The sequence below is a fragment of the Kitasatospora sp. NPDC127116 genome (assembly GCF_042677365.1).
Classification (GTDB): Bacteria; Actinomycetota; Actinomycetes; order Streptomycetales; family Streptomycetaceae; genus Kitasatospora; species Kitasatospora lactacystinica.
In genome coordinates this window covers 1-46,075 of record NZ_JBHXTL010000083.1, presented here as the reverse complement: position 1 = coordinate 46,075, position 46,075 = coordinate 1, and the positions used below count along the sequence as shown (strand labels likewise).

Sequence of the window (46,075 nt, the reverse complement as noted above, 5' to 3'; positions counted from 1 at the left end):
CGCCCCGGCCGCGCCCGCCGGAGGGCGGGCCGCGCGCCGGCCGCACCTGCGGCTGGCGGCCGACCCGGAGCAGGCCACCGTCTCGGTGTCCTCCGCCTCCGCGGTGGCCGAGGCGACCGAGCACGAGGAGTGGGTCGACGGCATGCGCGAGCGCGGAGCGGCCGGCCCGGACTCCTGGGAACCGGTGCCCGTCCCGCTGCCCACCTACGTGACAGCCCCGGTCGCCCCCCGGGTCTCCCGCGGCCTCGACCTGTCGGCCCCCGGCACCTGGACCGCCGGGCGCCCCGCCGAGTCCCGCAAGACCCCGCTGTTCGACCAGTACGCCGAGCCGCACGCCCCCGAGTCGCGCCCGCGCGCGGCCAACGAATAGCCCCGGCCGCCCCCCGACCGGCACCGCGACCCGGGGGGTGGTCACGGACCCCCTCCGAAAGGTGCTAGAGTTTCTTCTCGTTGGGGCTGTGGCGCAGTCCGGTAGCGCACCTCGTTCGCATCGAGGGGGTCAGGGGTTCGAATCCCCTCAGCTCCACCCAACGGACCGGCTCAGGCCGGTCGACGAAATCCCGCCGGGAGGCAACTCCCGGCGGGATTTCGCGTTTTGGGCTCCAGGTCCGGGGCCGCCGCCACCCGGGGTTCGCTGTGGGGGAGATCACATCACCCTTCCGGGCCCGTTTCTGACGCGGTTTGGGGCTCGGAGGGGTCGGTTATGGTGGGTGGGCCCAGACGCTGACGAGGGAACGATCTGGTCTATCTCAACGGGGTGCCATCGCGGTGCGCGAGTTCGGTCTGAAACGGTGGGTGCGGCGGTCGGGTCCGGAGAATCCCGGAGGCGCAGCGGAAACCGGAAGACCGAATTCCTGGACCCTCCCGGCAGTCTGCGTGGCGGCGGTGTCACTGGCGGTGTTCGCCTGGTTCCGGCACAGCCACGGGGCCACCATGGTCGACATGCTGGTCTACCGGGCCGAGGGCCAGGCCGTCGTCCGCGGCGAGGACCTCTACGCGATGCGGCTGCCCGGCTGGGACCTGCCGGCCACCTACCCGCCGTTCGCGGCGATGCTCTTCGTGCCGAGCACCTGGTTCGACGTGAGCACCCTGCGCGTCCTGGTGATGCTCCTCAACTACGCGCTGCTCGCCGCGGCCGTGCACCTGTCGCTCAAGCTGGCCGGCTGGCCCAAGCAGCACCGGGCGGCCGTGGTGATCCTGGCGACCGGCCTGGGCATCTGGCTGGAGCCGGTCTTCACCACCTTCCAGTACGGGCAGGTCAACCTCGGCATCCTCTGCCTGGTCCTGTGGGACCTGACCCGCCCGGACCGCCACCGCCTCAAGGGCGTGGGCATCGGCCTGGCCACCGCCATCAAGATCACCCCGGGCCTGTTCGCCGTCTACCTGTTCCTGACCGGCCGGGTCCGGGCCGCCCTGGTCTCGGCCGGCACCTTCCTGGCGGCGGGCCTGATCGGCTGGGCCGTGCTGCCCGACGCCTCGTACGGGTTCTGGACCACCTACCTCTGGGACCCGAGCCGGGTCGGCGTGACCGTCCTGGTGGACAACCAGTCGCTGCGCGGCGCCGTCTGCCGGCTGCTGGACGTCAACGACCCGGGCCTGGTCGGGCTGATCGCCTCGGCGCTGGTCGCGACCTTCGGGCTCGGCGTGGCGGTGCTGGCCGGGCGCTCCGCGCGGGTGCTGCGCCGGGCCGACGCCTGGGGTGCGGTCTGCGCCGCGCTCACCGCGCTGCTGGTCTCGCCGATCAGCTGGACCCACCACTGGGTCTGGTGCATCCCGCTCCTCGCCCTGCTGGCGGTGGAGGCCAGGACCACGGCCCGGAGGGTCCTGTTCGGCCTGACCCTGCTGGTCTTCCTCTCGCACGTCATGTGGACGGTGCCGCACCGCTGGGGCCGCGGGGTCGCCTGGTACTGGCAGCTGCCCGGCGCGATCTACCCGCCGATCGCCATCGCCGTCCTGGTCGTCCTGGGCGTGCGGCTGTACCGCGCCCGGCGGCAGGCCGTGGAGGCCGCCGGCGGAGGGGTCCGGGCCCTGCTGGGCGCCAGGCTGGACCGCGATCCCGCACTGACGAACCGGACCTGACGGCCGGACCCACGGACCCAGACCGGACGGATCGGACCCGACGTGACCACCCAGACCGCACCCCCGCCGCCGGCCGCCGCCGTGCCCGCCGCCCGCCGGCTGGCCGAGGCCGTCCTGCTCGGCCCGGCCCGGCGCACCCTGCTGCTCACCGCGCTCTGCTTCGCGGTGACCTGCGCCATCGGCCTGCAGGGCTGGACGTCCGTGTCGCTCGGCGGCTTCGACCTCGGCATCTTCGACCAGGGCGTGCGCGGCTACGCCCACTTCGGGCTGCCCGTCTCGACGCTGAAGAGCTTCCACCACGAGTTCCCGCCCGGCTTCTCGGTGCTCGGCGACCACTTCTCGCCGGTGCTGGCACTGCTCGCCCCGCTGTACTGGATCTGGGACGACCCGCGCTCGCTGATCATCGGGCAGTCGCTGCTGTTCGCGGCCGGGGTGCCACTGGTCCGGCGGATCGCCGGGTACGCCTTCGCCGCCGCCGAGCCGCGCACCGGCCGCCGGGCCGCCGACCTGGCCGGCCTGGTGTACGGCCTCGGCTGGCCGCTGCTGGTCGCCGCCCGGGTGGGCTTCCACGAGGTCGCCTTCGCGGTGCCGCTGACCCTGCTGATGCTGGAGCGCGGGCTGGCCCGCCGGTACGGCACGGTGGTGCTCGCCGCCGTACTGCTGTGCTGCACCAAGGAGGACCTCGGCCTGATGGTCGGGGCGTACGGGCTGGTGCTGCTGCTGCGCACCCGCCGTACGGAGGACCGGGCGGGCCGCTTCACCGGCCTGGGGCTGCTGCTCGGCGGGCCGGTCGCCTCGGCCGTCGCCATCACCTGGCTGATCCCGGCGATGGGCGGGCAGCCGGGCTACTACTGGAACTACGGCTCGCTCGGCACGGACGGCGGGGACGCGCTGCGCAACCTGCTGCACGACCCGTTCCTGCTGGTGCAGGCCGCCTTCGACCAGCCGCTCAAGCCGCTGCTGCTGCTGTGGCTGTTCGGCACCACGCTGCTGCTGCCGCTGCGCTCGGCCACCGTGCTGTGCGCGCTGCCGCTGCTGGCCGAGCGGATCCTGTCCAGCAACCCCAACCACTGGTCGATCGCCCGGCACTACGACTCGCTGCTGTGGCCGATCCTGCTCACCGCCGCGATCGAGGTGCTGGGCCGGCTGAGCGCCGCCGGGCGGCCGGAGCGGAGCGTGCGGCGGGCCCGCCGGCTCGGCCTCGGCGCGGCCGGGATCGCGCTGGTCGCCGCGGTGCCGATCGGGCTGCTGCCGCTGGCCGTACCGTCGTCCTGGGCGCCGAAGACGAGCGAGGCGGCGCTGGTGCGGGCGGCCGCGCTGATCCCGGACGGGGCGTCCGTCGAGGCGGACAACCAGATCGCGCCGCGGCTGACCGCCCGGGCGGACGTGGTGCTGGTCGACGGCACGCCGCGCGGGCGCGAGTACGTGCTCACCCGGGGCGACAAGCGGTCCTTCCCGTTCAAGACGGACAAGGAGCAGGCCGAGCGGATCCGGTTGCTGCTGGCGCACGGCTACCGGCAGCTGTGGGCCGAGGACGGGGTGGTGCTGCTGCACCGGGAGGGCGACGAGCCGATCCCCGGCGAGCACGTGCCGGGGCCGGGCAGCGAGCCGGTCCAGGACGAGGTCCCGTCCGACGTGGGGCACAACCTCTTCCGCGGCTGACGGCCGCCGCCCGAACACGCCGCGGGGCCGGCCGGAACGACGTCCGGCCGGCCCCGAGGGGGTGCCTCAGGGGCGGTCGGAGCCGTTGTAGCTGCCGCTGTGGTGGGAGCCCTGGGCCGGGACGGCGCCGTAGTGGCCGGGCCGGTGGCCGCGCGGGTGCCGGGTCAGCTTGTAGCCGAGGACGCCGGCCAGCGCGGCCAGGAAGCCGCCGGCGATCGTCCAGTACCAGCGGCTGTTCCAGCCGGAGAACCAGCCGGTGTACCAGTGCTCCTCCTGGGCGACCGGGGCGGCCGCCTTGGCCGTGCTCGCGCCGCCGCCGACCGGCGGGACCAGCGGGGCCTTCAGCTCGCCGCCCTCCGGCTGGGCGTTGTCGGCGTCGCCCTTGGCGGCGACGTGCAGCTGGACCGAGGAGGCCAGGCCGAGGTCCGGCTGCGGGACGTCGCTGACCGACAGCCGCACGTAGTAGGTGCCGGGCAGCGGGTCGCCGGACCACGGCTCGGCCCACGTGCGGACCTCGCGCAGGGTGCAGTTCAGCGCCAGGGCGGCCGTGCTCTGCTCGGCGGTGGCGTTCTGGGTGCCGGCGGTGCACGACTGCCGCCGGCGCAGCCCGTCGAAGACCTCGACGGACCAGGTCTGCGGGCCGTGCCGGTCGGCCGTGGGGGCCAGGTTGACGGTCAGGTCGACCGTCGGGGTCTGGCCCTCGGAGGCGCCGAACGCCCAGTACAGGTAGTCACCGGTGGAGACGGAGACGTTGGCGTCCTGGCCGGGGGAGAGGTTGACCGCGGTCAGGAACGAGGTGCCGGCCTTGGTCGCCGGGGCGGGGGTGCCGTTGGCACTCGCCGAGGGGGACGGCGAGGCGGCCGAGGCCGCCGGGGCGCCCAGGGCGCTCAGGGCCAGGGCGGGCAGCAGGGCGAGGGCGGCGAGGGCGCCGCGAATCGTCGTACGCATGGTCAGTTCTCCCGCCAGACGGCGATCCGCCAGCGCGCGATCCAGCCGAAGACCAGACCGAAGGCCAGGCCGGCCAGGGTGAGGGTGAGCAGCAGGATCCAGCCGCGGCCGAGGCCCATCGCGGCGCCCTCCGGGGCGGGCGAGGCGGAGGCCAGGTCGACGGTCAGCTCCAGCGGCATGCCGGGGTCGGCCAGGACGCCGTTCTGCGGGGCCAGCGAGTTGCTGACGACCAGGCAGACGGTGGTCTCCGGCTTCTCCTTGGAGCCCTTCGAGGCGGTGGGGCTCGCGGTGACGTAGCCCTTGGAGTCGTCGGTGGACCAGCGCAGGCCGGTGGAGACCACGTCGGTGCGGCCGCTGCCGGCGTCGGTGCCGCGGACCAGCTCCTGGCCGGCCGCGCTGGTGGCCTGGAGCAGCACCCCGTAGTCCCGGGCGACCGGGCGGTCGAGGGCGACGCTGACCGAGGCGCGCAGTTCCTGGCCGGACTTGACCGGGACCTTGTAGACGCGGTGCTCGGAGAACTTCTCGCGGTCGGTGTAGACGCCCGGGGCGAGCACGGGGGCGCTCTCGCACTTGTCGGTGCCGGCGGTCTTGACCGGGGCCACGGTGTAGGTGTCGTTGGAGCGGTCGACCAGCTGCTTCACCTTGTCGGTGAGCTGCTCCTGGGTGCGGACGTCGGTGTAGGTGCCGCCGGTCGCGTTGGCGATGCAGAGCAGCTGCTGGCGGGTCTTGTCGTCGTGGGCCAGGCCCAGGGTGTCGACCACCAGGTGGATGCCCTGGGAGGCGAGCTCGCGGGCGACGTCGCACGGGTCGGGCGGGGTGCAGGTGTCCTCGCCGTCGGTGATCAGCACCACGCGGCGGGTGGTCTCGCCCTTGCCGAGGTCCTGGGCGGCGCCGCGCAGGGCCAGACCGATCGGGGTCCAGCCGGTGGGCCGCAGGGTGGCGACGGCGGTCTTGGCCTCGACCTTGTTGGTCCTGCCGACCGGGAAGAGCTGCTTGGTGTCCTGGCAGCCCTGGGCCTTGTCGTTGCCGGGGTAGTTCGCGCCCAGGGTGCGGATGCCGAACTCGGTCTCCGAGGGCAGTGCGTCGATCACCTCGTTCAGCGACTGCTGGGCCACCGAGATGCGGCTCTTGCCTTGGATGTCCGTGGCGGTCATGGAGCCGCTGACGTCCAGGACGAGGTCGACCCGGGGGGCCTCCTTGGATGCGGGGGCGGCCCCGGCTGATGGTTCGTCGGCGTGGGCGGGCAGGCCGAGGAGCAGCGAGGCGCCCGTTATCGCCAGGGCCGCCAGCAGGCTGCCGAGCCTGGTCTGTGGTCGTCGTCCGGTAGTCACCCGGCCGATCCTAGGGATCATCAGTTCATCGTGGCGAAACGAGTCCGGATCGTGCCTCAACCAGCTCCGGCGCGAACTCCGGCGCATCGGTGCGCAATTCGCTGACGCCGGACTTACGCGTCGTGGATAGCCTTCCGTACGCATCGGACGGCGGAGGGGGCGCGATGGAGCTGGCGGCGGTCGGCAAGCGGTACGGGCGGCGCGGGCGGTGGATCCTGCGCGGGGTGGACCTGGCGCTCGGGCCGGGGGAGTTGGTGCGGATCGCCGGGCGCAACGGGAGCGGCAAGTCGACGCTGCTGAGGCTGGTCGCCGGGATCGAGCGGCCGAGCACGGGGCGGGTGGTGCGGCCCGGCCCGGCGGCGTACGTGCCCGAGCGCTTCCCGCCGGCGCTGCCCTTCGACGCCTCCTCCTACCTGCTGAGGGTGGGCCGGGTGCACGGGCTGTCGGCGGAGCGGGCGCGGCGGCGGGCGGGGGAGTGGCTGGACCGGTTCGGCGTCGCGGACCGGGCGGGCACGCCGCTGAGCCGGCTGTCGAAGGGCACCTGCCAGAAGGTCGCGGTCGCCCAGGCGCTGCTCCCCGAGGCGCGGGTGCTGCTGCTGGACGAGGCCTGGACCGGGCTGGACCCGCAGGCGCGGGCGGTGCTGGACGAGGCGGCCGCCGAGCGGGCGGCGGCGGGCGGCACGGTGCTGTTCGTCGACCACGACCCGGCCCGGCTGGCCGGGCTGACCAGCGCCGCCTACGGGGTCGGCACGGACGGCGTGCTGCGGCCCGTCGAGGACGGTCCCCAGGAGCCGCCGCGGGACGGGCCGGTGATGGAGGTCGAGGTGGACGTCCCGGACGGTGCCCCGCTTCCTCCGCTGCTGCCGGGGGCACCGGAGGTCACCGCGCTGGCCGGGACGGCGGTGCGGCTGGCGGTGCCGGCCGCGCACTCGGACGCGCTGCTGCGCCGGCTGCTGCTGGGCCGCCCGGCCGTCCGGGTGCTGGCGGTGCGGCGGCGCGAGGAGGGGCAGCGGTGACGGCGCGGATCGGGGCGCTGACCCGCTACCACCTGGAGCTGCTGCTGCGCTCGCACGCCTGGCTGCCGCCGTTCCTGGCGTACGCGCTGCTGCTGGTGGTCGGGGTGGCGGCGGGCGATCCGCTGCTGGGCGGCCTCGGCTTCGGCGCGGGGGTGCTGCTGCCGGTGAGCGCCTGGTACGTGCGCAGCGTGCTGAGCGCGGAGCCGCCGGCCTCGCGGGCCTGCCTGGTGGCGGCGGCGGGCCCGGTCCGGGTCCACCTGGGGGCGCTGCTGGCGGCGCTGACGGTGTCGCTGGTGCTGGCGGCCGGCCAGGTGGCGGCGGTCTGGTGGACCAGTGGGCCGGTGGCCGACCCGGGGGCGCGGCAGGAGCCGGGGGCCGGGGCGGCGGTGGCGGCCGGTCTTGCGGCCTCGGTGGTCAGCGCGCTGCTGGGGGTGCTGGCCGGGGCGCTGGCGAACCGTCCGGTGCTGCTCCGCCCGCAGTACGGCATCCCGACGGCGCTGGGGCTGGCCACGCTGCTGCTGGTGGTGCCGGTCTCGCCGGCCAACACGGCGGTGCGCGGTCTGGTGTCGGCGGCCCGGACCGGACGGATCGAGGTGCCGTGGGCGAGCCTGTCGGCCGCCGTCGTCCTGCTGGCCGCGGTGGGGGCGGGGGTGGCGGCGCTGGCCGGGCGGCGGCCGGAGTGACGGCGCTGGCCGGGCGGCGGCCGGAGTGACGGCCCCGGGGACGGACCGGCGGGCCCGGACGATTCCGCCAATGGCGGACACACCGCAGCGAATAGTCCATAAATATGGATAACCCTCGCTAGGGTGCGGAATCGGGACACGGTGCCACCGCGGTGGCACCGGGACCCGGCCGGCCTGTCCGACACCCTGGAAGGACCCCGCAGTGAGCAACCTCTTCGCGATCGCCTACCCGGACCTCGCCACCGCCCAGGCGGTGCGCGACGAGGCGATCGGGCTCCAGAAGCAGAAGCTGATCGAGCTGGAGGACGCGGTCGTCGTCGAGCGTCGCGCGGACGGCAGGATCAAGCTGCACCAGCAGGTCAGCACGACCGGGGCGGGCGCCGCGAGCGGCGCGCTCTGGGGCGGGGTCATCGGCCTGCTGTTCTTCATGCCCCTGGTGGGCGCGGCGGTCGGCGGAGCGACGGGGGCGGCCGTCGGCGCCTCCACCGACATCGGGGTGGACGACGACTTCATGCGCCAGGTCGGCGAGCACCTCCAGCCCGGCACCGCCGCGGTCTTCCTGCTGGTGCGCAAGGCGACCGCCGACAAGGTCGTCCCGGCGCTGGCCCGGTTCGGCGGCCGGATCATCCAGACCTCGCTCTCGGCCGAGGCCGAGGCCGAGCTGAAGGCGACCGTCGAGGCCTCCCGGGCCCAGGCCGCCGTCTGACCCTCCGCCCGACCGCCGCTCCCGTCGGGGCGGACCGGCCCCGGCGCCGGTCCGCCCCGATCGGCATCCCCCGGCCGGCGGCACCGGGCCCTTCCCGATCCCCAGGACGGTCCGTGGCGACACCCTCCGCCGTGTCGAGATCCGCCGCCGGGCCGAGCCGGCCGGTGCCGACCAGACGCACCACCGAGCTCGTCCTGGTGGTCGGCGCCGTCCTGATCGCCGTGTTCGGCTACGTCGAGGTCGGCGTCGACCTCGACGGCCGCGTCCCGGCCGACGCGGCCGAGTACGGTGCCGCGCTCGGCGTGCTCGCCCTGGCGGCGCACGCCGTGGTCCGGTGGCGCGCCCGGTACGCGGACCCGCTGCTGCTGCCGATCGCGGTGCTGCTGAACGGGATCGGGCTGGTGGTGATCCACCGGCTCGACCGGGCCACCCCGGGACGCGCCGCCGCCCCCACCCAGCTGCTCTGGTCGGCCCTGGGGGTGGCGCTGTTCATCGCCGTGGTGCTGCTGGTGCGCGATCACCGGCGGCTGCAGCGCTACGCCCACATCGGGGCGCTGGTGGCCCTGGTCCTGCTGGTGCTGCCGATCTTCTTCCCGCCGGTGTACGGCTCCCGGATCTGGATCGTGATCGGGCCGCTCTCCTTCCAGCCCGGGGAGTTCGCCAAGATCCTGCTGGCGGTCTTCTTCGCCGCCTACCTGGCGGTGCACCGGGACGCGCTGGCGCTCACCGGCCGCCGGATCCGGCGCCTGCGGCTGCCGCCGGGGCGGGTGCTCGGGCCGGTGCTGCTGATCTGGGCGGCGTTCGTCGGCGTCCTGGTGCTGGAGACCGACCTCGGCACCTCGCTGCTGTTCTTCGGCCTGTTCGTGGTGATGCTCTACGTGGCCACCGCGCGCACCGGCTGGATCGCCATCGGCCTGGGCCTGGCCGCGGTCGGGGCGGTGACGGTGGGACGGCTGTCGCCGCACGTGCACAGCCGGGTCGCGGACTGGCTGGACCCGCTGGGCTCGATCGAGGCGGGCCGGGGCGCCAACCAGATCGCCCAGTCGCTGTTCGCCTTCGCCTGGGGCGGTGAGCTGGGCACCGGGCTCGGCAACGGGCACTCGGTGCTGATCGGCTTCGCCGCCAAGTCGGACTTCATCCTCGCCACCATCGGCGAGGAGCTCGGGCTGACCGGGCTGATCGCGGTGTTCCTGCTGTACGCGGTGCTGGTCTCGCGGGGCTTCCGGACCGGCATCGCGCTGCGCGACCCGTTCGGGCGGCTGCTGGCGATCGGGCTGGCCGCGATCGTCGGCCTCCAGGTGTTCGTGGTGGCGGGCGGGGTGCTCGCGCTGATCCCGCTGACCGGGATGACCATGCCGTTCATCGCCCAGGGGGGTTCCTCCGTGGTCACCAACTGGATCATCGTCGCGCTGCTCGTGCGGATGAGTGACACCGCGCGCGGGCCCGGGCCCCGGGAGGTCCGGTGACGCGCGCCCGCCCCCGGGGCAACGGCCCGCAGGGGCTGCCGGGCATCTCGGTGACCGGGCGGCGGGCGGGCACCTTCTGCCTGCTGCTGGTCGCGGCGCTGTGCGCCCAGGCCACCCGGGTGCAGGTGTTCCAGGCGAAGGACCTCGACCGCAACAGCGCCAACCAGCGGCTCACCATCGAGCGGTACGCCCGGCCGCGCGGCGACATCCTGGTCGGCGCGGACCCGGTGACCGGCTCCGTACCGACCGGCGGCCGGTACGCGTACCGGCGCAGCTACACCGACGGCCCGACCTACGCGGCCGTCACCGGCTTCGCCTCGCAGGCGTACGGCACCACCCAGCTGGAGGGGACCGAGGACGAGCTGCTGACCGGCACCGACGGCCGGCTGGCGGGCTGGTCGTTCCTGGACGCCGTGGCCCGTCGGCAGAACCCCGGCGGGGACGTCCGCACCACGCTGAACCGGGCCGCCCAGCAGGCCGCGATGCGCGGGCTCGGCGACCGGAAGGGCGCGGTCGCCGCGATCGAGCCGGCCACCGGGCGGATCCTGGCGCTGGCCAGCACGCCCTCCTACGACCCGGGCGCCTTCGCCGGGCACGGCGCCGACGACCAGGAGGCCTGGAACCGCCTGCAGGCCGACGCCGACGAGCCGATGCTCAACCGGGCACTGCGCCAGACGTACCCGCCGGGCTCGACCTTCAAGGTGGTCACGGCCGCGGCCGCGCTGGCCGACGGGGTGGTCACCGACCCGGACGCGCCGACCGGGGCGCCCTTCCCGTACGTGCTGCCCGGCACGACCACGCCGCTGGTCAACGACACCCCGGTCTGCGACCGGCCGGGCCTGTCGCTGGCCGCCGCGATGACCGCCAGCTGCAACAGCGTGCTCGGCTACCTGGGGGTGCGGACCGGGCTGGACCGGATGGCCGGGATGGCCGCGAACTTCGGCTTCAACGACCCGGGGCTGGACGTCCCGGTGCGCGCGGCCCGGTCGAACTTCGACACCCGGATGGACGAGTCGCAGCTGGCGCTCTCCTCGATCGGGCAGTTCGACACGGCGGCCACCCCGCTGACGATGGCGATGGTCGCGGCGGGGGTCGCCAACGACGGGACGGTGATGCGTCCACAGCTTGTGGACAGGCTGACCAGGAGCGACGGCACCACGGTGCAGCTGATGCGGCCGTCCGTGTACAAGCGGGCGATGACCCCGGCGGTGGCCGAGCAGGTGCGCGGGCTGATGACGGACGTGGTGGAGAACGGCACCGGCGGCAACGCCCGGATCGCCGGGGCGGTGGTCGGCGGCAAGACCGGGACGGCCCAGCACGGGGTGGACAACAGCGGGACGCCGTACGCCTGGTTCATCGCCTGGGCCGGGCCGGCCGGCTCGGACGCGGTGCCGCCGGTGGCGGTGGCCGTGGTGGTCGCGGACGGCGGGGCCACCGATGTGACGGGTGGTGCCCTGGCCGCGCCGATCGCCCGGTCGGTGATGCGGGCGGTGCTCGGCGGGTGATCGCCGCAGGGCGCCGGCCTGCTGCTTTAATCGCCGGGAGGTAGAAGCGCCGTTTACGAAGTGTCCGGTTTGTACATCACTGTGCGCCAATTCGGACAATGCGCCGGTTGGGACTGTTCGTTTGCGACACTGGTGCTTTCGCCGGGTACTGTCCCATGTTTGTTCGGTTGATCCCCGATGACACCCCAGGGTGTTTCGGGTGACCAGCCACCAGGACACCCTCCCCCGCCCAGAAGGACCGCAGTTTTGGCCAGCAACACCCTTGGTGCGCGTCTGCTGCGACGCAAGCCCGTCTCGACACTGATCGCCGAGACCGAAGGCAAGAACTCCCTCCCGGCCGGTGCGCCCGAGGAGGGCGGGCGCTCCGGCATCCACCTGCGCCGCTCGATCGGGCTGTGGCAGCTGTCCTCGATCGGCATCGGCGCCACCATCGGCACCGGCATCTTCTTCGTGCTGAACACCGCGGTGCCCTCGGCCGGCCCGGCCGTCATCCTGTCCTTCGTGATCGCCGCGGTCACCGCCGGACTCACCGCGCTCTGCTACGCCGAGATGGCCTCCGCGATCCCGGTCTCCGGCTCCTCGTACTCCTACGCCTACGCCACCCTCGGCGAGGGCGTCGCCTTCGGCGTCGGCATCTGCCTGCTGATGGAGTACGGCGTCTCCGCCTCCGCGATCGCGGTGACCTGGGCCGAGTACCTGAACAAGTTCTTCGACCTGGCCTTCGGGTTCACGATCCCCGAGGAGCTCTCCGGCGCGCCGGACAGCACCCACTGGTTCAACCTGCCGGCGCTGCTGCTGGTCGCCATGGTCTGCGTCCTGCTGATCCGCGGCGTCAGCGAGTCGGTCAAGGTCAACGCGGTGATGGTCGCGATCAAGATCCTGATCCTGCTGATGTTCATCGGCGTGGCGCTCACCGGCTTCCACTCCGGCAACCTGAGCCCGTTCATGCCGCTCGGCTTCAGCGGCGTCCAGATCGCCGCGTCCAGCATCTTCTTCTCCTTCATCGGCCTGGACGCCGTGTCCACCGCCGGTGAGGAGGTCAAGAACCCGCGCCGCACCCTGCCGATGGCGATCATCATCTCGCTGGTCGTGGTGACCCTGCTCTACATCCTGGTCGCCCTGGCCGGCATCGGCGCCCAGCCCTGGCAGAAGTTCGACGGCCAGGAGGCCGGCCTCGCCCAGATCCTCCAGGACATCACCGGCCAGAGCTGGCCCGCGATGGTCTTCGCCTTCGGCGCGATCGTCTCGATCTTCAGCATCACCCTCGTGGTGATCTACGGCCAGACCCGCATCCTGTACTCGATGGGCCGCGACGGCATGCTGCCCAAGCGCTTCGCCCAGCTCTCCCCGCGCACCGGCACCCCGATCTGGAACACCATCGTGGTGGGCCTCGGCGTCGGCGCGCTGGCCGCGTTCATCCCGCTGCGGGTCCTGGCCGACATCACCAGCCTGGGCACGCTCATCGCCTTCTCGGTGGTCTCGATCGGCGTGATCGTGCTGCGCCGCACCCAGCCCGACCTGCCGCGCGGCTTCAAGGTGCCCGGCTACCCGGTCGTCCCGCTGATCAGCGTCGGCTTCTGCATCTACCTGATCACCGGTCTGCACGCCGACACCTTCCGGGCCGGGGCGATCGCCCTCGCCGTCGCCCTGGTCGTCTACTTCGGCTACAGCATCAGGCACTCCCGGCTGGAGCAGGCCGGGCAGCCGTCCGTGTCCTCGGACAGCTCCGCCGACTGACCCGGAAGCAAAACCCGGGTGAAGGGCCGCCGGCCGCCGAGGCGGCCGACGGCCCTTTTCCCGCCAACGCCCGTCCGGTGTCCAACGCCATGGCGACAGGGCCCGGCTCCCACCCATAACCTTCCACCATGGTGAGCACCCGCACGCCCGGCTACTTCCGCCCGCGCGGCCGCTTCACCGGCCGCAGCAGAACGCCGGCCCAGACCTCCGCGACCGAGGCGTCGTCCGGACCCGGACGACCGCCGCGCGGCTTCTCCGTCCGCCCCTTCCCCCGACAGCGTGGCGAGAGCACCTTTCCGCCCACGCCCGATCGGCTGAACGGCGCCCGGCTCGCCGGGCTCGCCTCGATGCGGACCGTCCAACTGCTCGGCTGCCTGGTCGCGGCCGGCTGGGCCGCCGCCTTCCCGCTCGTGTCCGACCTGGCCAACCAGCGGCTGTGGGGCCTGATCGCGGCCCCCGCCTACGTCCTGGCCGGACTGCTCTGCCTGACCCTGCCGCGTCGCTTCGCGGCCCGCGCCGCCGCCTCGGTCGCCCTCGTCGGGGCCGTCCTGGTCCCGCTGGCCCTGCTCGCCCTGAACGGTCGCCACCAGTCCGAGGTCATGGTGGTCGAACGCTCGGCCCACCTGCTGCTCACCACCGGCACCGCGTACCTGCCGCACCCGGTGGTGGTCACCGACTACAACCCGTACCTGCCGGCGATGTCCCTGTTCGGGATGCCGCGCCAGCTGCTCGGCGACTCCACCGCCTTCGCGAGGGTCGCCGGGGACGCCCGGATCTGGTTCGCGCTGACCTTCTTCGTCTGCCTGCTGGCCGCCTGGCGGCTGCTGCGGCCCGCCCGCCCCGGCGGCGGCGACCCGCGCGCGCCGCTGCTGCCGCTGGCCGTCCTCACCGCCTCGCCGCTGATCGCGCTCGCCCTGGCGGTCGGCGGGGTGGACCTGCCGCTGATCGGGGTCTGCTGCCTGGCCATGGCGCTCGCCGAGCGGGACCGCACCGTCGGCGCCGGACTGGTGCTCGCCCTCGCCTGCACCCTGAAGTGGACGGCCTGGCCCGCGCTGCCGGTCGCCGTCCTGCTGCTCTGGCGGCTGTACGGCCGCCGCCCCGCGGCCCGGACCGCGCTGATCGGGGTCGGGGTGAGCACGCTGGTGATCCTGCCCTCCGCGCTGGCCCAGCCGGACGCGCTGCGCGAACAGGTGGTGCGCTTCCCGCTCGGGATGACGGCGATCCGCACCCCGGCGGGCAGCCCGCTGCCCGGCAAGGTGCTGGCCGGCTTCGGACCGACCGGGCACGCGATCTCGCTGGCGCTGATGACCGTGGCCCTGGTCGCGGTGGCGATCTGGCTGCTGGCCCGGCCGCCGGTCTCCGCGATCGCCGCGGCGGACCTGCTGGCCGCCGGGCTCGCCATCGCCTTCATGCTGGCCCCGGCCGGGCGGTTCGGGTACCTGGCGCTGCCGGTGGTGCTGATGATCTGGCCCCGGCTGGCGGCCCGCCGCTGGAGCAGCCGGCGCCCGGTCCCGCCCGGCCGGGTGCGGGGGAGGCCGCAGCCCGCGCTGCCGCGCGGCTGAGAAAGCACCGGCCCGCCCTGCCGTGAGGCCGGGCGGGCCGTTCGCTCGGGGGCCGTTCGCCCGGGGCCGTCTGCCCGGGGGCCTACCGGCCGGCGGCCTTCAGGATGGAGGCGACGGCCGGGCCGGCCGCGTCCACGCCGTGGCCGCCGCCCTGGACCTCGGCGGCCACCGCGAGGTTGCCCCGGTAGGCGGTGAACCAGCTGTTGGTGACGTCGACCCCGGCGACCTCGGCCGAGCCGGTCTTGGCGCCCGCGTTGTCGGTGATGCCGGCCATCACCTCCTTGGCGGTGCCGCCGGTGGCGGTGGCCGCCATCATCGCCTTCAGCTTGGCGTCCACGTCGGGGGAGAGCGGGCGGGCGGCCTTCTGCTGCGGCAGCTCCGCCACCAGGATCGGCTGCTTGAACTCGCCGCTCTGCACGGTGGCGGCGACCGAGGCGATGGCCAGCGGGTTCATCTGGACCTTGCCCTGGCCGATGTAGTTCATGGCCTGCTCGTCCTTGCTGCCCGGCGTCGCCGGCACCTTGCCGTCGGTGTTGGGCAGGCCGGTCTTCCACTCCAGGCCGATGCCGAACACGTCCTTGGCCGTGCCGGACAGCGTCTCGGGCTTGAGGCTGGCCAGGCCCTGATTGATGAAGGCGGTGTTGCAGGACATCATGAAGTCCTGCTGGAGCGTGTTGTTCGGGAAGGCACCCGGGAACGAGTTCGGGATCGGGTGCGCGTTGCCGCTCTTCTCCGGGCAGGCCACCACGGTGTCCGGGTTGACCCCGTTCTCCAGCAGCGCCGCCGAAGTGATGATCTTCATCGTCGAGCCCGGCGCGAGCAGCCCGGTGAAGGCCCGGTTCTGTCCGTTGGCCGGCGAGTTGGCGAAGGCCAGCACCTGACCTGTGCTCGGCTCGATCGCCACGACGGAGGCCGGCTTGCCGCCCAGGTCGGTCATCGCCTTCTCGGCGGCGGCCTGCAGGGTGTTGTCGATGGTCAGCTTGAACGGCTTGCCGGGCTTCGGCTCGACGATGGTGAACAGCTTGTCCTGGGCGCCCTTGCCGGCCGGGTCGGAGATCACCACGGCGCTGCCCGCGTCCTGGTCCTTGGCCGGGTCCGGCGGCAGCAGCTTGTTGGCGTTCTCCTGGAGGGTGGTCATCAGCGCCTGGGTGAGCGAGGCGCCCTGGACCGGCTTGCCGTTGCGGTCCACCACCGTGGACGGCGGGGCGAAGACCGGCTGGACGGCGATGGTCTCGTTGCCGGACAGGTGCGGGTGGATCACCGACGGCGCCCAGTGCACGGCCGGGGTGTTGTCGCTCATCTTCACGACGCCGAGGAAGCCCTGGTAGTCCCAGGCCCGGCTGGTGCCCGCGAACTCGGCGCGCGCCTTGTACGACATCAGGGTGCCGGTGGGGCCGGGCGTGGCGGTGGCGGACGGCGTGTCGGTCGCGCCCGGCGTCGCGGAGGCCCCGGCGGACGGCTTGGCGGCGGGGGCGGGGGTGCCGGTGGCGGCGGAGAAGACCTGCTGGGTGGTCGGGCCGAACGGCGTGAGGGTCAGCGCGCTCGGCTTGACCTGGTCGCGGAAGGCGGTCAGACCGGCCGTGGCCGCGGCCGGGTCGTCGGTCAGCGAGGCCGCCTTGGCGATGTCGCCGGCCGCCCAGGCCGTCAGGAAGTCCTTCAGACCGGCTGTCGCCTGCTCGGCCGACGGCGGCTCGGCGACCACGGTGCGCGGCTTCTTGCCGCCGGAGCCGCCGTCCGAGTCGTTCATCAGGCTGTACGCGCCGTAGCCGCCGCCCGCGAGGACGGCGATGGACACGCCGGTGATGATGCCGATCTTCGCGCCACTGCGCATGGTGCAGGTCCCCCAGGGGTCTCGCGGCCGGGCGCAACCGGCCGGGGCCGGAAACGCGGTACCCCCCCACCCTAGGCAGCACGGATCGGTGCGCCGGCGAATCGCCCGGCACTTGTGACGGATCTGGTACGTGTTGTGCACCGCATACGGACGAATCGCGGGAACCCGGTGTGCCCGGGGCGGATCAGATCCAGGTGTTGAACCACATCCGGCGGCGCCAGTCCTCCAGCGGGATGGTCTGCCCGGTGAACAGCGGGAAGAAGAAGAGGAAGTTCCAGAGGATCAGCAGGATCAGCAGGCCGGCCGCCGCGGAACCGATGATCCGGCGGTCCCGGGAGGCGCCGGGCGGCCCGATCAGCGCGCCGATCAGCATGGTCACCGCGAGCACCAGGAACGGGACGAAGACCACCGCGTAGAAGAGGAAGATCGTCCGCTGCTGGTAGGCGAACCAGGGCAGGTAGCCGGCTGCCAGGCCGCAGAGCAGCGCACCGGCCCGCCAGTCCCGCCGGGCCGCCCAGCGCCACAGGCAGTAGGCCAGCGCCACGAGGCCCGTCCACCACAGCAGCGGGGTGCCGATGCCCAGTACCTCGCGGGCGCAGTCGGCGGCGGTGCAGCCGGCCTGGCCGTACTTGGGGGACTCGTAGAAGAAGGACACCGGCCGGCCCAGCACCAGCCAGGACCACGGGTTGGACTGGTAGGTGTGCGGGTCGCTCAGGCCGACGTGGAAGTCGTAGACCGTCGAGTGGTAGTGCCACAGCGAGCGCAGGGCCCCGGGTATCCACGGGAAGTCGGTGGAACGGCCGACCGCCCAGTCCCGGCCCCAGCCGCCCTGGCCGGGGGCGGTGCTGCTGGCGAACCAGCCCCACCAGGACGCGATGTAGACCGCGACCGACACCACGACGACCGAGACGAAGGCCGGCACCACGTCCCGGGCGAGCACCGCCAGGAACGGGCGCGGGGCGCCGGCCAGACGGCGGGCGCCGACGTCCCAGAGCACCGTCATCAGGCCGAAGGCCGCCGCCACGTACAGGCCGCTCCACTTGGTGGCGCAGGTCAGACCGACGCAGACGCCGGCCGCTATCCGGTACGGGCGCCAGCCCAGGTTCAGCCGCTGGGCGAGCCGCGGGTCCTCGACGCCGCCCAGCCTCCGGGCCAGCAGGGCCCGGGTGCGGTCGCGGTCCAGCAGCAGGAAGCCGAAGGCGGCGAGGGTCCAGAACATCACCACCAGGTCGAGCAGGGCGGCCCGGCTGAGCACCAGGTGCAGGCCGTCCACCGAGAGCAGCAGGCCCGCCACGCAGCCCAGCAGGGTGGAGCGGAACATCCGGCGGGCGATCCGGGCCACCATCAGCACCGACAGGGTGCCGAGCAGGGCCACCGCGAACCGCCACCCGAAGGGGTTCATGCCGAACAACTGCTCGCCCGCACCGATGATCCACTTGCCCACCGGCGGGTGCACCACGTACGAGGGCGTCGCCCGGTACGGGACGGCCGCGCCCGGCGTCATGATCGTGGCGTTGGCGTCCTCCGGCCAGCTGATCTCGTAGCCGCCGTGCCAGAGCGCGTACGCGTCCTTGGCGTAGTACGTCTCGTCGAAGATGATCGCGTGCGGCTGCCCGAGGTTCGTGAACCGCAGCAGGCCGGCGAACACCGCCACCGCGACCGGGCCGAGCCAGCCGGCCCAGCGGCAGAGGAAGAACCACAGGCCCTGCGGCAGCGAGACGCCCATCCGCAGCAGCAGCGGCGACTGCGGCACGTCCCGGGGCGTCACCCGGGGGCCGTCCGGCATCGGCGGCGCCAGGCGCTCGGTGAGCGTCGCCGCGGCGCGGGCGGTCCAGCCGTGCCCGGCCAGGCGCTCGCGCCAGCCGGCCGGCCCGGACCGCGGCGCGGGCCCGGCCTGGGGCGAGCGGGGGGACGGCAGGCCGACACCGCCGTACGCGGAGTGGTCCGTACCAGTGGGCGTCTGGGCCGCCGTGTCGCCGTTCATCCGCCACATCGTAGGGGCGCTCTTCGTACGCGTGTCCGCTCCCTCGGAAGCTGACCGAATCGTCACCAAAAGCCCCGGGCGCGCGACAGCTGCAAGGATGGGGACCGTGACAGGAGTACTCGTTCTCGCAGGCACCCCCATCGGCGACGTCTCGGACGCCCCGCCCCGGCTCGTCAACGAACTGGCCACGGCGGACGTGATCGCGGCCGAGGACACCCGGCGGCTGCGCCGGCTCACCCAGGCCCTGGGGGTGACCCCGGCCGGGCGGGTGGTCTCCTACTTCGAGGGCAACGAGGTCGGCCGCACCCCCGAACTGGTCGAGGCGCTGCTCGGCGGCGCCCGGGTGCTGCTGGTCACCGACGCCGGCATGCCCTCGGTCTCCGACCCCGGCTACCGGCTGGTCGCCGCCGCCGTCGCCGCCGACGTCAAGGTCACCGCGGTGCCCGGGCCCTCGGCGGTGCTCACCGCGCTCGCGCTGTCCGGCCTGCCGGTGGACCGCTTCACCTTCGAGGGATTCCTGCCGCGCAAGAACGGCGACCGAGCCCGGCAGCTCGCCACGATCGCCGCCGAGCCGCGCACCATGGTCTTCTTCGAGGCGCCGCACCGGATCGCCGAAGCGCTCACGGCGATGGCCGAGGCGTTCGGGCCCGAGCGTCCGGCCGCCGTCTGCCGCGAGCTCACCAAGACCTACGAGGAGGTCAAGCGCGGGCCGATCGGCGAACTGGCGGCCTGGGCGGCCGAGGGCGTCAAGGGCGAGATCACCGTCGTGGTCGCCGGCGCCCCGCCGGCCGCGCCCCAGGAGCTGACCCCGGCCGAGCTGGCCCGGCTGGTCGCCGTCCGCGAGGAGGCCGGGGAGCGCCGCAAGGAGGCCATCGCGGCCGTCGCGGTGGAGCTCTCGCTGCCCAAGCGGGAGGTCTTCGACGCGGTCGTGGCGGCGAAGCGGGAAGGCCTGGGAGGAGCCCCGGGACAGGGGTGAATACCGGGGGTTGCGTTGCTCACGGGGAGTCGTACCGTGGAGGGAAGGCCCCGGTAAACACCCGCTGAGCTGAAGCTTCGGTCGCGGTTTTCGGTCCCGGGGAGGCCCTTCGTATAGGGCTCCCCAACCGGCATCCAAGTCTTCACAAGTGGGGCGTCGCCCGGGGATGTCCGGGCATTTCCTGGAAGGGAAAGACCCAGCCGGGCGAGCGTCCGGCGGGCGCTGGGAGACGGCCATGAGCGATGTTGTCGGTAGCCCGCGCAGTGGCAACGCACTGAGCACCGCCGGTCTGGCCGGCCGGCCGCACACTCCCGTCGAAACCGTACGGGAGGCCTACTCCTTCGCGTGCCTGCGCTGCGGGTACGGATGGGAGCAGGCGTACGACATCGAGCACCACGTGGGCAAGGACGGCCACGTCGTGTTCGAGTACCACGCCAACGGCGTCCGGGTGCCGTCCCCGCTGCTCAAGCCGACCTGCCCGGGGTGCGGCGGCCACACCGTGCGGATCATGCGCGAGGGCCGGGTGGCCACCGCCGACCAGCAGTGGCAGCACGCCCCCGGCTACCCGGCGCACGCCGAGCCGGCCGGGCCGCCCCCGGTGGCCGAGCCCGTCCGGCCGCGCGGACGCTGGGCCCGGTTCTGGTCGCGGCTGCTGGGCTGACACCGGGGCGACGAGGAGGGACCGCCCCCGGCCGGGAACAACTCGGTCGAGGGCGGTCCGCGCGCCCGACTAAGCTTTCCGACCATGGCGGCCACTGCAGACCACAGCACCACCGGGGCGACCGCCCCGGCGTACTACGTTTCCACCCCGATCTACTACGTCAACGATCGCCCGCACCTGGGCCACGCGTACACCACCGTGGCGGGCGACGTCCTCACCCGCTGGCACCGCCAGCGCGGCGAGAAGGTGTGGTACCTGACCGGCACCGACGAGCACGGTCAGAAGATCATGCGGACCGCCGAGGCGAACGGCGTCAGCCCGCAGCAGTGGTGCGACAAGCTGGTCGAGGAGGCCTGGAAGCCGCTCTGGGAGCACCTGGAGATCGCCAACGACGACTTCATCCGCACCACCGAGGAGCGGCACACCGCCCGGGTGCAGGAGTTCGTCCAGGACCTGTTCGACAAGGGCGAGATCTACAAGGGCGGCTACTCCGGCCCGTACTGCGTCGGCTGCGAGGAGTTCAAGCTCCCGGCCGAGCTGCTCGACGGCGCGACCGCGGACGAGAAGCTCTGCGCCGTGCACAAGCGGCCGGTCGAGTGGCTGGAGGAGGAGAACTACTTCTTCCGCCTCTCCGCCTACGGCCCGCGGCTGCTGGAGTTCTACGCGGCGAACCCGGACTTCATCCAGCCCGCCTCGGCCCGCAACGAGGTGCTGCGCTTCGTCGAGCAGGACCTCAAGGACCTCTCGATCTCCCGCTCCACCTTCGACTGGGGCGTCCCGCTGCCCTGGGACGAGAAGCACGTCCTGTACGTGTGGGTCGACGCGCTGCAGAACTACATCACCGCGGCCGGCTACGGCAGCGACCCGGAGCGCTTCGCCGAGCTGTGGCCCGCCTCGGTCCACCTGGTCGGCAAGGACATCCTCCGCTTCCACGCCGTCATCTGGCCCGCCATGCTGATGGCCGCCGGGCTGCCGCTGCCCAAGCGGGTCGTCGCCAACGGCTGGCTGATGGTCGGCGGCGAGAAGATGTCCAAGTCCAACCTGACCGGCATCGCGCCCACCGACCTGACCTCGCACTTCGGCGTGGACGCGTACCGCTACTACTTCCTGCGGGCGATCCCGTTCGGCACCGACGGCTCGTTCTCCTGGGAGGACTTCACCGCCCGGTACACCTCCGAGCTGGCCAACGACTTCGGCAACCTGGCCTCCCGGGTCGCCGCGATGGTCGGCAAGTACTTCGACGGGGTGCTGCCCGCCGCCACCGCCGCCGGTGACGCCGAGCAGGCCGTCGCGGACGGGCTGACCGCGGCGGTCGCCGCCGCCGACCTGAAGATCGGCGAGGAGCTGGACTTCGCCGGCGGCCTCGCGGCGATCTTCGAGTTCGTCAAGCAGGTCAACGGCTACCTCACCACCCAGGAGCCGTGGAAGGTCGCCAAGGACGAGTCCGAGGAGGGGCAGGCCCGCCTGGCCACCATCCTCTACACCGCCGCCGAGGCGCTGCGCGCCACCGCCGTGCTGCTCAACCCGGTGATGCCGTCCACCGCCGAGAAGCTGTGGGCCTCGCTGGGCGCCGAGGCCGCCGGGCTGGGCGCGCTCGGCGCGCAGACCGTCGCCACCGCGGCCGACTGGGGCCGGCTGCCCGTCGGCGCCACCGTCACCAAGGGCGAGATCCTCTTCCCGCGCCTCGAAGAGAAGCCGACCGCCTGACATGGCCGCCAAGGACGACGCCCGGTCGACCCCGCCGCCGCTGCCGGAACCCCTGGCCGTGGCGGTGGCCGACTCGCACACCCACCTCGACATGCAGTCCGGCACCCCGGCCGAGGGCCTGGCCAAGGCCGCCTCGGTCGGCGTCACCACGGTGGTCCAGGTGGGCTGCGACGTGCCCGGCTCGCGCTGGGCCGCCGAACTGGCGGCCCAGTACGAGCAGGTGCACGCGGCCGTCGCCCTGCACCCGAACGAGGCGCCGCGGATCTTCCTCGGCGACGCCGACGGCTGGTCCGGGCAGCAGCGGAAGGCCGGCGGCGCCGCCGCGCTGGACGAGGCGCTCGCCGAGATCGACCGGCTCGCCGCCCTCCCGCAGGTGGTGGCGGTCGGCGAGACCGGCCTGGACTACTTCCGCACCGGGCCGGAGGGCGTGGAGATCCAGAAGGAGTCGTTCCGCCGCCACATCGAGATGGCCAAGCGGCACGGCAAGGCCCTGGTCATCCACGACCGCGACGCCCACGAGGACGTCATCGCCGTCCTGCTGGCCGAAGGCGCCCCGGAGCGGACGGTCTTCCACTGCTACTCCGGCGACGCCGGGATGGCCAAGATCTGCGCCGAGCACGGCTGGTACCTCTCCTTCGCCGGCCCGGTCACCTTCAAGGCCAACCAGCCGCTGCGCGACGCCCTGCTCGCCACCCCGCTGGACCGGATCCTGGTCGAGACCGACGCCCCCTTCCTCACCCCGCACCCCTACCGCGGCCGCCCGAACGCCCCGTACCTGATCCCGGTCACGGTCCGCTCGATGGCCGCCACCCTGGGCCTGGCCGAGGACGAGCTGTGCACGGCCGTCGCGGCGAACACCGCCAGGGCCTTCGGGTACTGAGCCCGAGGCCCGGGGCCCCGTCCGGATCGGCGCGTCCGGACGGCGGCCCCCGCGCCCGTATCCTTGGCGCGTGAGCACCACCGACCCCACCCCTGACAGCCACCTTCTGGGCGCCGCCGACATCCGGGAGCTGGCCGCCGCCTTCGGCGTGAAGCCGACCAAGCAGCGCGGGCAGAACTTCGTCATCGATGGCAACACCGTGCGGCGGATCGTCCGGGCCGCCGACGTGACGGAGCAGGACACGGTGGTGGAGGTCGGGCCCGGGCTCGGCTCGCTCACCCTGGCACTGCTGGAGGTGGCGCGGCACGTCACCGCGGTCGAGATCGACCCGGTGCTGGCGCGGCACCTGCCGGACACCGTCGCCGCCCGGATGCCGGGCAAGGCGGACTCCTTCGACCTGGTGTTCAGCGACGCCATGGAGGTCACCGAGCTGCCCGGGCCCGCGCCCACCGCGCTGGTCGCCAACCTCCCGTACAACGTCGCCGTGCCCGTCCTGCTGCACATGCTGGCGACCTTCCCCAGCATCGAGCGGACCCTGGTGATGGTGCAGAGCGAGGTCGCCGACCGGCTCGCCGCCAAGCCGGGCAACAAGGTGTACGGCGTCCCGTCGGTCAAGGCCAACTGGTACGCCGACGTGAAGCGGGCCGGCGCCATCGGGCGGAACGTCTTCTGGCCCGCCCCCAACGTCGACTCCGGGCTGGTCTCGCTGATCCGCCGCGAGCCGCCGAGGACCACCGCCAGCCGCGAGGAGGTGTTCGCGGTCGTCGACGCCGCGTTCGCCCAGCGGCGCAAGACCCTGCGCGCCGCGCTGGCCGGCTGGGCGGGCTCCGCCGCCGGGGCCGAGCAGGCGCTCGCGGCGGCCGGCATCGACCACAAGCTGCGCGGCGAGATGCTGACGGTCGAGCAGTTCGCCGCGATCGCCGAGCACAAGCCCGCCAAGGACGCCGTGTGATCACCGTACGGGTACCGGCCAAGGTCAACGTCCAGCTGGGGGTCGGCGGCCTGCGCGCCGACGGCTTCCACGACCTGGCCAACGTCTTCTTCGCGGTCGCCCTCGGGGACGAGGTCACCGCCACCGCCGGGGAAGGCGTGACACTGAGCTGCACCGGCCCGGACGCCGCCGTCGTCCCCCTCGACGACAGCAACCTCGCCGCCCGCGCCGCCCGGCTGCTCGCCGCCCACCACGGCATCGCCGACCCGGGCGTGCACCTGCACATCGCCAAGGCCATCCCGGTGGCCGGCGGCATGGCCGGCGGCAGCGCCGACGGCGCGGCGGCGCTCGTCGCCTGCGACGCGCTCTGGCAGCTGGACACCCCGCTGCCGGTGCTGCTGGAACTGGCCGCCGAACTCGGCTCCGACGTGCCGTTCGCCCTGCTCGGCGGCGTCGCGCTCGGCCGCGGCCGGGGCGAGATCCTGGAGCCGCTGACCACCGGGGGCACCTTCCACTGGGTCTTCGCGGTCGCCGAGGGCGGCCTGTCCACCCCCGCCGTGTTCCGCGAGTGCGACCGGCTGCGCGAGGAAGCCGGCACCGGCTCCAGCGACACCGACGTCCCCACCCCGGACGCCGACCCGGCGCTGCTCGCCGCCCTCGCCCACGGCGACGCCGTCGCCCTGGCCGACGCGCTCGCCAACGACCTCCAGCCCGCCGCGCTCTCGCTGCGCCCCGCACTCGCCGCCACCCTGCGCGCCGGCACCGAGGCGGGCGCGCTCGGGGCCCTGGTCTCCGGCTCCGGGCCGACCTGCGCCTTCCTGGTCAAGGACGCCGAGGCCGCCGCCGCGGTGGCCGGGGCGCTGCGGGCCTCCGGCACCTGCCGGACCGCCCACGCCACCCACGGACCGGTGCCGGGGGCCTCCCTGGCGGACTGACGCGGTGAGGGCGCTCCGGCGGGCCCATTAGGCTGGAGAGATCGGGGTGTCCCGACAGGGGCACCCGGCCGTTGAGCGGCGGACCGCCCCGCGACCGCCGAACCCAGGAGCGCAGCACACGTGGCCGTCAACCTCGCCACCATCGAGTCCGTCACGAAGGTCTACGGCACCCGCGCCCTGCTGGACGCGGTCAGCCTGGGCGTCAGCGAGGGCGACCGGATCGGCGTCGTCGGCCGCAACGGCGACGGCAAGACCACCCTGATCCGGATGCTCGCCAAGCTGGAGGAACCCGACGGCGGCCGGATCACCCACTCCGGCGGCCTCCAGATGGCCGTCCTCACCCAGCACGACTCGCTCGACCCGACGGCGACCATCCGGCACGAGGTGATCGCCGACCGGGCCGACCACGAGTGGCTCGGCGACGCCCGCATCCGCGACATCATCGAGGGCCTCTTCGGCGGCCTCGACCTGCCCGGCTTCGCCGACGGCCTGGACACCGTCATCGGCCCGCTCTCCGGCGGCGAGCGCCGCCGGATCGCGCTCGCCAAGCTGCTGCTCGGCTCGCCCGACCTGATCGTCCTCGACGAGCCCACCAACCACCTCGACGTCGAGGGCATCAACTGGCTCGCCGAGCACCTCCAGAAGCGCCGCTCCGCGCTCGTCTGCGTCACCCACGACCGGTGGTTCCTCGACCAGGTCTGCACCCGCATGTGGGACGTCCAGAGCGGTGAGGTGCACGAGTACGAGGGCGGCTACTCCGACTACGTCTTCGCCCGCGCCGAGCGCTCCCGGATCGAGGCCGTCGAGGAGCAGAAGCGCCAGAACATGGCCCGCAAGGAGCTGGCCTGGCTGCGCCGCGGCGCCCCCGCCCGCACCTCCAAGCCGCGCTACCGGATCGAGGCCGCCAACGCCCTGATCGCGGACGTGCCGGACCCGCGCGACACGTCCGAGCTGATGAAGTTCGCCAACGCGCGGCTCGGCAAGACGGTCTTCGACCTGGAGGGCGTGACCGTCACCGCCGGCCCGAAGCTGCTCCTGGAGAACATCACCTGGCAGCTCGGCCCCGGCGAGCGGATCGGCCTGCTCGGCGTCAACGGCGCCGGCAAGACCTCGCTGCTGCGCGCGCTGCGCGACGCGTACACCTCCGAGGGCGACGTCCAGCCGGCGTCGGGCGTCATCAAGGTCGGCAAGACCGTGCGGCTGGCCTACCTGTCGCAGGAGGTCGCCGAGCTGGACCCGGCGACCCGGGTGCTCCAGGCCGTCGAGCAGGTCCGCTCGCGGGTCGACCTCGGCAAGGGCCGGGAGATGAGCGCCGGCCAGCTGTGCGAGCAGTTCGGCTTCGGCAAGGACAAGCAGTGGACGCCGGTCGGCGACCTGTCCGGCGGCGAGCGGCGCCGGCTCCAGCTGCTGCGGCTGCTGATGGACGAGCCCAACGTGCTGTTCCTGGACGAGCCCACCAACGACCTGGACATCGAGACGCTCAACCAGCTGGAGGACCTGCTCGACGGCTGGCCCGGCTCGATGATCGTCATCAGCCACGACCGCTTCTTCATCGAGCGCACCACGGACACCGTCCACGCGCTGCTCGGCGACCGGAAGATGCGGATGCTGCCGAACGGCGTGGACGAGTACCTGGAGCGCCGGGCCAGGATGGCCGCCGCGGCTCCCGCTGCCGCTCCGGCGGGCTCGGGTGCGAGCTCGGGTGGCGCGGCCGGTGCGGCTTCGGCCGGCGCGGGTGCCGCAGGTGGCCCGGGTGCCGAGGGCGGTGCCCCCGCGCTGTCCGGCGGGGACCTGCGGGCGGCGAAGAAGGAGATGCAGAAGCTGGAGCGGCAGATCGCCAAGCTGGACCAGAAGGAGTCCAAGCTGCACTCCCAACTCGCCGAGCACGCCGCCGACTTCTCCAAGGTCGCGGAGCTGGACGCGCAGCTGCGCGCCGTCCGGGAGGAGAAGGAGGAGCTTGAGATGGGCTGGCTGGAGCTGGCCGAGCAGGTCTGAGGCGGGTCGCCGGTCGGGCTGCTGGTCGGGCTGCCGGTCGGGGCGGCCCGCGCCGGATCACCTGCCGGGGTGGCCGCCGAGGAGCGTTTCGAGCTCCTCCGCCGCACGGCCCAGCGCACTGCGCGCCGGGTCGTGCGGGGCGGTCGGACGGGCCGCCGGGGTCGTCGGCGGGCGGTGCGCCCGGGCGGCGGCGGTCAGTTCGTCCAGCGCGCGCCGCACCCGGCCCACCTCGCCCGGGTCCGGCAGCCGGCCGCCGTACCGGATCTGCGCGGCGAAGGCCGCCACCGCGCCGCCCAGCCGCTCCAGCGCCGCCGTGGCCGGCAGCCACCGCTCGGCCAGCCGGCCGGTGGGCGGCGGCTCCGCCAGGCCCTGCTGGACCTCCCGGCGGGCGTCCGCCAGCGACCGGTAGGCCGAGCGGCGCAGCCACACCTGGGCGTTGCCGTTTCGGACGGTGGAGTCGCCGGTGTCGCCGGTGTCGCCGGCGCCGGTGGTGGCGGTGGTGGTGGCGTCCTGGACCACGGCGTCGAGGTAGGCCCGCAGCGCCGTCGTCGCGTCGACCAGCCTGGGCTCGATCCGATGGCGCGGGCGCTCCGGCCACAGCAGGTAGCCGAAGAGCAGGACGATCGCGCTGGCCAGCACGGTGTCCAGGACCCGCGGCCAGAACTCCGCGGCGCCGCTCTGCCCGCCGAGCTGGAGCAGGACCAGCGCCATCGGCGTCATCACCACGGTGTTCAACCCGTAGTGCGCCGCCGTCGCGTACGGGAGCAGGGCCACGCAGCCCGCGGCCATCGCGGTCAGCGCCCACTCGTCGGTGGCGGCCGTGAGCAGCGCCGCGGTCACGGCCACCCCGAGCACCGTGCCGACCGAACGGCTCACCGCGCGCAGGAACACCGACCCGAGATCCGGCTTGAGCACGAAGGCGATCGTCATCGGCACCCAGTAGCTCTTGCTGAGCGGGTAGTTGGCCGTGACCGCCGAACCGACCGCGATGCACAGCGCGACGCGCAGCCCGTACCGCACCGAACCCCGCGACAGCAGCCGCGCCCGCAGCCGCCACGGGTCCGGCGGCGGCGCGGGCGCGGTGCCGAGCCGGGTATCGCGGCCGGCCACCGTGTCGGCGGCGGCGCGCAGGGCCACGTCCAGGGCCTGCCGCGACGGGGTGTCCGGCCGCCAGTCGGGTACGGCGACCTCGCCGCCGCCCTGCCGCACGGCGGCCGCCAGCCGGTTCGGCACCTCGGCCACCTCCGGCGGGACCGGACGGCGGGCCCACACCAGACCGGTCGCCGCCTCGGTGGCGGCGAGGGCGGCCTCGTACATCCGGCCGCGGCGGTCCTGCGCGGTCCGGTGGTCGTCCTGTGCGGTCCGGCCGTCCCTTCTGGCCCGCTGGCTCCGCCGGTTCTGTCGGCTCCGCCGGTTCGTGCCGAGGAGGTCCTGGAGCTGGTTCAGGCGGGCCGTCAGCACCTGGCGCGAGACCCCCGCCCGCGGCCCGCCCAGATCGGCGAGCGTACGGCCGAGCGCGTCGTACGCGGCGGCCAGCGCCCGGTTGCGCGGATCCGCAGCAGGCCGGTTCGGCGCACCCGCCGGCAGCCCCAGCAGCACCACGAACGCCGCCCCGACCAGCAGCATCGGCGCCGCCGCCCACCACGGCCCCGGCAGCGGCATCCCGCTGCCCAGCGCGGCCGACACCAGCAACAGCATCCCGGCCGCCGAACCGCGCGGACCCGTCGCACTCAGCGCGCCGGAGACGAAGGCGGTCAGCGTCAGCGCGACACCCAGGACGAGACCGTCCACGTCCGCGTGCTGAAGCGCGGTGCCGATCAGCATGCCGAGCGCCGAGGCGAGGACCGCCGTCCCGATCCGGGCGGCCCGCAGCCTGCCCGGCTCGACCCGGTCGTTCATCGTCGCGTGCATCGCCCCGAGCCCGGCGAACACCCCCAGATCCAGCCGGTGCGTCAGCAGCCCCACCGTCAACGGCACCGCCATGCCCACCGCCGCCCGCACCATCAGCGCCACCGGCACCGGCGGCCGCGCGGGCCGCGCGGCACGGGCCCACCAGGGGGAAGGAGAGACGTCGGAAGAGCTCACGCGGTCACGTCCGTTCTGCGGCCTTGGGTCGCTGCTGTGCGACATTGCGCGGCAGATGGGGCGTACCGGGTCAGTCTACCCAGGGCCGCCGCGGCAGCCTCGTACGTGTCAAGTTCGTACCGATCGCGTACGGGCGGGCCAAGGTCCCTGCCGAGCCGACAGAGGTGGTGGCTACCATGACGGAGGCGAAAACCGTCCACAGGGCGGTCGGTGCTCCGACCAGGACGGTACGAACCAGAAGTTGACGGTGTGTTGCGGCACGCGGCAGCCCGGGAGGCCCGGGCGCGGCGGGCCGTACGGGGGAGAGGTGAACTGCTGTGGCAGGCAATGGTGCAACAAGTCCGGGGACGCCGACTCCTTCGGTGAGTCCGTCACCCAGTCCCACGCTGACGCCGTCGGCGAACCCTTCGCCGAGCGCTACGCCCAGTCCGTCGGCGAATCCTTCGCCGAGCGCTACGCCCAACCCATCGGCGAGTCCCGCGCCCAGCGCGTCGTCCAACCCCGCGCCCAGCGCGTCGGGCACCGACCCGAACGCTCCGGCGCCTTCCGGTGACGCGACGCCGTACATGCTGGAGCACAAGCTCCCGTGGCCTCTGGGTGGGGTCGACCTCGCTCCGTTCGTCAGCACCCTGCAGACGAACGGCAGCGCCAATGACCTGGTGGCGGCCTTCGGCAAGCAGAACGTCCAGGTCGAGCTCGACACGCTCACGACGTTCGCCGGCAAGGTCGAGGCCCTGCTCGCCGCCATGGAAGGCTCGGCGGCGGCGCCGTACAAGCTCCAGGAGCAGAAGCTGACGGGCAAGAGCTTCGCGAGCGCGGAGTTCGCCGAGGCGACGGCCCTGACCGCCGCCTACGAGAAGGTGCACGCCCAGCTCGTACAGCTGCACAAGGACCTCGCGTCGCAGATCCAGGCGATGCAGACAGCGGTTTCGCGGACGGCGAGCATCTACGGAACCAACGAGGACCACACGACGGCCGCTCAGAACGCCGTCGCGCAGAACGTGGGTGCCACCACACCGGCACCGGGGTCGGGCGACGGCAAGTACTGATGGCGGTCCGGGGAGAGTCCCACGGGGAGACGGGGAGCAAGTAGTGGCAGGCAGCACGAACTTCGAAGGAATGGAACACACCCACCTGCGCAAGATGGTGGACAGCACGGATCCGACGACGATCCTCAGCCGCGGCACCCAACTGCAGTCGGCCGGGCGGGTGCTGAAGGAACTGAGTACGGCGCTCAAGTCGCACGTCGGAAATGTCACCTGGGAAGGGCCGGCTGCCGAGAACTTCAAGACCTGGGTGAACAACCTGCAGCAGTCGGCGCAGATCATCGGCGACCACGCCACGACTGCCGGCGACGCGATGCACCAGGCCGGCGAGGCGCTCAGTACCGCCAAGGTCGCCGTGCCGGAGCCTCCGAAGACGGAGATCCAGGCGGTCAACAAGTACAACAGCCAGTCGAACCTGGTGAAGGTGCCCCAACTCGCCGTCGGTCAGTCCGTCGATGCCTACATGAAGACGGTCGACCCCAAGTGGGTGACGGGGACGGAGTTCAGCCTGGCCAAGGCGAAGGTCGAGAAGGAGCACCAGGAAGCCGTTCTCCAGATGGAGAAGCTGGCACAGGCCTACAGCGCGGCGACGACGACGCTGAACGGGATTCCCACGGACGTGGTGCTGCCGGGAACGCCTGGCGCTGGCACCGCCAAGGACGATTCGTCAACTGTCTCGGGTGGTAGTGGTGGCTCGGCCGGTTCTGGCGGCCGTGTGCGCAGCCCGCGTTCGGGTGGCGGAAGTGTCGGTGGCGGTTCCAGCCCGTCCGATGGCGGCTACGGGGGCGGCACGGTCCTGCCCCGTGACCCGGGTTCGGGCGGCCCCGGCCCGGGCAACCCGGGCAACACCCCGCCCCCGCCGCACGGTGGCGGTCAGGTGCCGCCCGCGCCGCAGGACCCGGGGACCTCGATCCCGCCGTCCTACCCGTCCGACCCGGTCAACCGTCCGGGCACCGATCTCAACAGCGTGCCCACCCTGCCGACCCTCCCGACCCAGACCGGCCCGTACGGTCCGGGCGGCGGCCAGCTGCCCACGGACGGGCCGACCACCCTCCCCGGCTACCCGAACGGGACGGGCGGCCCGAACAACGGGCCCGGCGTTCCCGGCGGCGGCCCGATCACGGGCTTCCCGGGCGGACCGGGCGGCGGCACCGTCCCGACCAAGGGCGGCGGCCAGATCCAGCCGCGGACGACGCCGTTCGGCGGCGGCCCGGGGCAGGGGAGGAGCGGTACTCCGGGACTGCCCAGCGGGACGGTCTTCGGCGCCCGCGAGGCGGGTCCGGGCGGCGGCCGGGTCGGTGGGCCCGGCGGTGCGGGCGGCATGCACCCCGGCATGGGCGGTGCCCACGGCGGCGCGGTCGGGGCCGGCGGCGGTTCGCGTGGCCGGGGCCTGTCCTCGACCACCGGCGGGACGGTCGGCGGTCGCAAGGGCCCTAGCGCGGGCGGGGAGTTCACGCCCGGCGGTACCGGCCTGCGCAATCGCGCGGCGGGCGCTGCCGAGGGCGGTGCGCAGTCCAGGCAGAACGGCATGATGGCCCCCGGGTCCTCGGGCCACGGCAGCCGGAACGAGCGCGACCGCCGCAAGCGGGCCGACTACCTGCACGAGGACGAGGAGACCTGGACGAGCGGTACGCCGCACAGCAACCCGGACGTGATTGAGTAGGACGGCAAACTGCCCGGCCACTGGGCATCCCCAGTGGCCGGGCAGGCTTGTTCGGGGCACGCTTCCCGGTCGACGGAGAGATTGACGAGGAGTTGTGATGGGGCGGACGAACGCGCGAGGGCGTTGGCGGGCTGGTGCTGCGGCACTTCTGGCGGCGGGAATCGTGGTCGGCCCGGTCGCAGCGCCCGCGGTTGCCGAGGACACGATCCGGCAGCAGCAGTGGCATCTGGAGGCCATGCACGCCCCGGAGATGTGGAAGGTCTCGAAGGGCCAGGGAATCACAGTCGCGGTGATCGACAGTGGGTTCAAGTTCGATCATCCGGACCTGGAGGGACAGTTCCTGCCGGGCCAGGATTTCAGCGGAAGTCCTGGCGGTGTGGGTTCGTTCACGGACGGCCACGGCACGGCTATCTCCAGCTTCATCGCCGGGACGGGCAGGGGAAACGGAGGGACCGGCGCACAGGGGCTTGCGCCAGGTGTCAAGGTGCTTCCGTTGAAGATCAACACCGGTAAGGTCGGATCGGTCGTTTCGACCGACTTCCTCGGCCAGATCGGTCAGGCCGTCAATTATGCTGTCGAGCAGGGCGCCAAGGTTGTCAACATTTCGCAAGGGATTGACGCGGTAACGGCTTTCCCGGCGGATGTGGCGAAATTCAACGGGATCATCGCGGCGGCCAGGGAAAAGGGAGTCCTGGTATTCGCTGCCGTCGGGAACGAGGCCGAGAAGGGGAATCCGGTCGAGTATCCCGGCGCGCTCCCCGGGGTGATCGGCGTCGGAGCATCGGACCGGAACGGCACTGTCACGGCGGAGTCCGAGCGGGGCCCGCAGGTCGCACTCGTAGCGCCTGGAGTGGACATGATTGCGGCCTGCACATCGTCCACGGGCTACTGCAAGAGCCACGGCACGTCGGACTCGACTGCCGTGGTGTCGGCATCGGCGGCATTGGTGTGGGCGGCGCATCCGGACTGGACGGGAAACCAGGTCCTGCGGGTGCTCATCAACACCGCAGGAAAGGCGAATGACGGGGCTGGTCGCAATGACCTCATCGGCTACGGTGCGGTGCGCCCGCGTGTTGCATTGACGGATCCGGGGGACCCCGGTCCTGCCAACGTGTCGCCGCTTCCGGTCGGCTCGGTTGCGCCGACGCCAGCCCCTGCACCCTCGGTCAGTGCGTCTGCTCCTGCGTCGGCGGTGCCGGTTCCGCTGGAGAGTCCGACCGATGTCGCCGCTGGTGCACCGTCGACGCAGCCGGAGGCGGGGAAGTCGTCGGGTTCGAGCAGCACGCTGCCGATCGTGGGGGGTGCGGCGGTCGGGTTGATGCTGGTGGCGGGCGTGGTGTTCGTGGTGATGCGGCGTCGGAAGCCGGCCACGCAGCCCGAGCCGGCCCAGGTGCCGCCGGTGCCGTCGCAGCAGCCGTTGGGGGCGATGCCTCCGGTTCCATCGTCGTACCAGCCGCCGGTGCCGCCGGAGGACAATCCGTACGCGAGGTAGTCGCCTGCGCGAGCAGGGCCGTGCGCGAAGGGCGTCAGGGAAGCCTGGCGCCCTTCGCGCGTGGTGGGGGCGCGGGGGCGGTGGGGTGCGCCGGGGTCACTCGGGTGGCGGATGGTGGGGTGGGGCGGGGGTGGTGAGGGTGGTGGTATGGATGCGGAGGATGCTGGGCGGGTCGGGCAGGTGCGGCGGGCGGCGGCTGCGGCGCTGATCGGGACGGCGATCGAGTTCTACGACTTCTTCCTTTACGGGACGGCGGCCGCGTTGGTGTTCGGGCCGGTGTTCTTTCCCGGGCTGGGCACGGTGGGGGCGTTGCTGGCGGCGTTCTCGGTGTACGCGGTGGCGTTCTTGGCCCGGCCGGTGGGGGCGGTGGTGTTCGGGCACTTCGGGGACCGGGTGGGGCGGCGGGCGACGTTGGTGGTGTCGTTGCTGCTGATGGGGCTGGCGACGGCGGGGGTGGGGCTGTTGCCGGGGTTCGGGGTGTGGGGGTGGTGGGCGCCGGCGGTGCTGGTGGTGCTGCGGGTGTGTCAGGGCGTCGGCTTGGGCGGGGAGTGGGGCGGGGCGGCGCTGTTGATCGCGGAGAACGCGCCGGCCGGGCGGCGGGGGCGGTACGGGGGGTTCCTGCAGCTGGGGCCGACGATCGGGTTCGTGCTGGCGAACGGGGTGTTCCTGGCGTTGCAACTCGTCCTGGAAGAGGGGGAGTTCCGCGCGTGGGGTTGGCGGGTGCCGTTCCTGGCCTCGTTCGTCATGGTCGCGGTGGGGTTGTTCGTCCGGCTGCGGGTCGAGGAGTCGCCGCTGTTCCGGACGGGGGTGCGGCGGGAGCGGCTGCCGGTGCTGGAGGTGCTGCGCGAGCACTGGCGCCCGGTGTTGGCGGGCGGTGGGGCGATCACGGTGGGGTACGCGCTGTTCTACCTGACCACGACGTACGCCCTGGCGTACGCGACCACCGGGCTCGGGGTGGCGAGCACGCTGGTGCTGTCGATGCTGCTGGTGGGCGCGGCGGGCATGGCCGCGACGGTGTGGCTGAGTGCCTCGTGCAGTGACCGGTGGGGGCGGCGGCGGACGCTGCGGTGGGCGACGGGCCTGGCCGCGGTCTGGTCGCTGGTGCTGTTCCCGCTGCTGGAGACGGTGAGCCGGCCGCTGATGTTCGTGGCGCTGGCGGGGGCGATGGTGGTGCTGGGCGCCATGTTCGGGCCGTTGGCGGCGTTCCTGCCGGAGCTGTTCCCGACCCGGGTGCGCTACACGGGCGCGGCGTTGACGTACAACCTGGGCGGGGTGGTCGGCGGGGCGACGACGCCGCTGGTGGCCACCCGGCTGACCGGGGCGTACGGGACGGCGCAGCCGGTGGGCTGGTACCTGGCGGTGCTGGGTGTGCTGGCCCTGGGGTGTCTGCGGATGCTGCCGGAGAACACCGGTGCGGAGCTCGGGTCGGTGGGCGGTTCGGTGGACGGCCCGGTGGACGGGTCCGCGGACGGCGAACGCCGCCGGGCGCCCCGGTTGGGGGCGGACCCGGCGGCGTAGTCGCCCGTGGGCGGACGCGGTAGCCCGGTGCTCAGCCGGCCAGGGCGGCGCGGCCGGCCAGCACGACGGCGGTGTGCCGGGCGACGCGCTCACCGAGGTGCTCGGCGGTGGCGATGTCGGCCTTGTGGACGGCCTCCGGGCCGGCGTCGGACGGGGAGGAGGCGGCGGCGCCGTTGAAGAAGCCGAGCCGGTTGAGGTCGTTCTCGGAGGCGGTGGTGGCGTTCCAGCCGGGCTTGAGGCCGAGGTTGACCCAGCTCATGCCGTGCTGGGCGGCGAGGGTCTGGAAGAAGGCGAGGGTGCCCGCCTTGTCGCCGCTCTTGGAGGCGGAGTTGGTGAAGCCGGCCGCGACCTTGTCCTTCCAGGCGTCGGTGAACCAGCGCTTGCTGGTGGCCTCGGCGAAGACGTGGAAGGCGCCGGAGGCGGTGCCCATGTAGGTGGGGGAGCCGAAGACGATCGCGTCGGCGGCGTCCAGCTGCGCCCACTGCTCCTCGGTGATGGTGTCGACGGCGATCGGGACGACCTCGGCACCTGCGGCGGCGGCGCCGCGGGCGACGGCCTCGGCGATCACGGCGGTGTGGCCGTAGCCGGAGTGGTAGGCGAGGGCGACGGTCGGACGGACGGCGGTCATGCGGCACTCCAGGGGGACGGGCGCGGGCCGGCGGAGGCCGGCGGCCAGGCGTGAGAACGGGGCAGGACGGGACAAGACGGGGCAGGGCGGGGCCGGGCGCACCGAGGTGGTCCGCGGCCCCGGCCTCGGCTGGTCTCCAATATAGACCAGGTCTCTATTGGTTACCAAGGGTGGATTGGAGACCTCGGGACTACCCTGGAGGCATGACGACGGAGGAAGCGACCCGGGTCCGGCCCGGCCACCCCGCGGAGCGGGACGAGCAGGACGAGCGGGACGGGCAGGAAGGTCGGGACGAGCCGGACGAGCAGGGCGAGCAGGGTGAGCGGGACGGGCAGGGCGAGCAGGGCGGGCAGGAGTACGACGTGTTCGCCCGGCTCTGTCCCAGCCGCGACGTGTTCGCGGAGCTGGCCGACAAGTGGTCGATGCTGATCCTGATGAGCCTCCTCGGCTGCGGGCCGCAGCGCTTCTCCGAACTCCAGCGCGGGGTCGGCGGGGTCAGCCGCAAGATGCTCACCCAGTCCCTGCGCAACCTGGAGCGCAGCGGACTGGTGCTCCGTACGGTCTTCCCGGAGACGCCGCCGCGGGTGGTCTACGACCTGCTGCCGCTCGGCCGTGAACTGGCCGAGCTGCTCGCGCCGGTCGGCCGGTGGACGGAGCACCGCGCCGGGCGGATGGTGGTGGCCCGCGAGGAGTTCGACGCGGCCCACGGCGAGGACTGAGCCGGCCGCGGCGAGGGCAGGACCGCCCCGCGCCGTGGGGTCGGATCGGCCGATGGCGAGGGCCGGACCGGCGGAGCGCTCCGGGCGGAGGCCGATTTCCCTTCCCGGCCCGGAGCCGTGTAATGTCTTCCTTGTTCGAGCGGCCGGGAGAAACACCCGGACAAGCGAGCAAGCCCCTATAGCTCAGTCGGTAGAGCGTCTCCATGGTAAGGAGAAGGTCTGCGGTTCGATTCCGCATGGGGGCTCCACTGAAAGACCCTCGCCTGGCGGCGGGGGTCTTTCGCGTTCTCCGGCCGGTTCCGTACCGCCGATGCGCCCCGGCCTAGCGGGTCGGGTACGGAATGCGCTGTGATGGTGCGTCATCGGCCGCCCGCCCGAGGGGTGCGGGCGCGAGCCGGACCCCGACCTGGAGGGCGTCATGGGTGTTCGACTCGTGGTGGTGGACGACCACCGGCTGCTGGCCGAGGCGCTGGCCACCGCACTTCAACTGCGCGGCCACCGGGTGCTCGCGGTCGGTTCCCCGGCCGGCGTCGCCGCCGATCTGGTGGTCGGACGGCGGCCCGAGGTCTGTCTGCTGGGGGTGGCCGCGCCGGGGGAGTCGGGGGCCTTCGACGGGTTGCGCCGGATCCGCCGGGAGCGGCCCGAGGTGGCCGTGATCGTGCTCGGTCCGGTGGGTGAACTGCGCGGAGTGGCAGGGGCGTTCGCGGCCGGTGCGGCCGGGTACGTGCCCAGTGACGAGCGGATCGAGGTGGTCGAGCGGGCCATCGGGCGGGCGCGCGCGGGCGAGGCCGCGGTCGCGGTGGACATCCTGCGCGGGGCCTTCGACCAACTGCTGCGCCCGGCGGTCGAGCCGGACGACGAGGCCGTCCGGCTGCTGCGGCTGCTGACCCGCCGTGAGGTGCAGGTGCTGGCCCGGATCGCGGACGGCGAGGACACCGCGGCGATCGCCTCCGGGATGCGGATCGCCGCGAGCACCGCCCGGACGCACGTCCAGCGGGTGCTGATGAAGCTCGGTGCGCGGACCCGCCTGGAGGCGGCCGCGGTGGCGGCGCGCACCGGCCTGCTGGAACGGATGGCCGGCGGCTGAGGACTTGGTGAGAAGGCTGGAAGCAGTCGCCCGTGTGGCGCGGAGCACCCCGGTGGCATTGGGAGAATGACCCCAGTCGTACGCATTCCGTCGATGGCTTCCGCCCGAACGGGCGGACCGTCGTTCGCTGGAGGTCGCAACATGAGTAAGTACCTGGTCACGGGTGGCGCCGGCTACGTCGGCAGTGTGGTCGCCGCCCACCTGCTGGAGGCGGGTCACCAAGTGACCGTCCTGGACGACCTCTCCACCGGTTTCCGCGAGGGTGTCCCGGCCGGTGCCGAGTTCGTCGAGGGCCGGATCCAGGAGGCCGGCAAGGTGCTGGACGGCTCCTTCGACGGCGTGCTGCACTTCGCCGCCTCCTCGCAGGTCGGCGAGTCGGTCGCGGACCCGGAGAAGTACTGGCGCAACAACGTGGCCGGCTCGCTGGAGCTGATCAGCGCGATGCGCGCGTCGGGTGTGTGCAAGCTGGTGTTCTCCTCCACCGCCGCCACCTACGGCGAGCCGGAGGCCGTGCCGATCGCCGAGACCGCCCGCACCGCGCCGACCAACACCTACGGCGCCACCAAGCTCGCCGTGGACCACCTGATCACCGGTGAGGCCGTCGCCCACGGCCTGGCCGCCGTCTCGCTGCGGTACTTCAACGTGGCCGGTGCGTACGGCAGTTCGTCCGGTGTCGCCTTCGGTGAGCGGCACGACCCCGAGTCGCACCTGATCCCGCTGGTCTTCCAGGCCGCGCTGGGGCAGCGTCCGCACATCGCGGTGTACGGCGACGACTACCCGACCCCGGACGGCACCTGCATCCGCGACTACATCCACGTCGCAGACCTGGCCGAGGCGCACCTGCTGGCGCTGGACGCGGCCGAGCCGGGCGAGCACCTGATCTGCAACCTGGGCAACGGCAGCGGCTTCTCGGTGCACGAGGTGATCGAGTCGGTCCAGCGCGTCACCGGTCGGGAGATCCCGGTGAGGGTCGAGGGCCGCCGGGCCGGTGACCCGGCGGTGCTGGTGGCCTCGGCCGCCCGTGCCCACGAGGCGCTGGGCTGGACCCCGCGCCGCCCGAACCTGGACGAGATCGTCGCCGACGCCTGGAAGTTCACCCTGGCGAAGAACGGCGGGTGAGTGACGGCCGGTGAGCGGCGGCCGGTGAGTGACGGCCGGTGAGCAACGGCCGGCGGGCGACGGCCGGACCGGCCGCCGCGGGCCGCCGCTCCCGGGGTCTCCCGGGCCTCCCGGAGCCTCCGGGGGCGGCGCCCGGAACGGCCATCGGGTGGTCCAAGTCCGGTCACTCACGCATCTTCTGACGAAACTTCACCGAATCGCCACGAGCGCGTTTCCCGCCCCGTAGGCTGAGTGCGGTACCGGTGGGGGCCGGCGACCGTTCGGCCTCACCGGCCACCGGTGGGCGGGCGGAACGGCGGGTCCGGAACGCGGATGCCGGGCCGGTCCCCGTCCCCGGGCTCGGGCGGTCTGAGCAGGGGGAGGGACTATGGGGCGGATTCGCGTCCTGGTGGTCGACGACCATCGGATCTTCGCCGAGGCGCTGGCCGCGGCACTGGCCGCCGAGCCGGACGTGGAGGTGGGGGCGGCGGGCAGCGCGGCCGCCGCCGAGCGGGCCTTGGAACGTGCGGCCGGCGAGGGCCGGGCCTACGACGTGGCACTGATCGACGCCGACCTCGGCGTCGAGGCTTCGGGTGCCGGCGCCGCCGCCGGTGCGGCCGGGCCGATCGGAACAGCGGGCCCGGCCGGATTACCCGGCGGGCCCGGAGCGGCCGGTCCGTACGGAGGCTCCGGTCCCTACGGTGCCGCCGGTCCGTACGGAGGCCCCGGTCCGCACGGTGCGTCGGGAGTACTGGGAGCGCCGGGAGCACCGGGGGTATCGGGAGTCGGAGCGCACGCCCGCCGCCGGCCCGCCGCGGAGCACGGCGACGAGACCCGGCGCGGTCGTGCCGCCCCGCCCGTGCCGCAGCCGCGCCGGGCGGCCGTACCGCCGGGGCCGCCGGTTCCGCTGTCGGGCGGCCTGCCGCCGGTCGCCCGGTCCGCGGTGGACCCGCTGCGGGGCGACCAGCTCAGACCCTCCGCCCAGCCGCCCGACGGCATCACCCTGCTGGCCCGCCTCCGCCGCGCCCATCCCGGACTGCGCGCGATCGTCCTGGCCACCGCCGACGACCCGCACCGCGCCGCCCGCGCCCTGCACGCGGGCGCCACCGGCTGGGTGGCGAAGGAGAGTTCGCTGGCCCGGCTGCTCGCGGTGGTCCGGGGGGTGCTGCGGGACGAGACGCACCTGCCGCCCGCGCTGCTCACCGGGGTGATCCGCGAGCTCACCACCGCCCGGCGGGACCGCACCGAGAGCGAGCGGCTGGTGGACACCCTGACCCCGCGGGAGAAGCAGATCCTGCGCTGCATGGTCGCGGGCCTCGGCCGGCAGGCCGTCGCGGAGCGGCTCTACCTGTCGCCGCACACCGTTCGGACGCACATGCAGAACGTGCTGGGCAAGCTCGGGGTGCACTCCACGCTGGCGGCCGTCGCGGTGGCCCGCCGGGCCGGGGTCAGCCCGGCCGAGCCGGCCGCGCCCGCGCCGCCCTCGGTGGTCGGCACCGTCGAGCGGCCCTGAGCCGGGACCCGCGAGGCGGCCCCACGGGCCGGGACCCGCGAGGCGGGCCCACAGGTCGGAAGGCGGGAGCCGTCGTCAGCCCGGGATGTTGTCGAACGGGGCGACCAGCACCCGCAGCAGCGCGGCGAGTTCGGTCTGCTGGCCGGAGGTGAGCTGGGCGAGCAGTTCGCGCTCGTGCGCGAGCAGTCCGGCGAGCGCCTGGTCGGCGCGGTCGCGGCCGTCGTCGGTGAGCCGGACCAGTACGCCGCGCCGGTCGTCCGGGTCGGGCAGGCGCTTGACCAGGCCCTTGCCGGTGAGCCGGTCGATCCGGTTGGTCATGGTGCCGGAGGTGACCAGGGTCTGGGTGAGCAGTTGGCCGGGGGAGAGCTGGTAGGGGGAGCCGGCCCGCCGAAGGGCGGTCAGGACGTCGAACTCCCAGGGCTCCAGGCCGTGCTCGGCGAAGGCGGTGCGGCGGGCGCGGTCCAGGTGCCGGGCGAGCCGGCTGACCCGGCTGAGCACCTCCAGCGGCTCCACGTCGAGGTCGGGGCGCTCCCGGCGCCACGCTGCGACCAGCCTGTCGACCTCGTCCTCCATGACGATCAGTGTATCGGTGGATGTGTCGATGTGAAGTCTCTTGACATCGAGAAATGTGCCAGTGAGGCTACCGCGAGATATCTTGATGTCGAGATACCTGCGAGGTGAACCGTGACCACCCCCGTCTGGGACCCGGCGCAGTACCTGCGCTTCGCCGACGAACGCACCCGCCCGCTGCGCGACCTGCTCGCCCGCGTCCCCGCCCTCCCGCACCCCGGTGCCGAGGTGATCCTGGACATCGGATGCGGCCCCGGCAACTCCACCGCCGTGCTGCGCGAGCGCTGGCCGCGGGCCCGCCTCACCGGCGTCGACAACTCCGCCCCGATGCTGGCCGCCGCCCGCAGTGAGGGCGAGCCCGACGCCGAGTACCTGCTCGCCGACGCCCGCGACTACGACCCGGCCCCGGCCGGGCCCGACCTGATCGTCTCCAACGCCACCCTCCAGTGGGTGGACGGACACCTGGCGCTGCTGCCGCGCTGGGCGGACGCCCTCGAACCCGGCGGGGTGCTCGCCTTCCAGGTGCCCGGCAACTTCGACGCCCCCAGCCACACCCTGCTCGCCGACCTGCGCCGCAGCGCCCGCTGGCGGGACGCGCTCGGCGAGGAGGCCGTACGGGCCGGCGTCCATCCGCCCGAGCGCTACCTCGACGCCCTGGCCGCCGCCGGCTGCCGCCCGGACGTCTGGGAGACCACCTACCTGACCCTGCTGCCGGGGCCGGACCCGGTCCTGGAATGGGTCAAGGGCACCGCGCTGCGCCCGGTCCTCACCCGGCTCGCCGACCCGGCGGACCGGGCGGCCTTCCTCGCCGAGTACGGGCGGCTGCTGCGCGAGGCCTATCCGGCCGGGCCGCACGGGACGGTGTTCCCGTTCCGGCGGATCTTCGCCGTGGGGACCGGGCGGTCGGGCTGAGCCGGGCGGGCCGTGGCCGGGCCGGGGCGTTCCGGCCCCGGCCGGTCAGGCCGTGCGCTCGCCGACCAGCCTCGGGTGCCGCTCCAGGCCCTCCAGCCCGTGCCAGGCGAGGTTCACCAGGTGCGCCGCCACCGTCGCCTTGTCCGGCTTGCGGACCTCCAGCCACCACTGCCCGGTCAGCGCGACCATCCCGACCAGCATCTGCGAGTACATCGGGGCCAGCCGGGCGTCGAAGCCGCGGGACTTGAACTCCAGGCCCAGGATGTCCTCGACCTGCGTGGCGATGTCGCTGATCAGCGAGGCGAAGGTGCCGGTCGACTGGGCGACCGGGGAGTCCCGGACCAGGATCCGGAAGCCGTCCGTCGAGGTGTCGATGTAGTCCATCAGGGCGAAGGCCGCCTGCTCCAGCAGCTCGCGCGAGTGCCCGCCGGTCAGGGCCCCGGTCACCATGTCCAGCAGCAGCTGCATCTCGCGGTCGACGACCACCGCGTACAGCCCCTCCTTGCCGCCGAAGTGCTCGTACACCACGGGCTTGGACACCCCGGCGCGCTCGGCGATCTCCTCCACCGAGGTGCCGTCGTAGCCGCGTTCGGCGAAGACCGTCCGGCCGATCTCCAGCAGCTGCTCGCGCCGCTGCTTGCCGGTCATCCTGACCCGGCCGCCCCGGCGGCGCGGGGCCGCGGTCGAGCCGCCGCCGGCGCCCCGGTCCGGACCCCCGTCGCCGGTGCCGGCCGCCGGTGCAGCGGCCCGCGGACGGGCCGGCGCCGTGGCGGGCGCCGCGTCCGTCCGCGTGCCGTGGTGACCGCCTGTGCTGTCTGCGCTGCTCCCGTTCACCCCTACATCATGCTGGAAGCGCCGCCTCATGCGGCGCGGCGGGCGGCGATCCGCTGCGCGTCCGGCCAGCGGACGTCCCGGACCCAGCCGGCCAGCTCGAACCAGCGGATCAGCCGGGCCGAGGAGTCGATCTGCCCGCGCAGCACCCCGTGCCGGGCCGCGGTCGGGTCGGCGTGGTGCAGGTTGTGCCAGGACTCCCCGCAGGAGAGCACGGCGAGCCACCAGACGTTGCCGGAGCGGTCCCGGGAGCGGAACGGGCGGCGGCCGACGGCGTGGCAGATCGAGTTGATCGACCAGGTGACGTGGTGCAGCAGCGCCACCCGGACCAGCGAACCCCAGAAGAAGGCGGACAGCGCCCCCTCCCAGGACAGGCTCACCAGGCCGCCGATCAGCGCGGGGAGCAGCAGCGAGATGGTGGTCCAGAGCCAGAACAGCCGGGAGATCCGCCTTATGGCAGGGTCGCGCACCAGGTCGGGGGCGTACGTGGCCTGCGAGGTCTGCTCCTCGTCGAACATCCAGCCCATGTGGGCCCACCACAGGCCCTTCATCAGCGCCGGGACGCTCTCCCCGTAGCGCCACGGCGAGTGCGGGTCGCCGTCCTTGTCGCTGAACCGGTGGTGCTTGCGGTGGTCGGCCACCCAGCGCACCAGCGGGCCCTCGACCGCGAGGCTCCCGGCGATCGCCAGCGCCAGGCGCATCGGGCGGTTGGCCTTGAAGGCGCCGTGGGTGAAGTAGCGGTGGTAGCCGATGGTGATGCCGTGGCAGGTGAGGTAGTACATCGCGACGGTGATCGCGAGGTCCGTCCAGCCCAGTCCCCACCCCCAGGCCACCGGGACGGCGGCGACCAGGGCGGTGAACGGCACGAGGATGAACAGGGAGAGCGCGATCCGCTCGGCCAGGCCCTGCTTCTCCCCGCCACGGGTGGCGGACAGCCGGGTGGCCGCGGCGTCGGCGTCGGTGGTCCCGGCGGTCTCGGTGATCAGGGCCGAATCAGCCGGTTCGGCCGGACCGGTGGGATCGGCGGGATCGGAGTCGGAAGACGGGGTGCGGGACGCGGCGTTCGGGGCCGAATCAGCCGGTTCGGCCGGACCGGTGGGATCGGCGGGATCGGAGTCGGAAGACGGGGTGCGGGACGCGGCGTTCCCCGCGCGCGCCTCGCCGGCCTGGATGGTCATGGGGGTCCCTTTGCGGCGTCCCGGAGCGGGAGAGAAGCGGAGCTACGTTGGCGTAACCTACGGCATCGTAGGTTGCGCTCCGTGTCCAGGGGAACACTCCGCCGCGCGGCGCTTGAGTGAATTCACCCGACTGGATGGATGAACCGGGGGCCCGGCGCGTTCGGCCGCCGGGGGCGGAATCGGGCCCGCGGATCGACGCAAGCCGATACCCACGGCAGGGCCCTCTCCGGTAGGGTCTGACACGACTGTCCGCCGTGGTGTAATGGCAGCACAGGGCCCTTTGGAGGCCTTTGTCTGGGTTCGAATCCTAGCGGCGGAGCCTCTGCACGCCTCGGGTTCGGGCGTTTTCCCTCGCGCCGGTATTGTCGGTGCTGCTCGGCGGACTGTGCGAATGGCGACCGGCCTGGGTCCGGGCCGGGCCTGCTCTGCCCTCTCTGTGAACTTACCGAGGAGCCTCCCCGCATGGGTGCCAATTCGCTTGCCGCCGTTGTCGTGCTCGCCGCCGGTGGCGGGACCCGGATGAAGTCGAACAAGCTGCCCAAGGTGCTGCACGAGGTGTGCGGGCGCTCGCTGGTGGGTCACGCGGTCTCGGCGGCCCGGGAGCTGACGCCCGGCCAGCTGGTCGTGGTGGTCGGCCACCAGCGCGAGCAGGTCGAGGCGCACCTGGCGGAGCACTACCCGGCCACCCGCACCGCGGTGCAGGTGGAGCAGAACGGCACCGGGCACGCGGTGCGCACCGCGCTGGAGTCGCTGGCCGCCGACGGCGTGGCGCTGGACGGCACGGTCATCGTCACCGCCGGCGACTCGCCGCTGCTGACCGGGGAGACCCTGCGCCGGCTGGCCGACGCGCACATCGCCCAGCAGAACGGCGTCACCGTGCTGACCGCCGTCGTCCCGGAGCCCTTCGGCTACGGCCGCATCCTGCGGGACGAGGACGGCACCGTCGCCGCGATCGTCGAGGAGCGGGACGCCAGCGCCACCCAGCGCGCGATCACCGAGATCAACTCCGGCGTCTTCGCCTTCGACGCCAAGCTGCTCACCGCGGCGCTGGGCGAGCTCACCACGGACAACTCGCAGGGCGAGGAGTACCTGACCGACACCCTGGAGATCCTGCGCAAGGCGGGCCACCGGGTCGGCGCCGTGGTGGCCGAGGACCACCGGGACATCCTGGGCATCAACGACCGGGTCCAGCTGGCGCAGGCCCGCCGGCTGCTGAACGACCGCCTGCTGGAGCGGGCGATGCGCGAGGGCGTCACCGTGGTGGACCCGGCGACCACCTGGTTCGACGTGCAGGTCAGCTACGAGCCGGACGCCGTGGTGCTGCCGAACACCCAGCTCCAGGGCGCCACGCACCTGGGCGAGGGCTGCGAGGTCGGCCCGAACTCGACCCTCAAGGACACCCTGGTCGGCGCCGGCGCCCGGGTGAGCAACACCACGGCCGACCGCGCCGAGGTGGGCGAGCTGGCCACCGCCGGTCCGTACGCCTACCTGCGGCCCGGCGCCAGGCTGGCCCGCAAGGCGAAGGTCGGCACCTACGTCGAGGTGAAGAACTCCGAGCTGGGCGAGGGCGCCAAGGTGCCGCACCTGTCCTACATCGGCGACGCGACGATCGGCGAGGGCACCAACGTCGGCGCGGCCTCGGTCACCGTGAACTACGACGGCGTGAACAAGCACCGCACGGTCATCGGCGCGCACTGCCGCACCGGCTCGGACAACATGTTCATCGCCCCGGTCACCATCGGTGACGGCGCCTACACCGCCGCCGGTTCGGTGATCACCGGTGACGTCCCGGCCGGGGCACTCGGTGTGAGCCGGGCCACGCAGCGCAACATCGACGGCTGGGTCGAGCGCAAGCGCCCCGGGACGGCATCCGCGCAGGCCGCGAAGGCTGCGGCGGACGGGGCCGAGCAGGCCTGAGCGGGCGGGCCCGGGGGCCGGGGGCGGTCCCGAGGCGGACGGTTTCTGCGCGGGCGCGTAACCTTGGGGACATACGTGCGCCACTGGGCTTACCGCCCGTGTCCAGGCGTACCGACAATTCCCCCTACCCGTGCCACGAGCGGGCCCTGCCTGCCCGCCACCGGGTCGAGGGTTCAGCGTTCGCAACGCGAGGAGACGGTGCAGTGAGCGGGATCACGACGTCGGGTGAGAAGAAGCTGAAGCTCTTCTCCGGCCGTGCCCACCCGGAGCTGGCGAAGGAGGTGGCCGAGGCGCTCGGGACCGAGCTGGTCCCCACCAAGGCCCTGGACTTCGCCAACGGCGAGATCTACGTCCGCTTCCTGGACTCCGCGCGCGGCGCGGACTGCTTCGTGATGCAGAGCCACACGGCTCCCATCAACCAGTGGATCATGGAACAGCTGATCATGATCGATGCGCTGAAGCGGGCCTCCGCCAAGAGCATCACCGCGATCCTGCCGTTCTACGGCTACGCCCGCCAGGACAAGAAGCACCTCGGCCGCGAGCCCATCTCGGCCCGGCTGATCGCCGACCTGCTGCGCCAGGCCGGTGCGGACCGCCTGATGGCCGTGGACCTGCACACCGCGCAGATCCAGGGCTTCTTCGACGGCCCGGTGGACCACCTGTTCGCGCTGCCGCTGCTGGCCGACTACATCGGCGGGAAGGTCGACCGCTCCAAGCTGACCGTCGTCTCGCCGGACGCCGGCCGGGTGAAGGTCGCCGACCAGTGGTGCGACCGGCTGGACGCCCCGCTGGCGATCATCCACAAGCGCCGCGACATCACCCAGGCCAACACCATCCTGTCGGCCGACGTCGTCGGTGACGTCAAGGGCCGGGTCTGCGTGCTGGTCGACGACATGATCGACACCGCCGGCACCATCTGCGCCGCGGCCGACGCGCTGTTCGACAACGGCGCCGCGGACGTCGTGGTCGCGGCCACCCACGGTGTCCTCTCCGGCCCGGCCGCGGACCGGCTGAAGAACTCGCGGGTCAGCGAGTTCGTGTTCACCAACACGCTGCCCACCCCGGCGGAGCTCCAGCTGGACAAGATCACCACCCTCTCCATCGCCCCGTCGATCGCCGCCGCGATCCGCGAGGTGTTCGAGGAGGGCTCGGTGACCAGCCTCTTCGAGGGCGTGCACTGACGAAGGCCCGTGCAGGCGGCCCCGGTCCGGACGGACCGGGGC

At 73.4% G+C, this 46,075-nt stretch carries 36 protein-coding genes, 3 tRNA genes and 2 pseudogenes; 32 read left to right on the top strand and 9 right to left on the bottom strand.

The annotated features are described in order from the left end of the window. The 4 genes and pseudogenes from ACFVHV_RS28895 to ACFVHV_RS28880 all read left to right on the top strand — a co-directional run. Window positions 1-370 (top strand): annotated as a pseudogene (locus ACFVHV_RS28895) (hypothetical protein); the annotation flags it as partial. Window positions 371-452: 82 nt separating this feature from the next. Continuing rightward, window positions 453-526: transfer RNA gene (locus ACFVHV_RS28890), tRNA-Ala, on the top strand. Window positions 527-876: 350 nt separating this feature from the next. Next, window positions 877-2,079, top strand: coding sequence for a glycosyltransferase 87 family protein (locus ACFVHV_RS28885; RefSeq protein WP_380354755.1), 1,203 nt, complete (start codon window positions 877-879; stop codon window positions 2,077-2,079). Between the two features lie 42 nt (window positions 2,080-2,121). Further along, on the top strand, window positions 2,122-3,741 hold the full coding sequence (locus ACFVHV_RS28880; RefSeq protein WP_380354752.1) for a DUF2079 domain-containing protein: 1,620 nt from the start codon (window positions 2,122-2,124) through the stop codon (window positions 3,739-3,741). 66 nt (window positions 3,742-3,807) lie between these two features. On the opposite strand, the gene ACFVHV_RS28875 is transcribed toward ACFVHV_RS28880, so the two are convergent. Both ACFVHV_RS28875 and ACFVHV_RS28870 read right to left on the bottom strand, forming a co-directional pair. Beyond that, the gene (locus tag ACFVHV_RS28875; RefSeq protein WP_359899781.1) at window positions 3,808-4,689 is read right to left on the bottom strand and encodes a peptidase; all 882 of its coding nucleotides are present in this window, start codon (window positions 4,687-4,689) and stop codon (window positions 3,808-3,810) included. A 2-nt stretch (window positions 4,690-4,691) separates the two neighbouring features. Further along, a complete protein-coding gene (locus ACFVHV_RS28870; protein ID WP_380354749.1) occupies window positions 4,692-6,020 on the bottom strand; it encodes a VWA domain-containing protein in 1,329 nt (442 codons plus the stop codon). Window positions 6,021-6,184: 164 nt separating this feature from the next. On the opposite strand from ACFVHV_RS28870, the gene ACFVHV_RS28865 reads away from it, so the two are divergent. The 7 genes from ACFVHV_RS28865 (at window position 6,185) to ACFVHV_RS28835 (ending at window position 14,695) form a co-directional block, all read left to right on the top strand. After that, complete coding sequence (locus ACFVHV_RS28865) at window positions 6,185-7,036, top strand: ABC transporter ATP-binding protein (RefSeq protein ID WP_359899777.1); 852 nt, start codon at window positions 6,185-6,187, stop codon at window positions 7,034-7,036. Next, on the top strand, window positions 7,033-7,719 hold the full coding sequence (locus ACFVHV_RS28860; protein WP_359899775.1) for an ABC transporter: 687 nt from the start codon (window positions 7,033-7,035) through the stop codon (window positions 7,717-7,719). Before ACFVHV_RS28865 ends, ACFVHV_RS28860 begins: the two co-directional genes overlap by 4 nt. Before the next feature lie 202 nt (window positions 7,720-7,921). Next, entirely contained in the window at window positions 7,922-8,425 is a 504-nt protein-coding gene (locus ACFVHV_RS28855; protein WP_359899773.1) for a DUF1269 domain-containing protein, read from the top strand. 131 nt (window positions 8,426-8,556) lie between these two features. Then, window positions 8,557-9,891: an FtsW/RodA/SpoVE family cell cycle protein gene (locus ACFVHV_RS28850; protein ID WP_380354745.1), complete on the top strand. Its 1,335-nt coding sequence runs from the start codon at window positions 8,557-8,559 to the stop codon at window positions 9,889-9,891. 50 nt (window positions 9,892-9,941) lie between these two features. After that, window positions 9,942-11,396, top strand: coding sequence for a penicillin-binding transpeptidase domain-containing protein (locus tag ACFVHV_RS28845; protein ID WP_380354758.1), 1,455 nt, complete (start codon window positions 9,942-9,944; stop codon window positions 11,394-11,396). Window positions 11,397-11,573: 177 nt separating this feature from the next. Further along, the gene (locus tag ACFVHV_RS28840) at window positions 11,574-13,133 is read left to right on the top strand and encodes an amino acid permease (protein WP_380354743.1); all 1,560 of its coding nucleotides are present in this window, start codon (window positions 11,574-11,576) and stop codon (window positions 13,131-13,133) included. Window positions 13,134-13,261: 128 nt separating this feature from the next. After that, a complete protein-coding gene (locus tag ACFVHV_RS28835) occupies window positions 13,262-14,695 on the top strand; it encodes a glycosyltransferase 87 family protein (protein ID WP_359899767.1) in 1,434 nt (477 codons plus the stop codon). Window positions 14,696-14,777: 82 nt separating this feature from the next. Here ACFVHV_RS28835 and ACFVHV_RS28830 read toward each other — a convergent pair whose 3' ends face one another. Further along, window positions 14,778-16,526: a penicillin-binding transpeptidase domain-containing protein gene (locus tag ACFVHV_RS28830; protein WP_380354740.1), complete on the bottom strand. Its 1,749-nt coding sequence runs from the start codon at window positions 16,524-16,526 to the stop codon at window positions 14,778-14,780. 184 nt (window positions 16,527-16,710) lie between these two features. Further along, entirely contained in the window at window positions 16,711-18,519 is a 1,809-nt protein-coding gene (locus ACFVHV_RS28825) for a dolichyl-phosphate-mannose--protein mannosyltransferase (RefSeq protein WP_380354737.1), read from the bottom strand. Between the two features lie 97 nt (window positions 18,520-18,616). Here ACFVHV_RS28825 and rsmI point away from each other — a divergent pair, with 97 nt between their 5' ends. The 7 genes from rsmI (at window position 18,617) to ACFVHV_RS28790 (ending at window position 26,595) form a co-directional block, all read left to right on the top strand. After that, on the top strand, window positions 18,617-19,486 hold the full coding sequence (gene rsmI / locus ACFVHV_RS28820; protein WP_359899763.1) for a 16S rRNA (cytidine(1402)-2'-O)-methyltransferase: 870 nt from the start codon (window positions 18,617-18,619) through the stop codon (window positions 19,484-19,486). Between the two features lie 235 nt (window positions 19,487-19,721). After that, on the top strand, window positions 19,722-20,147 hold the full coding sequence (locus ACFVHV_RS28815) for a hypothetical protein (RefSeq protein WP_359899761.1): 426 nt from the start codon (window positions 19,722-19,724) through the stop codon (window positions 20,145-20,147). Between the two features lie 84 nt (window positions 20,148-20,231). Next, complete coding sequence (metG, locus tag ACFVHV_RS28810; RefSeq protein WP_359899760.1) at window positions 20,232-21,854, top strand: methionine--tRNA ligase; 1,623 nt, start codon at window positions 20,232-20,234, stop codon at window positions 21,852-21,854. 1 nt (window position 21,855) lies between these two features. Then, window positions 21,856-22,734: a TatD family hydrolase gene (locus ACFVHV_RS28805; RefSeq protein ID WP_380354732.1), complete on the top strand. Its 879-nt coding sequence runs from the start codon at window positions 21,856-21,858 to the stop codon at window positions 22,732-22,734. A 70-nt stretch (window positions 22,735-22,804) separates the two neighbouring features. Next, window positions 22,805-23,686 (top strand): 16S rRNA (adenine(1518)-N(6)/adenine(1519)-N(6))-dimethyltransferase RsmA, encoded by an 882-nt coding sequence (rsmA, locus tag ACFVHV_RS28800; RefSeq protein WP_359899756.1) that lies wholly within the window; start codon window positions 22,805-22,807, stop codon window positions 23,684-23,686. Beyond that, window positions 23,683-24,600, top strand: coding sequence for a 4-(cytidine 5'-diphospho)-2-C-methyl-D-erythritol kinase (locus tag ACFVHV_RS28795; RefSeq protein ID WP_359899754.1), 918 nt, complete (start codon window positions 23,683-23,685; stop codon window positions 24,598-24,600). The genes rsmA and ACFVHV_RS28795 overlap by 4 nt, the downstream gene beginning before the upstream one ends. A 120-nt stretch (window positions 24,601-24,720) precedes the next feature. Continuing rightward, the gene (locus tag ACFVHV_RS28790) at window positions 24,721-26,595 is read left to right on the top strand and encodes an ABC-F family ATP-binding cassette domain-containing protein (RefSeq protein ID WP_380354728.1); all 1,875 of its coding nucleotides are present in this window, start codon (window positions 24,721-24,723) and stop codon (window positions 26,593-26,595) included. A gap of 57 nt (window positions 26,596-26,652) precedes the next feature. Here the strand turns inward: ACFVHV_RS28790 and ACFVHV_RS28785 are convergent, their stop codons facing one another. Further along, window positions 26,653-28,680, bottom strand: a complete 2,028-nt coding sequence (locus ACFVHV_RS28785) for an FUSC family protein (RefSeq protein WP_380354725.1) — start codon at window positions 28,678-28,680, stop codon at window positions 26,653-26,655. Window positions 28,681-28,987: 307 nt separating this feature from the next. Here ACFVHV_RS28785 and ACFVHV_RS28780 point away from each other — a divergent pair, with 307 nt between their 5' ends. The 5 genes from ACFVHV_RS28780 to ACFVHV_RS28760 all read left to right on the top strand — a co-directional run bounded on the left by ACFVHV_RS28780 (window position 28,988) and on the right by ACFVHV_RS28760 (window position 34,399). Further along, complete coding sequence (locus ACFVHV_RS28780) at window positions 28,988-29,233, top strand: hypothetical protein (RefSeq protein WP_380354723.1); 246 nt, start codon at window positions 28,988-28,990, stop codon at window positions 29,231-29,233. A gap of 13 nt (window positions 29,234-29,246) precedes the next feature. Further along, on the top strand, window positions 29,247-29,729 hold the full coding sequence (locus ACFVHV_RS28775) for a hypothetical protein (protein WP_380354720.1): 483 nt from the start codon (window positions 29,247-29,249) through the stop codon (window positions 29,727-29,729). Between the two features lie 70 nt (window positions 29,730-29,799). Continuing rightward, on the top strand, window positions 29,800-31,389 hold the full coding sequence (locus ACFVHV_RS28770; protein ID WP_380354717.1) for a WXG100 family type VII secretion target: 1,590 nt from the start codon (window positions 29,800-29,802) through the stop codon (window positions 31,387-31,389). A gap of 97 nt (window positions 31,390-31,486) precedes the next feature. Beyond that, window positions 31,487-32,881 carry a S8 family serine peptidase gene (locus ACFVHV_RS28765; protein ID WP_380354714.1) on the top strand — a complete coding sequence of 465 codons (1,395 nt, stop codon included), beginning with the start codon at window positions 31,487-31,489 and terminating at the stop codon, window positions 32,879-32,881. Window positions 32,882-33,028: 147 nt separating this feature from the next. Beyond that, the gene (locus tag ACFVHV_RS28760) at window positions 33,029-34,399 is read left to right on the top strand and encodes an MFS transporter (protein WP_380354712.1); all 1,371 of its coding nucleotides are present in this window, start codon (window positions 33,029-33,031) and stop codon (window positions 34,397-34,399) included. Between the two features lie 31 nt (window positions 34,400-34,430). Here ACFVHV_RS28760 and ACFVHV_RS28755 read toward each other — a convergent pair whose 3' ends face one another. Further along, window positions 34,431-35,027, bottom strand: coding sequence for a flavodoxin family protein (locus ACFVHV_RS28755; RefSeq protein ID WP_359899739.1), 597 nt, complete (start codon window positions 35,025-35,027; stop codon window positions 34,431-34,433). A 203-nt stretch (window positions 35,028-35,230) separates the two neighbouring features. Here ACFVHV_RS28755 and ACFVHV_RS28750 point away from each other — a divergent pair, with 203 nt between their 5' ends. The 5 genes and pseudogenes from ACFVHV_RS28750 to ACFVHV_RS28730 all read left to right on the top strand — a co-directional run. Further along, on the top strand, window positions 35,231-35,746 hold the full coding sequence (locus ACFVHV_RS28750) for a winged helix-turn-helix transcriptional regulator (protein WP_380354709.1): 516 nt from the start codon (window positions 35,231-35,233) through the stop codon (window positions 35,744-35,746). 172 nt (window positions 35,747-35,918) lie between these two features. Next, window positions 35,919-35,994 (top strand) — tRNA-Thr (locus ACFVHV_RS28745). 170 nt (window positions 35,995-36,164) lie between these two features. Further along, entirely contained in the window at window positions 36,165-36,833 is a 669-nt protein-coding gene (locus tag ACFVHV_RS28740) for a response regulator transcription factor (protein WP_359899735.1), read from the top strand. 141 nt (window positions 36,834-36,974) lie between these two features. After that, window positions 36,975-37,952, top strand: a complete 978-nt coding sequence (galE, locus tag ACFVHV_RS28735) for a UDP-glucose 4-epimerase GalE (protein ID WP_380354706.1) — start codon at window positions 36,975-36,977, stop codon at window positions 37,950-37,952. A 961-nt stretch (window positions 37,953-38,913) separates the two neighbouring features. Then, window positions 38,914-39,444 (top strand): annotated as a pseudogene (locus tag ACFVHV_RS28730) (LuxR C-terminal-related transcriptional regulator); the annotation flags it as partial. Between the two features lie 75 nt (window positions 39,445-39,519). On the opposite strand, the gene ACFVHV_RS28725 reads toward ACFVHV_RS28730, so the two are convergent. After that, the gene (locus ACFVHV_RS28725) at window positions 39,520-40,017 is read right to left on the bottom strand and encodes a MarR family winged helix-turn-helix transcriptional regulator (protein WP_049660288.1); all 498 of its coding nucleotides are present in this window, start codon (window positions 40,015-40,017) and stop codon (window positions 39,520-39,522) included. 111 nt (window positions 40,018-40,128) lie between these two features. Between ACFVHV_RS28725 and ACFVHV_RS28720 the strand changes: the two genes are divergently transcribed. Beyond that, window positions 40,129-40,926, top strand: a complete 798-nt coding sequence (locus ACFVHV_RS28720) for a methyltransferase domain-containing protein (RefSeq protein WP_359899731.1) — start codon at window positions 40,129-40,131, stop codon at window positions 40,924-40,926. Between the two features lie 45 nt (window positions 40,927-40,971). Here ACFVHV_RS28720 and ACFVHV_RS28715 read toward each other — a convergent pair whose 3' ends face one another. Both ACFVHV_RS28715 and ACFVHV_RS28710 read right to left on the bottom strand, forming a co-directional pair. Further along, complete coding sequence (locus ACFVHV_RS28715) at window positions 40,972-41,574, bottom strand: TetR/AcrR family transcriptional regulator (RefSeq protein WP_359899730.1); 603 nt, start codon at window positions 41,572-41,574, stop codon at window positions 40,972-40,974. 212 nt (window positions 41,575-41,786) lie between these two features. Next, entirely contained in the window at window positions 41,787-42,935 is a 1,149-nt protein-coding gene (locus tag ACFVHV_RS28710; protein ID WP_380354701.1) for a fatty acid desaturase, read from the bottom strand. Window positions 42,936-43,183: 248 nt separating this feature from the next. On the opposite strand from ACFVHV_RS28710, the gene ACFVHV_RS28705 reads away from it, so the two are divergent. The 3 genes from ACFVHV_RS28705 (at window position 43,184) to ACFVHV_RS28695 (ending at window position 46,033) form a co-directional block, all read left to right on the top strand. Further along, window positions 43,184-43,254: transfer RNA gene (locus ACFVHV_RS28705), tRNA-Gln, on the top strand. Between the two features lie 143 nt (window positions 43,255-43,397). Further along, window positions 43,398-44,852: a bifunctional UDP-N-acetylglucosamine diphosphorylase/glucosamine-1-phosphate N-acetyltransferase GlmU gene (glmU, locus tag ACFVHV_RS28700; protein WP_359899726.1), complete on the top strand. Its 1,455-nt coding sequence runs from the start codon at window positions 43,398-43,400 to the stop codon at window positions 44,850-44,852. A gap of 203 nt (window positions 44,853-45,055) precedes the next feature. Next, a complete protein-coding gene (locus ACFVHV_RS28695; protein WP_359899724.1) occupies window positions 45,056-46,033 on the top strand; it encodes a ribose-phosphate diphosphokinase in 978 nt (325 codons plus the stop codon). Window positions 46,034-46,075: the final 42 nt, after the last annotated feature.

Bases quoted from the DNA above. Each gene is read 5' to 3' on its own strand.
- ACFVHV_RS28875 (WP_359899781.1), bottom strand. From the start codon at position 4,689: ATGCGTACGACGATTCGCGGCGCCCTCGCCGCCCTCGCCCTGCTGCCC.
- ACFVHV_RS28865 (WP_359899777.1), top strand. From the start codon at position 6,185: ATGGAGCTGGCGGCGGTCGGCAAGCGGTACGGGCGGCGCGGGCGGTGG.
- ACFVHV_RS28840 (WP_380354743.1), top strand. From the start codon at position 11,574: ATGACACCCCAGGGTGTTTCGGGTGACCAGCCACCAGGACACCCTCCC.
- ACFVHV_RS28835 (WP_359899767.1), top strand. From the start codon at position 13,262: ATGGTGAGCACCCGCACGCCCGGCTACTTCCGCCCGCGCGGCCGCTTC.
- ACFVHV_RS28830 (WP_380354740.1), bottom strand. From the start codon at position 16,526: ATGCGCAGTGGCGCGAAGATCGGCATCATCACCGGCGTGTCCATCGCC.
- ACFVHV_RS28825 (WP_380354737.1), bottom strand. From the start codon at position 18,519: ATGTGGCGGATGAACGGCGACACGGCGGCCCAGACGCCCACTGGTACG.
- ACFVHV_RS28815 (WP_359899761.1), top strand. From the start codon at position 19,722: ATGAGCGATGTTGTCGGTAGCCCGCGCAGTGGCAACGCACTGAGCACC.
- metG (WP_359899760.1), top strand. From the start codon at position 20,232: ATGGCGGCCACTGCAGACCACAGCACCACCGGGGCGACCGCCCCGGCG.
- ACFVHV_RS28805 (WP_380354732.1), top strand. From the start codon at position 21,856: ATGGCCGCCAAGGACGACGCCCGGTCGACCCCGCCGCCGCTGCCGGAA.
- ACFVHV_RS28775 (WP_380354720.1), top strand. From the start codon at position 29,247: ATGCTGGAGCACAAGCTCCCGTGGCCTCTGGGTGGGGTCGACCTCGCT.
- ACFVHV_RS28770 (WP_380354717.1), top strand. From the start codon at position 29,800: ATGGAACACACCCACCTGCGCAAGATGGTGGACAGCACGGATCCGACG.
- ACFVHV_RS28765 (WP_380354714.1), top strand. From the start codon at position 31,487: ATGGGGCGGACGAACGCGCGAGGGCGTTGGCGGGCTGGTGCTGCGGCA.
- ACFVHV_RS28760 (WP_380354712.1), top strand. From the start codon at position 33,029: ATGGATGCGGAGGATGCTGGGCGGGTCGGGCAGGTGCGGCGGGCGGCG.
- ACFVHV_RS28755 (WP_359899739.1), bottom strand. From the start codon at position 35,027: ATGACCGCCGTCCGTCCGACCGTCGCCCTCGCCTACCACTCCGGCTAC.
- ACFVHV_RS28750 (WP_380354709.1), top strand. From the start codon at position 35,231: ATGACGACGGAGGAAGCGACCCGGGTCCGGCCCGGCCACCCCGCGGAG.
- ACFVHV_RS28740 (WP_359899735.1), top strand. From the start codon at position 36,165: ATGGGTGTTCGACTCGTGGTGGTGGACGACCACCGGCTGCTGGCCGAG.
- galE (WP_380354706.1), top strand. From the start codon at position 36,975: ATGAGTAAGTACCTGGTCACGGGTGGCGCCGGCTACGTCGGCAGTGTG.
- ACFVHV_RS28725 (WP_049660288.1), bottom strand. From the start codon at position 40,017: ATGGAGGACGAGGTCGACAGGCTGGTCGCAGCGTGGCGCCGGGAGCGC.
- ACFVHV_RS28715 (WP_359899730.1), bottom strand. From the start codon at position 41,574: ATGACCGGCAAGCAGCGGCGCGAGCAGCTGCTGGAGATCGGCCGGACG.
- ACFVHV_RS28710 (WP_380354701.1), bottom strand. From the start codon at position 42,935: ATGACCATCCAGGCCGGCGAGGCGCGCGCGGGGAACGCCGCGTCCCGC.
- glmU (WP_359899726.1), top strand. From the start codon at position 43,398: ATGGGTGCCAATTCGCTTGCCGCCGTTGTCGTGCTCGCCGCCGGTGGC.